Origin of the sequence: Limibacillus sp. MBR-115, assembly GCF_040549425.1 — a bacterium.
Classification (GTDB): Bacteria; Pseudomonadota; Alphaproteobacteria; order Kiloniellales; family CECT-8803; genus Limibacillus; species Limibacillus halophilus.
The window spans coordinates 1-57,671 of sequence record NZ_JBEPTJ010000010.1 but is presented as its reverse complement, the minus strand read 5'-3'; the positions used below and the strand labels follow the sequence as shown (position 1 = coordinate 57,671).

Here is a 57,671-nt window from a genome sequence, read left to right as displayed (position 1 = left end):
CTTTCCCCATGTGCGTGAAGGAGCAATCCAAGCCAAATACCGAAAGGTGTCCAGTCGATCGGCTTTTTCAAAGTTACCGTGAACGACGCCAGTGGGAGTCCATCTGTATCACCATCTGGCCCCTTCGGATGTTGGTGTGTCTGAGGCCCTCCCACAGCATTCCCTTCTGATGATGGGGCGATCCAGCCAGGCACCCGTCGGGGTCCATTGGCGTGCTCATATGAATCGGTCAGCAGCGCATCTATTCTATCGCTGTCCAAACGCGCCGTATCAAACACCTCAGCATCAGGATTTATCGTCCCAACCATGCGGCGGGCCACTTGAATACTCTCCTCTGGCGCTAGATCCGTTTTGGTAAGAACAACGCGGTCGGCTACGGTAATCTGCTTTCCCCATTCTCTATAGCGAGAATGAATATCCTTACTCTGCAAAACATCGACGGTGGTGATTGTATTAGATAGGCGGAATCGGTGGCGTAGGCTGGGTTCTGAAACGAGTGTGTGTATTACGGGAACCGGATCAGCAAGTCCGGTGCTTTCAATTGCAATCCGGTCAAAGTTCGGTATTTCCTGGCGGTGCCTTTGCAGGAGCAGTTTACGGAAGACCTGAACTAAATCATCACGAATGGAACAACAGACACAGCCATTCTCCAACACAACGGTTTCACCATCAATGCGCCGTAAAAGTCTATGGTCCAGGCCGACCTCACCAAACTCGTTGACGAGAACGGCGGCATTTCGCATCACCGGCCTGTCGAGAATTCGGCGCAGCAGAGTTGTCTTCCCGCTACCCAGGAATCCGGTGATCAGGGTGACGGGGATCATACGCCTGTGGTCGGCCAAGTTTCCACCTGTTGTGCGCAACCAGCTTTGCTCAGAGCTGAAAGTAGTTCCGGTGAGAAGGGATCAATTTTCTTTTTGGCTAGCCGATCTGCGGCTGTCCAAATCATAGCGATATGATCAACAACTTCTGCGGCACCGGTGGGGCTATAAAGTATATAGGACGCCCCGTTGAAGTCCTCCAACCTCAGCCGGTAAAAATGCAGTATCAGGTTGATCTGGCGAACCCGTTCGAGACGCTCGCGCATACGTGCACCGGGCGTTAACGCTTGATCAAATGAATCTGCGGCACCGGTTGTTTCACTCCAATGACCTGGTTGTCCCGCAAGAAGGCCGCAGAATCCACACATTGGTCAATTACCTGTCACAACTGAGCCGATCACGCTGGTGGTGGGTTACGACGAATAAAATCGTCTGCAATTTCATGCATCTTACAAAACCGCACCCCCGGATGGCTGGTCATATGCGCGTGCAACCGCTCAAGCATCAGTAGCACCTGCGGTCGCCCAGCAACGTCAGGATGGATAGTAATCGGGAATACGGCCTGGTCGTACTCGCGATACACCCAGTCGAACTGATCACGCCATAATTGTTCAATATCTCTAGGGTTGACGAAACCGTGGCTATTCGGGAACTTCTTGATGAACATCATCGGCGGCAAATCGTCCAAATACCAACTGGCGGGAATCTCGACTAGGTTAATCTTCTTTCCGCGAATTAACGGCTTCATCCATGTTTCTGCTGGCTGCGAATAGTCAATTGCTGTCCAGGTGTCTCCAACCGTTAGATAGTAGCATTCGTGATCTTTATGCATGACGCTAGAATCATAGAGGATGCCCTTGCGAAGTAGAATCTCCGGCGTCTCGCCGCTCAATTCCCACCAAGGCGCTGAATATCCAACGGGAGTCTTGCCGGAAAGTTTCTCGATCAATCCGATGCACTTATCAATGACGGCCTCTTCTTGTTCGGGAGTCATGGCGAGCGGGTTCTCATGAGAATAGCCATGCAGTGCAATCTCATGCCCTGCGTCGGCCACCATTTGCATTTCTCTTGGGAACGTTTCAATCGAATGCCCTGTGATAAACCATGATGTCTGAATACCCAGACGCTCAAAAAGGTTCAGAAGTCTTGGAGTCCCGATCTCACCAGCAAACACACCTCTCGAGATATCACACGGCGAATCCTCACCGCCAAATGAACCAAGCATCGCCGCCACAGAATCGACATGGGTTACAAACGAGCAAAGTATTTCTTTCTGAGCCAATTCACCGGTCCTTTACATTTTTACCTTCTGTTCGACTTAATCTGGAACCTACTAACGAGCGCCTTCAAAATTCGAACGTCATCTTGATTTTACCACCCGATTGCGCGTGGAAGCCAAGTTGCAATTCCTGGGAACAAGAAAAGCATCGCCAGCACCGCTATTTGCATTCCGATAAAGGGGATCACACCCAAGTAGATATCTGAGGTGGATATCTGGGGCGGGCTGACCCCCTTGAGAAAAAACAGTGCCCAGCCAAACGGAGGCGTCAGATAGGAGGTCTGCAGATTCAAACACACCAATGTCGCCAACCATACGAGATCAACACCTGCGGCGTGGAAAACAGGCAAAAATAACGGTAAAGCGACATAAGAAATCTCGATCCATTCCAGGAAGAAACCTAGCAAGAACAGAACCAGAAGCAACAATAACACCTGAGCATCAATTGAGGCTGGCACTATATCAAATGTCTTCTGGACCAATTCATCACCACCAAGACCACGGAAGGAAAGAGAGAACACCTGCGCAGCTACGAGAATGAACATCACCATCGCAGAAATTTTCGTCGTCGTCTGAACAGTGTCTGTCAATACGGAACGTGTGAGCCGTCCTGACATTGCCACAACTAAAATGCTTCCTAAGGCTCCAACTGATGCGGCCTCCGTGGGAGCCGCAATCCCGCCGATTATGGAACCCAATACGGCAGTTATGAGAGCAAGCGGCGGCAAAAGTACTTTGACGACTTTGAGTGCTAGTTCACGGTTGGAGACTGCGTTCCGCTCCGCTAGTGGTATCGGCGGAGCAGAATCGGGAAACACCATCCCTATAATCAGCATGTAGGCGCCATATGTCGCCGTCAGGAGTAGGCCAGGGAATAATGCTGCTGCAAACAACGTGCCAACCGGCACCCCCATAATGTCCCCTAGGACTATAAGAATAAGACTGGGCGGAATGATCTGCCCAAGCGTCCCTGATGCACAAATTGCGCCACAAGCGAGTCGCTTGTTGTAGCCACGGCGTAACAGTGTCGGCAGTGCAAGAAGACCAAGTGTGACGACGGTCGCCCCAACGATCCCTGTGGCAGCCCCCATCAGCATACCAATTAAGATCACCGCAAGTCCCATACCACCGCGCAAACTGGTGAAGAGATGGCCCACGACATCCAGCAGATCTTCGGCCACCCGAGACTTCTGAAGCATCACGCCCATGAACACAAACAGAGGTATTGCGAGCAGCGTGTAGTTGGTCACCACACCGAAGATACGGCCTGGTATGAAATTAAAAAGATCCGCACCAAATCCGATGTATCCAAAGACAAAACCGATGATGGCCAGGGAAAACCCCACGGGAATACCGGCGAGCAGAATCAAAAAAAGTGCTACAAGACTGCTTAGGGCAATGATTTGGTTCGGATCCATCAGGGCGCCTTATTGATCAGAGAAACCATACTGAGAATGATCGAGGCGGAGGCCTGGATAGTCATGAGAGCAAAGCCAATGGGTATGAATGCTTTCAAGACAAAAAGATACGGCAGTCCACCCGCTTCATAAGAACCTTCGAAGGAGGAAAAGGATTGCCACCACCAAGGCAGAGTAAAGTGTATGATTCCCACTGAAATGATCACCGCAATTAGCCCCGAAAAAACATTCACGACTTGACGGGTTGTTGGAGAATACCGCGCATAGAAAATATCGACCCTAACGTGTTCATCATGCCGAAGTGCGTAGGACATCCCGATCAACACCAGGGGGGGCATCAAGTGCCATTCCAACTGATGCAACGCTACCCAACCCATGCTGAATAAATAACGCAGTGCTACATTTCCGAAGACAAGCAGCACCATTAGCAGAATAACCCAAGCGTTAATCCGCCCAACCAGATCAATGCAATTCTGCATGGCATGAGCAAAACGACTCATGCCATGCAGTTGTTCTTTTTCCAACGAAATCACCTTTACAATTTAGCGGATCTGGTTGTGGTAAACCTTGTCGGTAATATCCGCCCATTTGCTCCATTTTTCTTTAAATGCGAAGTAATGGTCGTGAACCTTCTTGGCAACCGGGTCCCCCTCTACCTTGGCCGCCAGAACCTCTCTAGAGGTCGATTTCAACAGTTCGACCACGCTATCGGGAAGCGGACTGGCGATAACACCGTGGTTCCTCACCATGTCGTCCAATGCCTCGCTGTTCACGGCTTGGTACCACATGTAGTTTCTCAAATTACAGGCATCAGCGGCGTTGCGGACCACTGCCTTCAGGTCGTCGGGAAGTGATTCCCACGCCTGCTTGTTGATCATGATCTCGGAAGTTGTGCTGGGTTCATGCCAGCCTGTGCTGTGGTAGTACTTCGCCACCTTGTGGAAGCCCATCCGGGCATCCTGATAAGGACCCACCCATTCGGCAGCATCAATCACGCCGCGCTCAAGAGATGGAAAGATTTCGCCAGCGGGCATAGTTTGCTGGGTTACGCCAACTTCCTTGTAGACCGAACCGGCAAGTCCAGAGACCCGCATTTTGAGGCCTTTCAGATCCTCGATGGTTTCTATGGGCTTCCGAAACCAACCGGTCATCTGCACGCCCGTGTTACCACAGGGAAAAGCCACTAAATTGAAATCCCCGTAGACTTCATCCCACAATTCCTGACCACCACCTTCATAGATCCAAGCATTATGTCCCTCAAAGTTGAGGCCGAAGGGGACCGCACAAAAGAATGCAGCGGCCACGGTCTTACCCATCCAGTAGTACGACGTTGAATGCCCCATCTGTGCGGTGCCTGCAGAACATGCATCAAATACCTCGTTCCAGGGAGCCAATGTGCCCGCTGGATGAACCTTAATGTTCAAGCGCCCCCCGGACATGGCTTTCACGCGGACCGCAAAATCTTCCGCACTGCCAGGCCCTGACTGGAAACCTGGAAACTCCGGAGGCCAAGAGGTGATCAGGTGCCAGTTAAAGGTTTCTTGCGCACGCGCAACTGCCGGGGCAGCGATTGCGCCGCCTGTGGTTGCAAGCATTGTTTTAACGAATGTTCTACGCTCCATTGTTCCTCTCCTTTACATTGTTCCAAATAATCTTTTCGTTTCATCATGGTGTGTTCAAACCGCACAATGTCAGGCGCCAAGTCTGATCAACTTGTTACATCTCACACGAAAGCCGCCCTCAACATTTCTGGTTCACCCAAGCGATCTCTCCCGTTGCCAATTGCGAGTTCTAAACCCCGCGCCATAAGAATAAGCGACTCTTCCATCATTCGCCGACCAATCACCTGCATTCCAACCGGCATTCCAGCGCCATCGAGTCCTACGGGCAAAGTCATCGCACAGAGATTCAGCAAGCTGACAATAGAGGTGTTGCGGAGCATCAGCATGTTTTGCTGGTTGTAAACCTCGGTGACGGAAACCTCCTCAACCGTAGGGGGTGTGATTGCTACTGTCGGGGTTACAATCACATCACAAGAATCAAAAACTCGAACTGCGGTCGCCGCCAGTTGGCGTAATCTACGGTCGCGCACGACAAATTCCGCTGCAGAGAGTTCTCCTGCGCCAGCGGTGCGTGCAGCAACGTTGGGATCCAGAGTCTCTATCCAACTCGGCAGTTCCGTTCTCAAGAAGGCGAGGAGCTCCACTGCCGCAAGGCCACCGGCGCGAAATATGCTATAGGTTTCATCCAGTTCCGGGATGTCGATGTTTTGTATGCGGGCGCCTTTCCGCTCCGCTTCTTTGAGAGCCTTTTCCACTGCTTCCGCGACCCCCGGGGAGCAGTCGTCCCAGAAAAGCCTGCCACAAACCCCAATACGCAATCCGGCCAAATCCGGCCGAACATTTGCCAAGCGACTTGACAGTTCAGATCGGTTGCAAACAGGGTCGATTGCGGCAAATGCATAGGCGATATCTTCAATCGAACGCGCCAGTACACCTGGGCTATCAAAAGTTTCACTGAGCGGGACCAAACCATCCAGGCTCCAACGGCCGGCGCTTGTCTTCAGACCCGCATTCCCAGTGACGCTCGCCGGAATCCGGACAGAACCTGCCGTATCTGTTCCAAGAGCGACCGCTGCTGAACCTTCACAAAGAGAAACTCCTGCGCCGGCACTTGATCCTCCCGGCACACGATGAACCTGAGGAGACCAGGGGTTGCGAGGTGTGGGCCAATTCCCATTCACTCCGACACCGCCGAAGGCGAACTCAACCGTATGCGTCTTACCAGTGATAGGCGCAATCTGCCGACGTAAACTGGAAATTACCGGCCCTTCTGTTTGCCACTTCTCGGGAAGCGGTTTGGACGAGCCCGCATAAACGGGCAGGCCTCTCACGCCATAGAGATCCTTGACCGAGATTGGAAACCCCTGTAGCGGCCCAAAGTCATAACCTCTTTGGAATGCCTGATCCGCGAGACCAGCACTCAACAGAGCACCATCGCCGTCCCAGGTCTTGTAGGCACCTAGCAGTTGTCCAAACCGCTCATGATTGGCAATTGCCTCATCACAAAGGGATTCGGCAGAAACTTCACCCGCTCGAAGAGCTTTTGCTGTTTGATGCAAGGGACGGTCAATCCAGGTTTTGATCTTCATATCAGTTCCTTAACCGACCTCAATTTTTAATCGCTTTCAAAGCGAAGGACGCGCTTACCTACACTTCTCGCCAGAATTGCCAATAATACACCTCGTTCTCGCTGCATGGCGTTATCGCCTTGGCCGATGGTTATAGCTTTCTGAAATTCCAATAATCGAATTCCAATGTGCACCAAGGCCACCAACTCTGACGACAAACTCAGCTCGTCTAGCGTCCAACTCATACCCAGAGCTACGATAGTCAAGTGATAGTGTTTCATTTAATTGGACTTTAGGAAAGCGCCAGTTGTTATCTTTTATATGGTGCCAGATGCCAGTTCTTACTCAAATTTTTATAAGAACTGGTTCTATGAAAACTTTTAAAACTTTGCGAATGTTAAACCATAGAAAACTTCACTGACCGCTGAGTGTTGGTAATGAACCTGTTTATCGAGATCGATCGCGCCTCAAAAACTAGCATGCAGAACCAGATTTATTGGCAGATCCGTAAGTTGATTTTGGGCGGATATCTGCGTCCCGGGCAATCTGTGCCGGCGACGCGGTTGCTTTCAGAACAACTCGGCGTATCACGAAATACTGTGTCCATTGCCTATGAGCGGTTAATTCATGAGGGCTATCTTCAGACCCGCAAAGCATCACGAACCTTCGTCAGCTCCTCACTTCCAGAAAGGTTGTTGCTCCTTGAAACGACAGCACCAGCCGCACAGAGAATAGAGAAACTGCGCCCGGTAACCCCAGTGGTAGTCTTTCGAGGTCGGGCACAAACGGTTGTGAACAGAAGCCGGCGCAAAGTACCTATTGATTTCTGGGTCGGTCGCCCGAACGCCGCAACTTTTCCCTCGAAAACTTGGCGGCGCCTGATTCTAAAGAATCTCTCTAACAGGGAAGGTAATCTTACCGAGTATGGAGAACCTGCTGGCTTGCCTGCGCTATGCACAGCAATCGCCAATCACTTGGCATCTGCCCGCGGTATCAAGGCAAAGCCCGAGCAGATCATCATTGTCTCGGGCATCCAGGAAGCCTTAAACATCGTTGCCCGACTGTTCATCGAGAAGGGCACGCAAGTAGCGATGGAAAACCCATGCTACCAAGGTGCCGCTTTCGCTTTTGAAAGCTATGGCGCAGATCTTCTGCCGGTCCAGGTAGACGAGAATGGAATAAGGATTCGAGACCTCATCAACCACAGAGCCAGCCTGCTCTACGTGACGCCGTCACACCAGTATCCGACGGGCTGCACACTGTCGTTAGATCGGAGGATCAGATTGCTGGAATGGGCCTGGAACAACGGCAGCTATATCATCGAAGACGATTACGACAGCGACTTCCGCTATGATGGACCGCCCTTAACCGCCTTGGCTGGCCTCGATCAGCGAGGCTGTGTGATTTATATGGGCACTTTCTCAAAATCGATCGGCGCCGGATTGCGCGTGGGGTACGTGGTTTTGCCGCCAGAGCTGTATGAACCCGCGATTGCAGTTAAAACTCTGCTGAACAATGGACACGCTTGGCTCGACCAGGCTGTGTTGGCTGACTTTATCGCCTCCGAAAGCTACATACGGCATTTGCGCCAGATACGTCGAATCTACATGGGTGCCCGTAACTGCCTAGTTGATGCTCTAACGGGCGCTTTTGGCAGGGTCAACCTTTCTGGGCTTGATGGCGGCATGCATGTTATGTGGCATCTTCCTGACCATTTTCCTCCGGCCATGAATCTGAAAGAGATCGCCCAGGACAAAGGGGTGGGCATTTATACGCTCGCCGGCGGGGGGGCTGGCTATGACTTCGGCGGCGGCCCCTACACGAATCGTTGCGTAATGCTTGGATACTCGTCACTCAGAGAGGATGAAATTAAAGAAGGCATTAATCGGATTGCTGAAGCAGTCGGGAAAGTGTCGGATAGCCGGCAAAGAGGAAGAAAGTGAAACTCCCTGTCTTCAGGAAGGTTCGCAAATTAGCTTTACATGCTGATGTTGCCTTTTGAGGCGGCGCACAAGTTGGGATTGAACAAATCCGATGAACTTCAAAATACGTTCCGTGATGGTTGGCAAAATTAGCCCGTTGGGCAGAAACAGAGTGGCTAGCGGTATCTTCAAACGCCAAGTCGGGCAGCCGGTGAGGGTTACTTTCTCTGGTCTGGTAGGCGATCACCAAGGTGATACGAAACATCATGGAGGTCCGGAGAAGGCCGTCCACCACTATGCCTTTGAGCACTACGCCTTGTGGCGTACCGAGAATCCGATGCTGGCCCCACACCTAACGAATGCAGGTGCCTTTGGCGAAAATATTTCAACAGAGGGCCTAACCGAAGCCGATGTTTGCATTGGGGACATTTTTCGGCTCGGCACTGCTCGTGTGCAAGTTTCGCAAGGAAGGCAGCCGTGCTGGCGACTCAATGAGCGGTTCCAGGACTCTTCCATGGCGCGTCTGGTTCAGGCCAGCGGCCGGACAGGATGGTACTACCGCGTTCTTGAAGAAGGCCAAGTTATGGTTGGCGATTCCATTGCTCTTATAGATCGCCAAGCCAAGAACTGGCCGCTTATACGGATATTGCGGGTCCTCTATCGTAACACTTTGAACAAAGAATATCTTTCTGAGCTTGCAGAATTGGACTGCCTTGCCGACTCTTGGCGCAAACTTGCTCGACGTCGTATTGAAACCTGCGTTGTCGAAGACTGGTCACAGCGCCTGAATACACCTTCAGAACATTGAAGGGGGACTGTCAGAGGCACTGACACGTTAACTCGTCTGTCACGTCTGGGCTCCAGCGTCTAAACTCCCGAGATGAAACCACTCTCCTTCAAGCGCCATCGATTTCCCGCCGATGTGATTCGCCACGCTGTCTGGCTCTATGCTAGGTTCACGCTGTCTTTTCGGGATGTCGAAGAATTGCTGGCGGAGCGTGGGCTGGAGGTCTCGAACGAGACGGTCCGGCGCTGGTTCTTGAAGTTCGGAAACGGTATTGCCGCAAACCTGCGTCGATCGCGACCCCGCGCCTATGACCGCTGGCACCTGGACGAAATGGTAATTGTTGTGCGCGGTGAACGCACCTGGCTGTGGCGTGCTGTCGATGATGAGGGGGAGGTCTTAGATTTCCTGATTCAGAAGAGACGCAATGCCCGCGTCGCCAGGAAACTGATGAAGAAGCTGCTCAAGAAGCAAGGTTTCGCGCCGCGCAGTATCGTGACGGATAAGCCGCGCTCCTATCAACGAGCCTTCGTCGATCTTGGCCTATCCGCACGGCATGACAGAGGACTTCGAGCCAACAATCGAGCCGAGAACTCTCATCAGCCCGTTCGACGACGAGAGCGAAAGCAACAAGGCTTCAAGTCACCAGGCTCCGCTCAACGCTTCCTATCCGTTCACGCCGCCACCTACAACACCTTCAACTGCCAGCGTCATCTCCTCAGTCGACCAGGCTACAAGGTCCTTCGATCCAACGCATTCGAGGTGTGGGCTGGCGCCTGCAAAGCTGCATAGGATCCAACGGCGATAAGCGATTGCCGCCGTGTCTCGGAGTTAACGTGTCAATGCCGTTTCAACGCATAGCCAGTCTCATTTAGATCCCAACAATCGTTCTTCGATCGTGAGAGTTCTGCCTTCCGTATGCGCTGGCTTGGTGTCTTAGGGAATTCTGGTGAGAAAGCAATATAGCGGGGAATCTGAAAGTACGGCATCTTGTCCTCGCACCACTTTATTAGCTCCAGAGGCTCAAGCAATTCCTGTGGTTTTAGCTTCACGAAGAGCTTTAGATCATCGTCGCCAGCGCCCAGACCGCTATCTACACCAACAAGAGCGCATTCCTCGATCGCCGGATGTCTTGCAACAATGCGCTCTACTTCCCACGCCGAGACATTTTCACCCCTACGGCGGAGGCTATCGCTCTTACGACCGGTGAAGAACAAGTATTCGTTCTTATCAAAACTACCAAGATCGCCTGTCTTTATCCATCCATCCTGTGTCATGGTTCGAACCGTGTTGAGGGAGATCGATGTATTCCCGGGCTCTTTGCCCTTCACTACGATTTCTCCGACTTCCCCAAGCGGAACGATCTTCTCATCATCATCGACGACCTTCACTGAGAACCATGGAAGAGGTTTTCCGATGGAACCTCGTGGCCCATCTACGTTGATCGCAACGTAATTCGCAACTTCGCTAAGGCCGTAGCCTTCATGAATCTCCACTCCGAACCGGCGTTCGAACTCCTCCCAAATATCCGCAGGACAACCCGCGCCCCAAGCGATCTTCACCGGATGCTCGCGATCGCTGTCGAGAGGAGGCTGTTTCAGAAGAATTGGCAAGATGCCACCAATATAGTGGATCTTGGTGGCATTGAAGCAGCGTGCCTGATCCCAGAATCTCGATGCACTGAATCTTGGGACCAGAGCAAGAGTGATTTTCTCCATTATGGCGGCAAAAACTGTTTGATGCCCGGCGCCGTGATAAAGCGGCTCCCAAAACAGCAGAATATCGCCAGGTTCCATGTTTCCAATCAGAAGGCAGCCGATAGAGCCGATTTGAACCACACGGTCCGAGCGCGCGAACTTCTTAGGCGAACCCGTCGTTCCCGAAGTGTAATTGATGACGAGAACATCGTCGGGAGCGGCGGCAATCGCCGGCGGGGTTGAGGCCCCCGCCTCGATGAGTCTGTCGAACTCGCTCCTTCCGCTTTGGTCGTGCCAGACAATGTGAGCAATAGAAGTCGCCTTGAGGGCAGGCTCGAGCAGCGTATGGTACGCTTTCTCCGCTATGATGGTTGTCGGCTTGGCGTCAGCCAACAGCAGCGAGAGATAGTCGCCCTTGGCGTTCACATTGATTGAGGTTCTCGCGACTCCAATCTGGGCGCAGGCATAAAGCGCAATCATATGCTCAGCGTGTTGATCGAGCATGAGAGCGACGACGTCTCCTTTATCAAGCCCCATGTTTAACAGCGAGTTGGCAAGTTGCGTCGAGCGCTTGTACAAATCCCCAACGGTTAAGTTACCACCCTCCCAGATACAGAATTGGTGATCAGGATCAGTTTGCGCGCGCATTTCGAGGATCGAACGAAACGTTCCTTCGCCCGGCACGGGCCAATTTGCGCGCACACTTAAGCCAGCCGTGTCCTCACAGATCATCGTCATTCTCCAGATTTTTATTTAGTCGACTAAGCGTTCTTGTTTCTCTCACCTGCGAAGAAACCCGTAATGCCAGCCTTGACTGAACGGGCGACATTCTCCTTCGCTCTCACTTCGGACGCCCGTGCGAAGGCGGCATCGAGAGCAGGCAGGGTCAGATCGCGAAACCATAGCTTCGTTTCGGCGAATGCTTCTGGTGATTTCGCGGCCAGTTCCTGTGCTACCTGCAAGGACCGCTCCACGACATTCTCTGGGGCAACGATCTCCTCCAGCACCCCGAGACGCAGGGCCTCTTCTGCTCCGACGAACCGTCCACTAATCGCAATGGAACGGGCAAGCATGGGACCGACACACCAAGAAAGGATCGCCGAGCCGGTTATGCACGGCATGCCGGAGTTGATCTCGGGCAACCCCAAACGAACGGCCGGATGCGCCACACGGTAATCCATAAGAAGGACAGCCTGGAAGGCCGAGCCCAAAGTAAGACCGTTCAGTGCCGCAACCAGAGGCTTACGAAAGGACTGGATTCCGAAATAGAACTCCCGAAAAGCCGCCATCCGCCCTTCGGCTGCCGATGGTATACTCATACTTGGATCAGTGAGGTCTGCGCCGGCGCAGAATGAGCGTTCGCCCGTTCCCGTGATGACAGCGGCCACGATTGCTGTGTCCTTGTCCGCCGATGCAAGTGCCTTTTGGACGTCCTCGCGCATCGCGCCGCTCCATGCATTAAGCTTGGCCGGATTGTTGAGGCGCAGCACGAGAATTCCATCGACTTTTTCAAGTTCTAGCATTCTATGCACCCATCAATAGGTTAGGCAGCAACAGGGAAAACTCTGGTATTAACGTTGTGAGCAATAGCGAGACTATGAGTGCCAGGAAGAAGGGGATTGCAGCGATCACCGCACGCTTCATCGGCACCTCCGCGATCTGAGCCGAAATGAACAGAGAAAGCGCAACCGGCGGCGTCATGGACCCCATTGTCAGATTGACCGCAGCGATGATGCCGAGTTGCACAGGGTCGATCCCATAGAGGTTGCCGAGATAGATCAGCACCGGGGCGACGATAATCAGCGCAGCCGATCCAGCTTCCAAAGCCCCGAGCATTAGCAACCCTAAATTTATTAGGATAAGAGCTACCCATTTGCTTTCGGTGACGCTCTGGATTGCAGTGCCCACCGATTCCGGAACCTCCATGATATTGACGGCCCACCCGAATGCACCGGATGCGGCAATGACAAACATGATCGCACCCGTGAAAAACGCTGCTTCCCGCAGAGAACGGACAACAACTTCCAGGGAAAGACTTCCATAGATCAGGCCAAGCAACATGGAATAGAAAACCGCCATGACGCCTGCCTCTGAAGGGGTGACGATACCCAGGGTCATGCCCCCGACGATGATGGCGGGTGAAAGAAGTGCAAAAAGCCCATCACGCGCACTGATCATAAGTTCACGCAAGGTAGCGCGTCGCAGGGGGCGTCCAGCCAGCTCCGGCTTGGCGCGCACTGCGGCAAAAACGATGATTGACAAGCAAAGCGCCATCAAACAGCCCGGCAGAATGCCCGCCAAGAATAATTTTCCGGTCGAGACATTCGCCAACTGGGCATAGACCACCAAAATAATACTAGGTGGAATGATGGGCCCGATGATCGAAGATGCCGCAGTAACCGCCGCACTGTAGGCGCGGTCATAACCTGCATCTATCATGGCCCGGATCTCAATGCGTCCAAGCCCCGCAACGTCCGCAGTGTTGGAACCTGACATCCCGGAGAATATGACGCTTGCAAGTACGTTTACATAATAGAGCCCTCCTCGCAGGTGACCCACCAATGCGCAGGCAAAACGGAAGATGCGCTCTGTGACACCCATATTGTTCATTAGAATGGCTGCGAGGATGTACATCGGAATGGCCGACAGAACTACCGACTGCACGCCGCCCCACATGCGCTGGGCCACGATTTCGAGCGGAAAATCACTACCGACTAGGATGTAGCCCACCGTAGCCGCCAACAGTGTCATTGCGACCGGCATGTTTGCAACAAAGAGAACTACCAAGGTCACGCCGAAAACTATGCCTTCCATGGCCTATGCCTCCCGCTCCAAGCTTTGGACGATTCGCACGACAATGTGCAGGGCCATGGAGAGAAAGCAGTACCCCATCAAATAGGCCTTCACTTCCTCTGGTATCTTCAGGATGAGCGAGTGTGTCCCGGCGTAAAGCACGCCAATCCGGAACGAATAGAACGCGAGAGCGACTAGCAGAACCAGCGCCACCACCAATGAGCCAACCTCGACAATCCGGCGTAAACTGCTCGGCAACATGTTGACGAACGTGTCGATAGAATAATGCTCGCCGCGCTTCAGGACGGCCGTTGCCGCCACAAAACTAAGGCAGATCAGCATGAACTGTGAGAATTCCTCACTCCAACTGAGCGGGGAATTCAGAAAATAGCGGAAGAATATCTGCGCACCGATCGTCAACATAAGAACGGCGATCAGGGTCGTCGCCACCCCTTCTTCCAGACGCTGCAGGCATTTGTTGATGAGGTTCATTTTCGGAATTCTCCGTTTCCGAACTTCAAAGCAGCGAAACGATGTCGGAACTTCCCAACGTTTCAAGCGTGCTCAGGCCTTTCCAAGCGCGGTTTGCTTCGGCAGTTCCAATCACCGGCGCGGCACAATCTTTGAATTTCGCTTCCAGTTCCGCCCATGAAAGGGGATTAGTCGGGTGGCCTTTCGGTTTGTAAAGCCTCTTGTTGTAGACTACTCCGTCCTCGTGAATGATCTCGATGTCGGCAAAGTCGTTGAAAACAGAATCGCTTTCCCTGAGCTCCGGGTGGATATAGACGTTGAGTTTCGGATACAGGGCTTGGATTTCTGGTGCGTTCACGGCTTCATCCGTAAACTCCGAGAAAGTGACCTTGCCGTAGCAAAGCGCGGCGGCGATGCAGTATTCCATGCTGAATTTCCCTTCCAGGCCTGTCGTTGGACGATGGTAAGGAAGCGTATTCTCGCACCGATATCCGATGCCGCAATTCATTTGCCTGATTTTGCCAGGGCGTATTGAACGGTTTGCAAGCCCTTCCAGCAATATATCGAGGACGTGATGCGTTAGTGAGCAGGTCGGATATATCTTGAAAAGGATGCCTGGCTTGACGACGTCGAATGGCGCACCAAGGTCGGTTACCGCCAGTCCGGCGGCCACATGTTCGAAGCCACAGAAAAGATCCACAAAGCCTTCCTTTGCCTCAAGCGCGGTCGGATTCGCGCTGAGCCCCCCGGCAGCAAGCCGCGCTGCAGTAACGCCATGCTCAGAAGCCAAGCCTGCATGCAGTGGTTTCGTCATCGTGCCAAAATTGGCGCGGACACCACAAGCCATTGAGCCCGCAATGGCTAAGGCCCGGGCACAGGTTTCGCTGTTGAGCTGCAATAGGTTGGCCGCCGCAGCGGCCGCTCCAAGCGTGCCAAGCGTTGAAGTAGTGTGCCAGCCACGCTCATAGTGTTCCATGTTCATCGCCCGACCTAGCTTGGCTTCGACTTCGACTCCAACCGCATAGGCCGCAATCATAGCCTTGCCATCAACCTTTGTTGCCGGAACCATAGAAAAGATAGCGGGGACCACTGGCGCGGAAGGATGCCCGCGCATTGATTCGTTCGTATCATCGATGTCATGCGCATGCGCCAGTATTCCATTTGTCAACGCAGCCATTCGTTCAGTCGTTGCAAAAGCAGCGCCCCATATCGGGACATTGCCGAGTTCAGTACGAGCGAGGTCGATTACCACTTTGCTGGGCGGTTCCTTGACACCGGCAATTGCGCCTCCGATACAGTCAGCAATGGCCCGCTTGGAACACTCGCGCACTTCATCCGAGAGTGTGTCCCAGGATTGAGATGCCACGAATTCAGCCAGAATTTTGGTAATTGGGGGAAATGACGTTTCGAGCATGTGGAAGTTCCCTGCGATAGGCATGACTGCCCGACCCGTATTCATCATTCGGGGGTCGGCAGTCATGGGCTAAGAAAGAGAGACGGCGCCAAGAACCAGAAATCCTCGGCGCCGCGCTATATCAGTTGATGCCTTGAAACGCTTTAAACAGTCCGGGCGTAGACCAGACATTGAGGGCTTCCATTTCAGCAATCGCTGGGCCCATCTTGTCGATGAACGGTTTCGGGCTCATGCGAATGACGACAGCCCCTTCAGCTATCATTTTCTCGATGATTTCTTTCTGATCTGCCGCAGCGAGTTTTGTATAATACTTACCAGCCTCGTCCCCCGCATCCAAAAGGGCTTGTTGATGTTCGGCCGAAAGCGTTTGGAACTTCTTGTCACCGATAACGATGGTGAAACTATCGCTGAAAAAGTCGACTAACGTCAGATAAGGCGCAACTTCGTGAAGAGATTGTCCATAGAAGCCCGAAATGGTTGCGCAGGCCACCTCGGCAATGCCCTGCTTCAACGCCAGATAAGTCTCGCCCCAAGGCAAGCTAACAGTCTTCGCACCCATCGCTTCAAAGGTTTTGACGTATCCTTGCCATGGCGGGACACGTACTTTCAGCCCTTTGAAGTCATCAGGACTCAGAATGGGCTTGGAGGAAATGATCGGCTTACCAGGACGGGCGCCGTTGCGCAGCACCATACGGAATCCGGCTTTGTCGAGCAGCTCCTGCTCCATCTTTTTATATGGCCCGCTGTCGAGTACCTTCATGAAGTGATCAGTATCCCGAAACACAAAGCCGACGGTAGTAATGTTCCAGTCGCCGACGTACTTGCCGAAATTGCCCGTACCACCAGCATACATATCTTGCGCACCCAGACGGATAGCTTCCAACTGACTGGAAGCATCACCTAACTGTCCACCAGAGAAAATCCGAACATCGACCTCGCCGTTGGTCTTCTCTTTCACCAATCTGGCGAAATACTCTTGGGCCTTCGTCTCGGAATGTTGTGGGTCCGTGATGTTGCCCAAACGCAACGTAACAGTTTCTGCGCTGGCAATCCCACTTGCAGCCAACAAGACTACACCCGCTAGAATGAGTTTATTGAGAGAGATGCGTGCCATTAGGCCCTCCTTACTCCTCTGGGTAAGATACTCATGCGATTCTAGTATTAGTATTACTGATATTGAGAATAAGTATTAAACTTGCTACGGTCAATCAGAATCTTTCTCGGAGATGGCACCGCTTATGAAGAATTGGATGAACCTGAGAACACTGGAAATCTTCGTCACCTCGGTGGAAGAGGAAAACATGTCCCGAGCCGCGGAGCGTCTTGGGCTGACGCAATCAGCCGTATCACAAGCTATTGCCAGTCTGGAGAAGTCCACTGGTGCCCAGTTGGTCGACCGAAATGTGAGGCCGGCACGCCTCACGCTTCTGGGTACCACCTTTTATAAAGGCGCGGTGGCGCTCCTAGGTCACGCAAGGGTCCTGGAACAAAGCGTCGATTTAGACATGAACAAGCTGCTTCCACTCTTGAGGATCGGCATGGTGGATTCTTTCGCAGCGACAGTCGGCCCGCATCTGGTAAAAGCGCTAGATACAATAGCAGCTCAGTGGTCGGTGCTTTCTGGTGTCAATGAAACCGGCATTCGTGCCTTGCTGGAACGGCGAGTGGATTTCGTGATCACTTCTGATAGCTCGCATAATTTCTTCGATCTGACCGTGTTGCCCGTTCTCGAGGAGCCATTTTTCATTGTTGCCCCTCCGTCGAACAGTAAGGAGCAAAAAACAGCTGAACAGTTGTGCGAAGAGATGCCCCTCATCCGCTACTCGCGCTCATCATTCTTTGGCAGGCAGGTAGACGACTATCTGCGTAGTAATACGCTCAACCCCCAGCATCGTTATGAGCTTGATACGTCGGATGCTGTGCTTGGTATGGTAAGTGCTGGAATTGGCTGGACGATTGCCACCCCACTCGTCGTATTGAAGAGTGTTCGGTCGGATACAAATCTTCGCATCTATCCCCTTAGCAAGCCACCTATGGCGCGAACGATACGACTGATTGCACAACGCACTGAGAGCATGGAGTTAAGTCAACGCATCGCAAAAGCTGCCCAAGATGCTATTTACAGAAGTTTCTTGACGAGGATCACTCATCTCAGCCCGTGGACAACTGATGCCCTTCGTATTGGAGGCTTGAGTTTATCCGAATTTGAATCACACCTCACAAGCAATCCTTGAGCCTTTGAAGGGCATTGACACATTAACTCACCTTTTGAGGTGAGACGGCAGTTGCGAGGCTTGGGTGATGCAACCATTGTCATTTAAGCGCCACCGATTTCCCGCCGAGGTGATCCGCCACGCCGTCTGGCTCTATGCCAGGGGCACTGACACGTTAAGACGATAGCCGGCGCGGGGAGGGACCGGTACGGTCTCGGTATGACCCTGATATCTTTCAAACGACATCGTTTTTCGCCCGAGATCATCCAACATGCGGTATGGCTCTACGCCCGATTCACGCTTTCGTTTCGTGATGTCGAGGATCTTCTGGCCGAGCGTGGCATCAATGTTTCGAACGAAACGGTTCGACGCTGGTTTCTGAAGTTCGGCCTGCTGATCGCGAGCAATCTTCGACGCAGCCGTCCGCGCGCCAGTGCCCGCTGGCACCTCGACGAAATGGTCATCAGGATCCGCGGCCGAAGACATTGGCTGTGGCGAGCGGTTGATGACGAAGGTGAAGTCTTGGACTTTCTGGTCCAGCCACGACGCTGCGCCAAATCGGCGAGGAGATTGCTGCGAAAGCTGCTGAAGAAGCAGGGCTTTGCGCCGAAGCGCATCACCACTGACAAGCTCAAATCCTACGCCGCCGCCATCCGCAAAGAGCAACTTGCCGCTGTTCACAATCAGGGGCTCCGGGCGAACAATCGGGCGGAGAATTCTCATCTGCCGGTTCGGCGGCGAGGGCGAAAACAACAGCGATTCAAGTCACCGGGATCCGCCCAACGGTTCCTGTCAATCCACGCCGCCGTCTACAACGCCCTCTACGTCCAACGCCATCTTCTGTCCCGACGTGCTTTCAAGGTGTCTCGAACTGAGACGTTCTCTGTCTGGCGGCAGAGTTGGCTTGCGGTTTGATCTGAACCACGATCAAATTCTGGCGAACACGGCAGTTAACGTGTCAATGCCATCTAGCTCATGAGCATCCAGAGACATGAAGAATTCAGAAGACGTCATTAGCGCAATAGTGGACTGCCATCTTCATATAATTGAACCTGAAAACTACCCAATTAGTAAGGAAGCTGGGTACACACCAAGTCCCCACGAAACTGGGAATAGGGAGAATATACTGGGCATTTTTTCAAACTGTAACGTATCCAGCGCTCTCCTCGTACAGCCCAGTTGCTACGGCTATCACAATGATCTTTTGGTAGAAATTATGCAGGAGTATCCGGGAAAATTTAAGGGCATTTCTGTCATAGATCATGCAGCCTCCGACCATTGCTTGGGTCGTCTTGTCGACGCTGGAGTAATTGGAGCGAGGTTCAATCTTGTTAGCTCCAATGGACGTGACAGAGACCTAGAGGCCATAAAAAATGGCCGTATCTTGGATCGCCTCAAAGAGTTGGGTTGGTGGGTTCAAGTTTTCGGAAGTGATGAGCAGTGGAGCCTTATAACTCCACATTTAATGCGAAAGCAGATTCCAACGATAGTGGATCACTTTGGTATTCAGCGAGTTGCCCCTGGAACTGCTCAGCCTGGTTTTCAATCTATTTTAATGATGGGGCGAGAAGGCCTCAGCGTTGTCAAACTATCAGCCGCATTTCGGCTGCTGCCAGCAGCGCATATGGATAGCGAATTGGAGCCATTCATAGAACAACTGGTCTCCTCTTTCGGCCTGTCCCATTGTGTTTGGGGCTCAGATTGGCCATTTCTAGGGGTTGATGAGCGCCCTGCCTACACTGACGCACTTAATAGAATGAACTCTTGGTTTAGCATTGATGACCAGGAATTTATTTTCTCTAGGAACCCAAGAAAGATCTTCGGATTCTCTGGGTAACTGTCAGTAGGGTTAAATAATCCGTTTCTGAACCGATATATCTCAAAAAAATACTAGATGCTTTCACCGTGGCTTTCGTCCCATTGATTCTGAACGGCTTGAATAAATTGGAACGCGGGGATCACATCAAATCCTGTAATCTCTGGTCTGGTCCCCTCTTGAACAGATTGTAAAAAATTCCGCAATACATCTGCGCAATCCTCGCTCTCATGACGTAGCGTTTCGATCTGGTCGCCTATTTTTAGCGTACAATCCACTGCGTTGAGGCGATAGCAGGCCTTATCGGTTACCACCAACTCTTCAAAAACCTGCTCGTGACCAGCATAAGACCCGATGATACTCAGGGTTTGCCCATCGAGCATCTCCGCGCAAATTACCGCGTTCATGGGTATACCGGTACGTGGATCCTTCGGCGACATAAAGCCACGAACATCAGCAACGGACGAGTTTGCTAGCCACAAGCAAAAATCAACAAAGTGGGCTAAGTGATGCCATAGAATATTATCTGTCCAACTACGCCTGTATCCAGTCGCACCGATATTCTCCCATCGCTTTATGATAAAGGCCGTGCTGACCAACCGCACGACCTCCTCACCGTTGTTGATACGCGTTCTAAGGTCGCGCATCCGCGGAATCATCCTCATCGGATGCACCGTTCCAAGTATCAATTTCTTTGATTGAGCAATCTCGCAAATCTCTTTTACCTCAGCCAAAGACATAGCCAATGGTATTTCCACGAGGAGATGTTTGTCGTGTTCGAGGACTTTTTTTGCCATCCAAGCGTGCGATGCACTTGGGCTCGCGATGACCACAACATCTATTTCCGAGTTTGCAATTGCCGTTTCGAAGTCTGTTGTTGCATAAAGATACTCATGCCGCTTAGCGAATTCTTCTGTAGGTTCCCTTCGCCGCCCCACGATCGTGTGTTTCTTACAGAATGGTATTGTTGCCAAAGTTTCCGAGTGCCATTGCCCCATCATACCATGGCCGATCATGCATACATTCATCCAGCACCTATCGCGCCCAAGTTATAGACTGCCTCAAGAATTTACATAGTGAGCACCTTACGAGGCTTATGTGCCTCATGTCGGGCCGAGCGTTCGCTGTGGATCCTTAAGGCGCCACTATGATTTCACGGCAACATCGTTGCGGGCGAGTATTCTACGCAGCACGAACGCCCACTTCTGTCGGTTGAAACTCTTCAACCGCCTTTTTAGCATTCTCGGCTTCCTGCTCCCAAAGCGACGTGTATGGCGGGCGGACATAGGTTTGATGGGGTTCCAACAAACCCATGTGGACCAGCGCGACCTTGCACCTGGCCCGATAATCGCCGATCGGGTGACCGTAGATGTAGTCGCAAAATCCTTGGACACGCGCCCTCATATCCAGAGCACGATCAAACTGCTTCCTCTTTACTGCATTGAGTTGTTCGATCAGCAGGCCAACGCCGACGGCCGCATAGCCCAACAAGCCTCCTTCAGCACCAAGAAGGAACGATTCCAGCATAAAGTTGTCATTCCCGCTAAGCAGGGTGACCTTGCGGTCTGCAGCGCTAACAATATTCTTCGTCAAGGAAAAATGAGCCGAGTCAAACGAAGCATCCTTCAAGGCAATGACCTCAGGAATTGTCAGAACCTTGCGAAGAGCATCCGGGGTATAGTTCACACCGCCAAAAAGCGGCGCCAACTGGAATACAACCAGTGGCAAACCAGAAGCATCGGCAATCGCTTTGTGATAATCATATGGAATTGCCGGATCAAGGGGGTCATTCAAGAACGCGGGGGTTGGAAAGACCAACAATGCATCCGCGCCCGAATCTCGAGCAACCTTTGCATTCTCAATCGCCGTATGGGTAGCCGGGCCACCACATCCCGCCACAACCCTGCAGGCCGGATCGGCCATTTCCCTCGTCACACGGATGACTTCGGCTCTCTCGTCCGAACTCAGATAGGGCCCCTCACCTGTGTCGACATTAACGGCAATGCCAACGGGCTTCAAACTCAAGACCCATGAAAGGTAGCGGCGATAAGCTTGAAAATCGATTTTGTAATCCTTGTCCATCGGGACAATTACTGCCGGAATAATTCCAGCAAGATCTTCCGCAGTGGTAGACATGTTTACCTCCTTTTGAATCTTTAGTTTGTCGCTATCAGCCGCAACTAAACAATCGCGTCTAGTAACTGGATTTTTCCCCGGCCTCTGCGCTCTCAATCATTATTTTTAAACGGGCCAACGACCTGCGAACCGCTGGAACTCGTGGTTCCAGGTGCGGCTCCACGGTGATAGCGCCCTTGTACCCATCGCGTACGAGCGCTTGAATTTGGCCATCCCAGTCAATCTCTCCATTCTCAACAAATTCGGTGCTCCCGTTGCTTAGGCGGCGCGCATCTTTGAAATGGACGTTGCGAACATACTGATGAAGATGGCTATACCCTTCGGGATAGGGGACATCGCCTTCGCAAAAAGAGTTGGCTGGGTCCCAATTAATGCCCAGCGCAGGCGATCGAACTGCTGAAATAAGTGCTCCCGAACGCTGGCCAGTATCCGCCCAAAAGCCCTCTTCGGTCTCAATCAGCAACTCCAAGCCCGCCGCTTCTACTTTTTCCGCAGCTTGCTGCAAAGTTTCAATGACGCCCTCAGGGGGTACCCCACCATCATGACCGGCACGGTGGAAGCTGAAAGAGATCAGATACTTTGCTCCATATTCCAGGGCAAAATCGATACTGGCAGGCAACAGATCCGTGACGTGCCTTTCCAATTCTGCTTGCAGGCTGCTCCAACGTTCGAAGAAACCGCTATCCATCCAGGTCAAATTGCTGGTCGGGTAGGTTTTCTCAGAAAAAGGCATTTTGAACAAACCGGGCGATACGGCAGTGATCTCAACTCCATGGTCACGGACCAATCGCTTCAACCGCTGGTGTTGATAACCAGAGAGAAACGGAACCCGATCTGCAAAATACCCACGCAGCTCGAAATGCCGCACTCCCCATTCAAGACCTAGCTCAATAGCCGTCTGCGGATCGGCGCTCAATTCATCGGTCACCAAGGCAATGTCCATTTCGGCAACCCCACTTAATCTTGGTTAAAGCGAGGTGCGCGCTTTTCCAGGAACGCTTTTTGCCCCTCGGCAGCGCCCTCACTTAACCCCAAAGAAACCGCATACTTAGTTTCCAGTTCGATGCCTTGCGCCCAGCCGTAGCGAAGCCCCTCATTTACGCACCGTTTAGAGGCTTCAATGGCTTCTGTGGGTAGGGAGGCGATCTGCTTTGCTAATTCTGTAGCCGCATCAATCAATTCACCTTCCGGCGCAATTCGGTCGATCAGCCCAATCTCCAGCGCCTCACTTCCACTCAAAGCACGACCAGTCAGAAGCATATCCATGGCACGCCCTTTTCCCAAGAACTGGCAAACGCGTTGAGTTCCTCCTGCCGAGGCAAACGCACCAACCTTGATTTCCGGAAGACTGAAGACGGCAGAATCTGCAGCGATGCGCAGATCGCATGCCATCGCGAGCACCAATCCACCACCGTGGCAGTGACCGTTGCAGGCGGCAATCACCGCCAAGCGCGACATTTCGATCTGCTCATTTAGCTTCTTTTCTTCATCCTCCGCCGCCAAAAGCCAGCCTTCGTCAGCCTCAAAATCTCGAATGTCCGAGCCGACAGAGAACGCATTCCCATTGCCAGTCAATATAACAACCCTGATAGCTGGGTCGGTCTCAAGCGCCGCGAGTCGCTCTCGCAGCGCTTTCTTAACCGAAATCCTCAATACCCCTAATGGCTTTGACGCAATGCGTAATATAGCGACCCCGGCAACCGATCTTTCCTGAAGGATCGCATCCCGTTCAATCTTCCGCCCCTGATTCTCAGTCATTTATCTGCCTCTTGATCCGACACCTTGAAACCAACCTAACTCGGTCAATCTCGCAGCACGTTTGCGTTTTGGTTTTGATTTCAATTCGTCTGCCATCCCAATCGGATCTTGCATGAATATCCGATGGTCCATTTCTTTTAGATCAGGTGAAATGGCCGGCCGGAATCCCATTTGTTTGAGAACATCCTTCTCAAGATCGATTCCAGGGGCTATCTCAGTTAATTCCAACCCTCCCTTCAGCAATCGGAATACCGCGCGCTCTGTGACATACAAAACCGTCTGTCCGCGTTCAAAGCCGTATGAAGCGCTGTAGCTTATCTGTTGCACCTTGCTGACAAACTTGCGCGAACGGCCTTCTTCAATGACCTTTGCGCGACCGCCCGACCAGTCTAGCTTTGCGCCCCCCGCAGTAAATGTTCCACCGAAAATCACGGTCTTCGCATTCTGGCTAATGTTGATAAATCCGCCGAAACCAATAATGCGATCACCAAAGCGGCTAACATTTACGTTGCCGCCTTCGTCAACCTCTGCAAACGACAGAAAGGCAAGGTCAAGGCCACCACCATCGTAAAAATCAAATTGATAGGGTTGATCTACCATGGCTACGTAGTTTGTTGCCGCGCCGGCCTCTACTCCGCTTGCCGGCGCGCCGCCAATCAACCCTTGTTCATTGGTGAGTGTGATGTCGTGGAGGATCCCCTCCTCCGCAGCCACATTCGCAATTCCAGTTGAGACACCTGATCCCAGGTTGCAAACCGCTTCGGGAAAAAGCTCAAAAGCGGCGCGCCTGGCGACAACCTTTCTGGCGCCAAGTGGCAGTTTCTCAATATCGGAGAGAGGAACGCGAAGCTCACCAGCAAAGGCTGGGCTATAGTTGGTCAGATAGGACTGTCGCTGATCCGGGTCCACCACAACCGCATCCACTAAGATCCCCGGAATTTTCACCTGTTTTGGCGGTAAGGTTTGACGCTGGGCCAACCGCTTTACTTGGACAATCACTATGCCACCGGCTCGCCGCGTAGCTTGCGCCATCGAGAGCATTTCACCGAATATGGCTTCTTCTTCCATAGTGATATTGCCATCTTCGTCGGCAGTGGTGCCTCTCAGAAATGCAACATCGACAGGCATAGTTTTATAGAACAGCCATTCTTCGCCATTCAAAGTCAGCAGTTCTACAAGATCTTCTTTGGCTGACGGAGACTGTTTTCCTCCACCGATGCGTGGATCCACGAACGTGTGTAAACCAGTTTTGGTTATCACACCCGGCCGACCTGCCGCCATTTCCCGCATCAAAATAGACAATGCGCCCTGAGGCAGCGTGTAAGCCTCGATCAAGTCCTCGCTCGCCAGTCCTTCAATCGGCGGTGAGTCAACGAACACGCCGGTGACTATCCGTTTTAGGAGCCCCTTATGGGCAAGGTGTGCGACTCCTTGGGTGTCTTCGTCACCAAGTCCGACGGGATGTAAGAGACTTATACTGTTTGGCTCTCCATCGGCTAAGTACCGTCTCCCAAGAGCCACAATCAGAGCCTCCGGGACGGCATGCCCTCCACCTGATCCGCCTATCAGAACAGTGTCACCTGAACGTACGAGGCTCGCTGCCTCTGCCGCATCTATGATCCTCATCTTGCTGTTCCCTAGAAAAGGCTTTGTCCGCCGTCAATACAAATCGCCTGGCCCGTAATATGACGCCCCCCGTCGCTTGCAAGGAACACGCATAGCGCAGCTTGATCCTCTGGTTCCGCCAAGCGGCCTAGAGGGATGCCTGTACGCCATTGCTCTAGGCTTCCGTGGATGATTCCCTGCAGCCGATCCGCGTTGCCACCAGCTTGATTGTCGAGCAGCATGGTGGTGGCGGTCGACCCTGGGCATAGTGCGTTGGTGGTAATCTGATGCTTGGAGATCTCAAGCGCCATCGAACGGGCGAGGTGAATAACCGCCGCTTTGGATGCAGCGTAGCTTGCATTGTTGATTCGCGGAGTTCGCCCAACATTCGAGGCGACGAGAATAATGCGTCCGCCAGCACCCTGGGCCACCATGAGCTTAGCTACTTCTTGTGCTACCAGAAACTGCCCGCGCAAATTGACTGCCATGGTCTGGTCCCAAGAGACTGGATCAATCTCCAAGAATGGCTCGACAATCAGAATGGCAGCGGCATTTACCAAAATGTCGATGCTTCCATGCGTCGCCGCAACCTCGTTGACCAGGCCCTTAACGGATTCAGCCACGGTTACATCCACGCCATGGGCTGAATGAGCAGAGCCTTGCGCTTGCGGCAAGGCTTTGAGGCTTTCACGCGCCTCCTGTTCGCTGATGTCGGCTATTGCAACGGTCGCGCCCGTAGCAGCCATTGCATTTGCGATAGCAAAACCAATGCCACCAAGAGAAGCAGCGCCAACTATTAATGCCGTCTTATTTATTAAGTTATTGTTTTCTAATATTTTACTCATTTGTTCCTCCGGCTATGGCGACAAAACGTGAGCGCCAGTTATCAGTCCTCACCCTTAAGTAAACGTCGTGTCGCCAGAAAGTTGATCGGCAAAATGACAGGCTACTGCGTGCCTCGAGCTATGTTCTGCTAGTGGCGGAGTTGCCTCTGCACACAAGGCCTGTACGTGTGGGCAACGTGTGCGGAAACGGCAGCCGCTAGGTGGGTTTATGACGCTTGGAATTTCACCAAAAGGAGCTTTGCGGGTTCGTGCCCGTTCGACCTCGACGTCTGGAATAGGCACCGCGGCCATTAGCATTCGGGTATATGGATGAAGGGGATTTGTAAAAAGCTCAGCGCTATCGGCAATCTCTATAATGCGCCCCAGATACATCACTGCTATGCGATCAGCGATATGTCGTACAACCGCTAAATCATGGGCGATAAAGATATAGGTGAGCCCCAATTCTTCCTGTAAGTCGACCAACAAGTTTATAATTTGCGCCTGAATGTTGACATCCAATGCGGAGATTGGCTCGTCTGCCACGACAAGCTCTGGTTCCAAGATTAAGCTTCGCGCAATTCCGATACGCTGGCGTTGGCCGCCCGAGAACTCGTGAGGGTAACGATCAAGCATCCCTTCGGCATCTAACCCGACCCTGCGCAACATACTTATCACACGTTCATCAACTTCCTTCGCCGACGCACCTCTGTGGTGGAATCGATATGGTTCCGACACAGTCTGGCGAACGTTCATTCGCGGATTGAGAGAAGCGTAGGGGTCTTGAAAAATCATTTGCATGTGACGGCGCAAAGGCCGCATTGCCGCCTCGTCTAGCGCCGCAAGATCGAAGCCTCTAAAGTTGATCGTGCCGGCCGTTGTTGTATGGAGGCGCATAATCAGGCGCGCTAAAGTGGACTTGCCGCTTCCAGATTCTCCAACCAACCCGATTGTCTCACCACGTCTGACGGTGAGGTTCACATCGTCGACGGCATGAACGATGGCCTTGCTACCAAACAGATGATTGCCACCCACAGCAAAATGCTTCGTCAAACCTTCAATCTGCAAAATCGGTTCGTCGCAGATTTGACGCCTGCGCACTGCAACCTCTGGCGAAGATTCAACCTTACTTTCTCTTTGCCAAGGCGGCGTTTTCTCACTGGCAGACACCCAACAAGCAGCTCTGTGACCAGGGCGTGATTCAATCAGCGTCGGATGCGTCAAACACTTCTCCACCCGGTAGGGGCAACGCGGCTCAAAACGGCAGCCTTTTGCGTGATTCTTCGGATCAGGCGGCTGCCCCTCGATGACGCTTAGGCGCCGGCCGTTTTGCGTAGGCTTATCAAGCCGAGGGACAGCATTCAGCAAGGATTGTGTATAGGGATGCAATGGATGCGACAGGACATCGATGGCAGGACCGGATTCAACCACTTCGCCAGCGTACATCACCACCACTCGATGGCACAAAGCGGCAACGACACCCAGATCGTGGGTTATCAGTAATATTGAAGTGCCCAGATCTGTGTTGAGTTCTCGCAGAAGGTCTAAAATTCCTCGCTGAATCGTAACGTCCAGCGCCGTTGTGGGTTCATCGGCCACGATAAGTGGCGGCTGGTTTCCGAACCCGATGGCAAGCATCACTCTCTGACGCATTCCACCAGAAAATTGATGCGGATAATTCGTTAGAGCCCGCTCAGGCTCTGGAATGCCCATGCGGTGTAGCAATTCGACAGATCGACTTACCGCCTGCTTACGGCTAACGGTCCCGCGTTTGTGCGCTAATATACCCTCGACGATCTGCCGGACGATCCGAACAACCGGATTCAGGGAGGTCATCGGATCCTGAAAGACCATTCCAATCGATTGACCTCGAAGGCTCCGAATCTCGTGCCTATCCAGCTTGATAATATCTTTACCCCGAAATTTGATCTCACCTTCTACAATTCGTCCCGGTTCATCGATTAGTCGCATAATCGAAAGCCCAGTTATGCTTTTCCCAGAGCCCGATTCCCCAACAATTCCAACTGTTTCTCCTGGAAGAACATCAAACTCAACGCCATCGACCGCACGAACTATGCCGCTATCGGAAAAAAACCAAGTACGCAGACCAGACACCTTTAAAATCGGTGTATCGGTTTGCTGTACGGCAGCGTCTTTTTCTCGGGTCGGATTCTCGTGCATAATCGCGGCCGACTCTAAATTATTTTCTGAATATGATTCGCGACTAGAACAGTATTACCTCTTTGATTAGTCACAGTTATATTCGCTATCGTCCTACTCTTATCAATATCTTTATCTATTACTTTATATTTTATTGTAATTATATCATCGATAAAAACAGGCTCTATCAGCCGAATTCTATCATAACCAAGAGACACCAGAGGCCTGCCAAAACCTTCGTGGATCAAAGTAGAGGCTTTGGACATATAACCAATAATCAATGCCCCGTGAGCTATTCTTTCACCGTAAAGAGTACTTTTTGCATACTCCTGATCCAAATGAATCGGATCCTTATCTCCTGTAATATCAGCAAAATTAATTACATCTGACTCAGATACTTTTTGGGTAAGAGTAATTTCTTTTCCAATCGGAAAGGTCAAGATCGAGTCATTGTCTGACATGCTTCTCACCATTCAAATAATTGCCAGAAAATACTGACGTCACCACCAATTGCTACCAGCCGATAAACCTCCGTCGACATACAGCGTTTGACCGGTGATAAATCGCGCGGCATGCGAAGCTAAAAATGTGACTGCGTCCGCAACTTCCTCGGGAGTTCCAATCCGCCCTAACGCTGTATGATTGACGCCAGCCTCAGCACATTCAGGATTGCTTGCCATGTAAGCATCCGTGAGCGCAGTCTTGATGATTCCCGGCCCAACTGCATTCACGTTCACAGCTTGCGGACCCCACTCCATCGCAAGACTGCGTGTTAAGCCGCTCAAACCGGCTTTTGTCGCTGCGTAGGTCGCTCGTAGGACCATGCCGTGCGTTGAAATAACCGACCCCGTGATAACCACGCGCGCGCCAGGGCGCCCGATCATCAACGGACCAAATTCCTGCAAGGTAGCGATTACACCCGTTAAGTTGGTGGCTACGATGTCCTCAACGTCTGCCGGCGCCAATTCCAGCAAAGGAACCCGAACGTTTATCCCCGCATTAGGAACTAGAATATCTAGGCCTTGCTCTTCGTTTTCGAGTGTATCTCTGACGCCCCGCAACGATGATCGGTCCCGAACGTCCACTGCAAAGCTACGAACCTTGACGCCGTATTGTGACGAAAGGTCTTGTGCTACTTTAGCGGTTGCAGGAGCTCGATCGAGAATGATTACATGTGAGCCCAACGAGATGAACGCCTGAGCGATTGCTAAGCCAATCCCACTACTTCCACCGGTGATAAGCGCTGTCTTCCCCTCAAGACGAAACCAGCTATCTTTGTCCACTCAACAATACTCCATTTCAGGTGCCCAAAATTAGCCAGCACGGCTCGTGCCGCCGGATGGGACGACGTTTGCAGCCCAGGTCGTCGATCCACGCCGGACTATACGATGGGTTAAAATCGTTCTATCGCTGAAAGCTTCGGCGGGCCCCAGAATCAAACGCGTGGCGAGCGCTCCAAGTTCGTAGGTTGGTAGCTTGACTGTGGTGAGATTCATCAACTGCGCGTATTTTGAATCATCCACACCGGCCACAGATATTTGGCGGGGAACATCTATTCCTGCTTGCCGGAACGTAACTACCGCCCCGATAGCAGTATCATCCGTTGCTGCAACCACCGCATCTGGAAGGCTCTGTGCCAACATCGTTGCTGCCGCCAGACGACCCGATTCAATTCCAAACCCACCCGGAAAAACTAGGTTTGTATTGAGATCGGCCTCTTGCATCGCTTGTTCATATCCGCGCCGCCGCTGAATGCTTGTGCTGAGGCCTTCCGGGCCATCGATATATGCAATACGACGGTGCCCGAGCTTAATAAGGTGCCTGGTAAGGTCGCGAAGAACCGCAACGTTATCCACTGACACGACTTTTATCCCGTCATAACCACGATCGGCGAGGCTCAAGACTTTGGTGTTCGAGCCCTTGACTTTCTTCAAGGCTTGATACAATCGGTCAGTGTCCGGCACATCCGGATAAAATCCGCCCGCAAACAATATACCGGCAGCTTGGTGCTCAAGTAGCATTTGGAAGTATGCCAGTTCGGCTGATGGGTTACGGTCGGCATTACAAACGATCGTCAAATACCCGTCCGCACTCCCGGCGTCTTCGACCCCCCGGGCAATCTCGGCGAAGTAAGAATCCGTGATGTCGCCGACAATCACCCCAAGAGTGTTTGTCATACGTCGAGCGAGAGCCCGCGCAATCTCATTCGGTCGGTATCCCAGTTCCTGGGAAGCCTTAAGAACACGCTCTCTTGTAGCATTTGAAACTTTGTAATCAGATCCGCTTAGCACGCGGGAAACCGTCGCCAGCGACAAGTTTGCTCGTTTAGCAACATCGCTCAAAGACACGGCCATCCTTACCTCTCGATACAGTTTTATTTTCACAAAACCCAGCGCGGTGGGCCCATTCATCTCAAGTTCAGTTTGGCACATTAACATTGAAAATAGCGATTAAGAAAGCGCTTTCTTTTCAAAATAAGCTCTGTTACCGTCTTTAATACGGAGCGTGCCTAAGTGACATTTGTTCGGTCCGTTAAGGCACAAGAATTCCGATAATTGGGGAAAAACGGAGACTCAGGCCATGATGAAAGTATCAAGACGCACAGGATTAAAACTAGCGGCTTCTGCATTGGGAGCGGCAATGGTTAACGCTAGTGGAATACGTTTTGCTTACGCAGAATCGAAAGATGTTCTAGTCATAGGGCTAGATATGAGCGATATGAACTCCTTCGATCCGGGGCATCAGTTTGCCTACTCTTCTCCAATTGTAATGATGGGCGCTTATGAACCTTTGGTTACGATGGAGCCGGGAGATTATGAAACTGTTCGTCCCTCGCTCGCAAAATCCTGGGAGCGTGTTGATGATGGACAAGCTTGGCAGTTCAATCTTCGGGAAGGCATCCAGTTTCACACGGGAAACTCTCTAAGCGCTGAAGACGTTAAGTTCACGTTTGACCGCCTCATCAACCTCAAAGATAATCCTGCCGAGCTGGCAGGGAATATTGATCGCGTTGATGTTATTGACCCGCTCACGGTTAAGATTGTGATGAAGGACAAGGACCAGCCGCTGCTCAATCTCCTGGTCGGACCTACGTTTGTAATCGCGGACTCAAAAGCCATCAAAGAACAAGGTGGCACAAGCACTGCTGATGCCGACACGACGGACCAAGCAACCTCGTGGCTTGATTCACATTCTGCAGGGACTGGCCCATACATCATTCGCCAGTGGGAACGAAACTCACAAGTCGTTCTTGATCGCAACGACAACTACTGGCGCGCACCTGCCTCTTTCAAGCGCGTTGTTCTCAAACACATTCCAGAAAGTGCCACACAGCTTTTAACTCTCGAGAATACTGATATTGATGCGGCACTAAACTTGACGCCACCGCAGCTCAATGACCTAGAAGGTAACGAAAATTATAACCTCATTAAGGGCACTAGCCTCGATTACGTTTACATGACCCTGACGTCCAGTTCCGAGTTGAACAAGGCGCTGGCAAATAAGAAAGCGCGTCAGGCGATTGCCGCCGCTATCAATTATGACGCGATGATAGATGGCCTTATGGCCGGCTATGCAACGCGCCCACCAAGTTTTATTCCCAACGGAGTTGGTGGGGCCACATCAGAGCTCACTAACGAAATCGGTTATCAGTACGACCCAGATAAAGCCAAAAAGTTGTTGGCAGAAGCCGGAATGCCGGACGGCTTCAGCTTTGATCTCTACTATGGTGATGCCTCGGTTGCGGGGACGACCTATTCGCTGATCGCACAAACTGTAAAATCTGACCTTAGCAAGGTTGGAATTACAGCGAACCTCAGGCCCGTCGACCAATCCACTGCTAGAGATAAGTATCGCGCAGGAGAACTGCCATCCGTGTTGACTTTCTGGAACCCAGATGGCCCAGAGCCATGGACCTGGGCTTCCGCCTCTGTACAACGTGTGTCAAAGCGTGTGAGGTGGGATTGCCCCCCCGAAGTTACGGAACTTGTGACTAAAGCTGGAAGCGCGAAAACCACTGAGGAAGCAAATAAGTGGTACCGCAAATACATGGAAGCTTTGGTCGACAACGCAAACTACCTGATTCTGTTCCAGCCAATTTATCGCGTCGCTACCCGGACAAACATCAAGGGATGGCGCCTTACCGCTGCAGGTTGGCAGGTAAATCTGTATGACATTCAACCGTCGTCATAGAAAATAGGGTGGTTGGACGTTGGTCCGGTACCATGCCAGCGTCCAACCATCATTTTTTGCCACTATCCGGCCACACCGATTTTCTCGAATAACCAGTTGAGGATAGTTGCTTAGATGCTGCTCAGTTACTTTCTTAACAGGTTGATTGTCGCGGCATTGATGGCCTTAGCGGCAACAGTTGTAATTTTCCTTATTACACATATGGTTCCGACGGACCCCATTCGTGCGATGCTAGGAGACTTAGCGGCGTCGAACCCCACTACCGTCGCTCGTTTTCGGACACAATGGGGTCTCGATCTACCGCTTCATGAACAGTATTTCCTCTTTCTAAAAGGGCTCTTTCAAGGTGACCTTGGCATCTCTATCAAGACGCGACGTGGAGTTGTCGACGATATTTTACAGTACGCACCAGCCTCTATTGAACTCGCTACCGCTGCCGCCTTGATCACTATTATCATTGGAGTTCCATTCGGGATCATAGCATCGGTGTTCCGAGATCGGTTCGTGGACCATTTTGCGCGCATCATCTCTCTAATTGGGGTCGCGGCACCCACATTCTGGCTCGCATTTTTAGCACTGGCTTTATTCTACGGAGGACTAAAGATTGCTCCGTCTCCCGGACGCCTAGGCATCACCGATATTGCGCCTCCAACCGTAACTGGAATGTTCACGATTGACAGCATCATCGCCGGTGATTGGGACACTTTTCGAGCGGCTCTGGCACATTTGATTATGCCTGCAACCGTGTTAGCAGCATCAACTCTTGGACTGATTACCCGTACAATGCGATCAAGCATGTTGGAAACCCTAGGGCAAGACTACGTGCGTGTCGCCCGCGCAAAGGGGCTGACTGAACCGCAGGTTGTCGTCACCCATGCCGTTCCAAATGCATTGATACCTGTTGTCACGCTTGGGGGCCTCGCTTATGCCGAACTGCTCGCGGGCACAGTTATGACAGAAACGATTTTCGCTTGGCCTGGTCTAGGCCGCTACACCTATCAGAGCGCAACATCTCTGGACTTCCCGGCGATCATGGGAATCACCCTAGTTGTCGCGATCGTCTATCTCATAATGAACATAATCGTGGATATGAGCTACGCATTGCTTGACCCCCGGGTGGGGCGCAGATGAGCGCCGTTGAGGACACCGCACTGGCCGCCGCGCATGGCGTGGAGAGCCGTAGCAAGAAGCTGCTGAGACGCTATCTATTGGCATTCATCGGCGCTGCAATAGTAGCTTTCTGGGCGCTGATCATCTTGCTGGGTCCGGCCATAGCGCCCTATGATTACGATGCGGTAGAGTTAACCCAACGTCTTTTGCCTCCATCCTCGGCTCATCTGCTTGGCACGGACGAATTGGGACGCGATGTACTGTCTCGAGTTATTTATGGCACCAGAGTTTCACTCCCGACAGGCATTCTGGTTGTTTTGATCGGTGGGACCATGGGCACAGTCCTGGGCGGCATCGCGGGACACATTGGCGGCCGGCTTGAAGAGCTAATGATGCGGGTTACCGATTTGTTTCTATGTTTCCCACCCTTGATCCTTGCCATGGCTATTGCTGCGGCTTTGGGGGTTGGGTGGACCAATACAATTATCGCAATGGTCGTTGTTTGGTGGCCAAAATATGCACGAATCAGCAGAAGTCTTGTCATAGTTCAGCGATCATTGGAATATGTAGATGCCGCGCGCATGATGGGGTTTGGTTCTAGCCGAATCTTCCTTCGGCATATTCTTCCAAACACTATCGGACCACTGATTACGCTCTTCACACTTGATATTGGTACTGCAGTTATCACGTTTGCAGGCCTCAGTTTCTTGGGCCTTGGTGTGGTGCCTCCCATCCCGGAATGGGGCGCCATGGTTTCTGAAGGGCGTACTCTGATATCGCAATGGTGGGTATCGGCGTTCCCGGGTTTTGCGATCTTCACGGTCGTCATGGGGTTCAACTTTCTCGGCGACGGCTTGCGGGATTGGTTGGATCCGCGCGCCAAGCAGCGATGAATAGCTCGTGTACCGGCACGACCCCCTCAAAGAGGCCCAATAAACTATGCTGATCCGTCTATAGAAATGATTGCATTGTCGCCAAGCGATGCTCAAAGGGTTTTCTCAAGCAGGTAACTGTGCAAGAGCTTCAACCTCTATCTTCAGTTCTGGTAGGATTAATCCAGCAATAATTAGTGTGGAAGCTGGCAACGGCGCGGGGAAAAATTGAGCTCTAATTTTCCTCAATTCAGGCAAGTACTGCCGATCACTTAGTATGATGCCTAAGCGAACAACATCACTTGGCTTAGCCCCTCCAGACTTCAAAACCATTACTAGGTTCTCAAAGGCCTGGGCGCATTGAAGGGAAAAATCGTTTTCCCCAACTATCTTACGATCCTTGTCAAACCCGATCTGCCCGGAAACTACGAGGAGACGGCCTGAACAGGTTACGGCATGACTATAGCCGCCCGGCGCATGCAGATCTTCTGGATTCAGGAATGTTGGTGTAGTCATTTTTCGAATCTCCTCGCTTTTGCTAGTGCTCTCAGTCAGCAATCAATTGGCGGGCGATGATCATCCGCTGAATTTGATTTGTTCCCTCATAGATCTGAGTGATCTTGGCATCCCGGTAAAGGCGCTCAACTTCAAACCCCCGGATGTAACCGCTACCGCCAAAGATTTGAATGGCGTCTGAGCTACGGGCGACCGCGGCATCCGAGGCAAAACATTTTGCGATCGAAACTTCGAGCCCTGCCCGGCCTTCCTTTTCCAATTTCTCTGCAGCGGCATAGGTTAGGAGGCGGGCGGCATGTAAATCCTTCGCCATATCCGCCAGGAGAATTTGGATCGCCTGGAAATTTGCAATTGGCTCGCTAAATTGATGCCGCATCTTTGCTTGTTCGATCGAAGCATCAAGTGCCGCGCGAATAATCCCAACAGCCATCCCTGCGATTCCGATTCTACCCTTCTCCAGGACGCTCATCATTTGATGAAACCCCCTGTTCTCAGGGCCGAGCAATGCATCGTCAGGCAAATGGACGTTGTCGAAGCTGATTGGGCCTACTTGTGAAGCACGCTGCCCCATCTTTCGTTCCTTTCGACCGCTACTTACGCCGGGCAAATTACGGTCTACAAGGAACGTGCTCATCCCCCTATGCCCTTTATCTTTATCGGTGCGCGCAAGAACCACTGCAAAATCGAAATTAGGCGCATTATGAATCCAGATTTTCTCGCCGTTCAGCTCCCAACCATTTGCAGCCCTAGTAGCCATCGTGCGGATACCCGCAACATCAGAACCAGCATTTGCTTCGGTAATTGCAAATGCAGAAACATAAGTACCTTTGAGAAGAGGATCTAGATATCGGCTTTTCTGCTCAGGCGTGCCATACCGAGACAGTAACGTGCCCACCATTTCTACGTTGCCCAGCTCATCTGCCAGGGATGCGTAGCCACGCCCAATTTCTTCCATCACGATCGCATATGCGAGCATGTCTGCTCCGACACCACCATCGCTATCGGGTAGACTGACGCCAAACAAACCAATTTCCGCCATCCGAGAATAGAGTTTCTCTGGGAAAACTTCAGCTTCGTCTAGCGCGTCGGCAACGGGGCGAATCTCCCGCTCACAGAACGAATGTGCCGTATCCCGAATCATGGAATGCCGTTCGGAAATATTGATCAAATCACCCTCCGTGAAACTCAGAGCCTCCCGCTCAATCAACCGAGCAGAGGCGCCGAATTATCCAAGAACAATCGTTTATCCATAACAGTGAGCGGTTCACGCACGTACACAGGCACATCACAAAGATCGATCACCTGCGATTTTGGATCGATCCCTGGAACGATTTCTATGAGATGAAGCCCGTCAGCTTCCAATGAGAACGTGCAACGCTCCGTCACTATCTTGACGTCGCGACCGCCCCGGCAAAGCGCATCAGCGGTTACAGTAACTTGATCAACCTCTTTGACAAACTTCGCATGACTTCCCTCGGTTTCGATTGCCAATGCGTTTGGCTCCACTGAAATCTTGCTGGCACCGCCACGTAGGCGACCCGCGAACACCAACCGCGGGGCGTTATGGACAATATCCATGAATCCGCCGATCCCGGCGGTTATATGCGGCTTCGAAGGCAGGTGGCTAACGTTGAGATTCCCCGCTGCATCGATCTGCAAGAATGAGAGCAAGGCAACGTCAAACCCACCTCCCCTCAGATAATCGAACGCAAGACTGGTGTCTAAATAAGCTTGTGCGTTGTAAGAGCAACCGAACTGAAATCCTGTTAGCGGTATTCCTCCGACTGAGCCCTGCTCAATTACAAAAGAAACAAGATCGATTTCACCACTTCTCGCCAACAATGCCGGTAGATTTGCACATACCCCATAACCAAGAACGGCGACTTCCCCTGCATGTACCTGACCGCCAATACGCCGGGTGATGAGGCTTTCCACAGGGTCCTCAATACATGGAAGCCGGCTAACTGGAGCCCAATCCTGACCTGATATTGCTGGGTCATAGCGCGTATGAGTCGCCTGCATTTGATCTGGCGCAACAACTACGGCATCAACCATGTAACCCGGTACCTTAACAGCCTTCGGGTCAACAACCCGCGCATCCCGGCAGCGCTCGACTTGGGCGATCACGATACCTCTATTTGCTTTCGCTGCGGCGGCTAGTGTGTATGGCGCGATCAATGCGCCCTCATTCTCAAAGGTCAGGTTACCGTGCTGGTCTGCCGTAGTGGCACGGATAATCGCCACGTTTATCGGCTGAGATGGAAAGAACAAGTAAGTTTTTCCCAACAGTTCGACCCGCTTGGCAAACGGTTCGGATTTGGACCGCTGGTTCATCCCACCGCCGCCGAACTCCTCGTCGATGAATGTACCAAGCCCCAAGTCCGTTAAAACACCAGGCCCCTTTGCTGCGGTTTCACCTACTAGAGCCGTGATAACGCCAACCGGAAGGTTATATGCCAGCACTTTTTGGTCTTCGATCAGCCGTCGAATGGCCGGGGGCTCGGCGCCACTTGGACCCGAAGGATATGACCCGCCAATCAGACGTTGCACCTGCCCTTCGCTTGCAAGGTGATCTAAACCCTTTTGGCCGAACATATCGCCGACATTGATCGGAAATATAACCGTCAAGTTGCCGGGGGCGCCGGAGGTCTCAAATTTTTTGCCTAGAGCTCCAAGGACAGCATCCGGAACAGAGACACCAGACGACGCGCCAACGACGAGAGTATCTCCCGACCGAACTAAATTCGCCGCCGCCTCTAAGATTTTGATCTTCGAACCCACGGACAACTCTCCTATACCGCTATAATTGACTATCGCGCCATCAGTGAACGGCTTGCCTGGAGATTCCCGGGCGAGGCTGTGCTTTCGCGGGGAACCAGCTGGTGTGGCAACACGAGTTCATCACGTTGATTGCCGCCGCCGGCAACGCGGACAATTTCTGCAATGGCTTGCGCACCGATAGATTTGATCGGTAACGCGACCGTCGAAAGCGCTGGTTCAAATAGCTGCGTGGCAAGCTGCGTTCCGTCCATGCCCATCACGCTCAAATCACGCGGCACCTTGATCTTCAGATTCTGCAGCGAGAACATGATCGACAGTGCTGTCGAATCATCAGCTCCAAGCACTGCAGTGACGCCGCTTTCAAGCAGTTCTCTCAGCAATTCCGTATGCTGCAATTTATTCCATTCGAGCATTAATGAGGGATCGAACGCGACACCGACTTCACCCATTGCTCTGGCCATCCCGATGTTATGAAGTTCGCGAATCTCCATTGGAATGGCATCACTGATGTAGCTGATCCGGCGATGCCCCAAAGCGAGCAAATGCCTTGTTGCATCGGCGGCTATGCTCGCAAAATCAACTCTGAACAAAGGAATGGGGAACCGGCGCAATCCAAGTTGAATGATATGGATACTTTCTGCATTAAGTGCGCTCAGTGTTTGCGCAAGGGAGAGCTCAGCATCCAAATCTCGATGCGGCGTGCCTGCGAGTAAAATACCATCGACGCAATACCCGTGAAAATCCTCGATTATCGCTTTCTCCACGCGAGGGTCGCGGCGAGAACTCGCTACTAAAAGATGATACCCGTGCTTGCTCGCTTGTTCGTATGCCCCATCGAGAACCTCGACGAAAAAGGGATCTTCCAAATCCGCCACAACAATTCCAATGAGCTTGGACCGGCGCGTCGACATGGCGCGCGCGATCACATTGGGCGCATAGCCGAGCCTATCGGCCGTTTCCAATACAGACTTTCGCGTGGTCTCACTCGGGCCAGATTGACCGCCCAATACTCTCGATACCGTCGCCGTCGACACTCCTGCAAGCTGCGCAATGTCAGAAAGAGAGACCCTCTTTGATTTTTTTGCAAACGGTTGCATTCTGATTTATTCCGTACTTTCAGATGCTTCTTGCTTTTCTCGAAAACACTATAATTCTTTTTCTTGTTATACAAAAGAACAAACAGCTTTTGAAAATTCTTAGCTCCCTAGAAGGCAGTGTCAGAGCAAATCGCCTTGAGCAAGGTCGGGCGATTTCGTAGCGTCCGGCCATGTCCAAACGCAGCCCATTCCGCGGCATTGTCAGAGCAAATCGCCTTGAGCAAGGTCTAGCGATCTCGTAGCGTCCGGCCATGAGCAAACGCAGCCCATTCCGATACTTCAAGACATCGCCCGAGATCATCCGCCTTGCGGTCATGATGTACATTCGCTTCCCACTCTCACTACGGAACGTGGAGGATCTTCTTCACGAGCGCGGGATCGATATCAGCCACGAAACGGTGCGCTTTTGGTCGCAGCGGTTCGGCCCAGTGTTCGCCTCTGAGATCCGCAAGCGACGGATCCAGAGCATGCGATCAAGCCTCTGGCGATGGCACCTGGACGAGGTGTTCGTGAAGATCAACGGCGAGATATATTACCTATGGCGCGCCGTGGATCACGAGGGCGAGGTCCTGAAATCCTTCGTGACGAAAAAACGAGATAAGAAAGCTGCGTTGAAATTCCTAAGGAAAGCAATGCGCAAACACGGACGACCCGAGGCTATCGTAACCGATCGGCTTCGGTCCTATGGGGCCGCGATGAAAGAGATCGGCAACATCGATCGTCAGCATACTGGCCGTTGGATGAACAATCGTGCTGAGAATTCACATCTGCCCTTCCGACGAAGGGAGCGAGCAATGCTGAGGTTCCGCCGAACGCGAAGTTTGCAGCAATTCGCCGCCGTCCATGCCGCCGTCTATAATCTCTTCAACTCAGAACGCAGCCTTTCCTCTCGAACTATATTCAAGCTGAACCGCGCCGCCGCTCTCTCCGAATGGCGCGGCCTTCTCGCGTTCTAACGCTCGCCATTGCTGAGGCATGCTGAGACAAGTTCGAATTGCTCTGACAACTCCCCTGGTCCGGCTTTAGCCGGACGCACCATGAATGACGAACGCCAATTAATTCGAAAAGACCAGGAGTCTGGCTGGCTATAGGCCCGCCAATAGATGGCGTACCAGTGGGCGAGCCTCCATAGGCTGCGCCGTGATCGCTTGACCCTTCTGGCGAAATATTCCGATTAGTAATGACGCGGCAAAAACCCAGAAATGGTCGTCGTCCGGCAGATATGTGTTGTCGAGGATTGTCTGCAGGCGGGTGGCAACTGAAAAATAGGCCGCGTTGCCGCCATGATCCCAGACCGGGGTAATCTCATGGAGTATCAGTGCAGCAAGAGCGAAACCCATAGAACGCTTGCGCAACACCTCGTGATAGTGATGACCATGATCTTGCGCATAGGCCGCGAGTTTGACGGTCATGAACTCCCGCGCCCAGATATCGCAGGCTAGCTCCTCTTCTCTCAAATCTTCAGGTCGCTGCTTATCCCGATCGAGCATAACGTGGCGAAATTCATGAAACAGTGCGAACGCAACGGCGAAACACGTGAGATCGAAGGCGGCCTTGTACTGGGGATCGTCAAAAGCGTCGCGGCTGGCATTCGGGCGCGGCAGGTCGGACGGCCATGGCGCGGTTGCCGGGTCCGCCGCATCGATGAGCGTTTGCGCGGCGGCGCGTCGCTCACGGTAGGCGCGTTCCACTTCCGGGAGTTCCGCGTCGTCCAGAATGATCGCTTCTATCGTTTGGCCTGAGGCCGCTGATACGATGACATTGGGCGAGTAGCACTCGATCGCGCGCCAGCCGCTGAATCCGATCAACCAGAACACCTCCATCGTCTTGGCATCAAATTTGATCCGGTCTTTGGTGGCATTCAGCGTGATGTGCTTTGCGTCCTGAACGACGATGACTTCCGGGTTGTAGCGGTCCCACATCGCCATGATCTCATTACGGCGTTCCGGAGCTGTCCCGGTCATGTGAGAAATTACGACCTCTTTTGGAGACGGTGAGTTTCCCATGGTCACATTGCTCCTGACGGCTGATTCCCGCTGCTCTCCGCTGCGCCGACGCACTCAGCCTGAAGCATAAGGATGCGTGCGATGGCAAATTCAGCCGTCTGGTCATTTGTCTGTCCAGCAAGTGCGAGATGGGCATTCATGCACAGCGGCTGAGCAGCGGGCTTCCCGGCCTTCGCAGACTCAAACTCGCGAACAACCTGATCCCAGGTTTCGTTTAGGTAGTTGTATGCCCAAGCCAGATGCTCGGAGCCGGCGCTTTCAGCCGCTTCAGCGACAAAATCACGATTGCGCTCGAAGGACTCAACAGCCTGTGAAAATACTTTAATTTCTTCCGGGTGCAGATTCTCGGGATCGCGGCAAGCCAATATCCCTGATAGCTGATTGCAGGCCGCCAGCGCCTCGTCAAATCTGTCCACGATTCGCGGTAACAAAAACGGCCGGTTGATGTGTTCCTGCCAGTCCTTCGTGAATTCCTGATCGGGCAAGGGAACATGTGATGACGGAAGCAGGGCCAAAGCCGGCAGGACATAGCCATTGATGACCGGTACGACTCTAAAGCGCCAGTCGCTTCCAAGATGCTGCTGCCCCACCGTGAGCGAGTCTTCGATGTATCCTGCGTCCGTCACGAAATCCATTATTTCAACAAGAACCGCGACCTCCCGAGCGGGCCAGTACACGCTGTCCGCCTCGTCAATCGGCCGGGACCAGCACCGGGCATTCCAGCCGTTGTCCCAGAGCGCCGTTTCCAGAGCCTTCAGCCTTTGGCGAAACCGCTGATCGGCAAGAGATTGACAACGCCGTGCGGCAGCACGGGTTGCCTTGCCGAAGCTGCCTTTCCTCGCAGACTGAACGACTCCCTGAATTGACGGCTGGGCATCGTCATGTGCCATTTCGTGAAGGATGCACGCAACATCGCCGAGACGCTCACTCAAAGCGCCGAGTTCACGAAGGGGCGGCTCTGGATTTGTCCGCCATATGGCTGACTGCCCGTGGTCGCGCGCCTGCGCGGCCAAGCTCCCCGCGAAGGTGGCCAGACCCTTTGCACGCTCGTTACTGGGGACGTTGCTCATTCTTCTCATGAGATTGCCGAGTACGCCGGTAAGCAGCGCGCCAAGTGTATCGTCTTCCCCGGCACCAGCCGCAGGAGTCGTCATTTCAGATGTTGGATTTTCGGGCGTGGCGTAAGCGAGCGCATTGATGGCCTGGATGATCTCATTGACTTCCTCGGCCAGCGCGTCCGCATTCCCAATGCTTTTGCCTTTGATCCATTTTTCGGTGAAAGACCGAAAGACCTTCTCGGTACGCTTTACCAATTCAGTCATCTGCCGGGTATATTCAGTGAGACTGTCGGAAGCGAATCGGGCAAGCATGATCTGCCGGAAGGCCACGTTCCACGCAACGCGGGTTTTGGGGGGGATGTTTTTCCTCGGCATATTCTTTGACCAGGGCGTGAAGCCCCCGATTGCAATAGGCTGGCCCTGCGGATTTACCGCATCCGATGCTGCGGCATCCGAGTCCGGTGACATTGCGATCAAGGTCTCGCAAATGCTGCAGACCGACTCATGGGGATCGGGCTGTTCCTGTTCAGCCACGTAGTACCAATCGGAACGGACAGTACGTCCATGTGTCCCGTTGGGGTCAACAACGGGCGTAGATGCCCACGGCGTTTGAGACCTGAACAACTCAAACAAGACCTGTTCGCCGCCGAACGCCTGCACGAGATTTCGGGCCACGTCCGGACCGATCAAGTAAGCCGTGGACAGCAAGGCCGCGACTTGATGCATATTCTGCTGTCCATCGCCAGCAAAGGCGGCCGAGATTGTGAGAGGCACGGGTTCACCCCCGCATATCGGTGCTAGGCAGGAGAGAAATTTGTTGGCCTGCTGCACATCCTGGCAGGACGGGACGACGCTTCGCTCGGGAAGGTACTCCAGACAGGCGGGCCGAAGGTCATCCTTCGGCAGGGCGCGGAAAGCAAGCACGGCGTCACGAAGATTTTGCCACTGCTCAAACTCTGACAACTCGGGGATGTCGATGCCCGGATCGCTGAACATGGATGCCAGCAACCACTGGGCACGCTGCACCCCATGTTGTTGAAGCACCTCCATAAACGAGGCAACCCGGCGTTCCAGCGTTGCAAGTCCGAGTCCGGTCAGGATGGCTACCCATGTATCAATGTCGGAGCTGGCGCCGAGCATTTCCGCCAGCTTGTGTAAGGCTGCGGCCTCGCCTTCGTCCCGCACGTCAGTGAGGATCGACTGAACCGTCCTTGGCAGGGTCTCGCTGGTTACGGCCGGAATGGCCCGCCACAACGAGTCCGCACTTAAGAAGGTAGCCTCATCGTGTGATGCCTTGCTCAGAGCCTGCGAGCGCAGGATATGAAGCCCGCCCAGCACGCCGGGACGGCTTTCTCTCACCAGATGCTCGTCAAGGAGCCGGGACAACGCGCGGCTGGCGTCCTCGGGCTTAATGCCGAGCAGAGAAAACAGCTTGCGTGCCTGGATCTCTGCACCACGGGCACAGAGGACGGCTGTACTTCTTATGATTGCCAGTTCGTCATGTCGCTCATCTTGTTGCCTTTGCCGAACCTGTTCGTCAATCACGGCGGCAAGCCGCCTGCCCTGGGTCAGCACATGCACATATTCGAGCATGAGTCCTTCGGACTGTTCAAAGGGTTCACGCCAGTGTTCCCAGTTTGTCTGCTTCTCGGCATGGAGCTTCTGCCATACAGACTCGGCCAGCTTTGCATCAAGCGCTACGGCAACAAACTCGGTATCCGACTGGTTGGCGATGAGAGCGACATCTTCCTGGCGCACGGAACCAAGAAAATAAACGGAAGGTATCCCCCTCAGTTCGCCGACGAGCACATCCCAGAGGTCAGTGTTTGCAGAGCCAACATCATCGAGCGCCAAACCGATCGGAGAATCTTCCGTCGGGCGGCGGGCGCGTACAAAGCGAATGATGGCGTCGGCATCAGCAACCGCGGCCCGCGCCGTGATCTGGTACCACCTGAGTTCGCCAGCAAGCACATGGGTAGCCAGCCACATGAGTGCGGATTTTCCGGCACCTGACGGACCCGATATAAGTACATGCCGTCGCCGCCTGAGCGCGTGGACAACCGTATTCGTATCGTCTGGACGGTCCAGTACAAGCCCGGAAGCGACGTGTCCCGGCCGGACCTTTACACCCTGATAGAACGCTGGTTCCCTAACAGGCTTGCTAAAATCGACCGGTTCCAGAGCGCCGGACCCCATAGCGCGGTCTATCGCGGAAGGGTCTTCCGCCTCCAAACGTTCAAAGATGCGACGTTCCACCTCGGTGGTGGATATCCGCCACCTTTGTTCAAAGGGCAAGGATGCGTTCGCCTGCGACGCATCGGCGACCAGTCTGTAAAGATCGCTGACAATGCCGTCAGCAATGACTTCCGCCGTGTCGAGCTGCGCCGAAAGCAGCCCGATGCCGTCTTCGCCCGGCTCTGCACAGGTGAATACGGTTGGCGTCTCATCATCAAAAAGCCGGTCGACGCCAGCCTCATTCAGACCGGTTCGCGGATGCTCAAGAACAACGACAGCGTGGTTTTCTTTCGCACCTTTAGCTGCTGCGACCTTGGCACGGGTGGCGGTCAGGAACGCCTGCACTTCGGTATTGCTGAATGTGCCTTCGTTGCGCGATTTGATCTGAAGCCAGATGTCGCGGTCTGCAAGCTCGACAACGCAGTCGTCCAATCCCTCCGGCACGAGAAACCCGGACGGCGCAAGGCCGGCCCACTGCCGTATAAGAATAAGGGTTGAAATCAGGTGCTGGTAGTGGAAGCCGCGCCCGGCCCATGCACCGGCGCGCGATTTTTTCCAGGCTTCAATTGCACTATGTTCGGGCTCGTCTTCTCCGCTCATTCGCTTGTCTACTACGTTAAATCTCTATCTGTGCTGAATTTCATCAAAGTACGACACCCCTATTCGCTCAGATTCTCTTTAGCCCACAGCAGGGCGTCGAGAGCCGCACGCTTGGCGGCGTCTTCCGTGGAATAACGCCGGCGTCCGGCCTGCGAGTGGCCGGATTCCCTGTGCGTTACCCGCAAACCCCAATAGCGTCCTTTGTGATCGGAGACCGGAAACACCGTGAGATTGAATCCTTCGGCGTTTAGATAGGGATTGCCTTTGTATGACACTTTCCATTGGCGCTTTGGCCAGGTCCTGCGTCTTTGCGCTTTCGAACGGAGCTTCTTCTCACGCAGGCGCGGACTGACGTAGTCCTCTTCCATGTGCTCGGCGCAAATGCAGCCGACACCGAGGCTGTCGGGATAGTCCGGATGCTCCATGAAATAAACGTAGCGGATATCGGCGCTTTCGCACATTTCACAGAGCTGCAACGGCTCTTCCAGGCCCTCGATACCGACACATGTCCAGCCGCGGTGCGGCACGCCCGCCTGAGACCACTTTCCGCGATCAGTATGGCGGGCTTCGCTCATGTTAGTAGCCCCCGACGATAGCAAGGGTACGCTGAACATACCCCTGTAACTCGCCGTCGTTTATCGGTTCGTTGTCGGCTTTTCCGGGATTCGTGTCGTGGTGATACTTCTTCGAGAAGTCGTTGATGCTTTCGAGTTCTTCAAGCGCGGGATGCATAGGATGCACACCCGCGGAGTCCCTGATCCTCCTGATCATGTCGCCAAGCCATTCATTGTCCGGAAACTGGTGCGGAAAGCGATAGCGGTGATAGCCTTCCAGCACCGGGCGTATCTTGCGGGCAATATCGATTAGGTCCTTGGCACCGTTGAGCCGGTACGATGACAGGGCTGCGTGATCCTTGAAGTAGCCGTCCTGCGTCTCCTTTTCGACGTCCCATTCCTCGATTGTCGTCGCGTTGTCAGGAGCGCGGGAAAGCTGCAGGGCATGCCGCTCGGCCTTGGGAAGTTTCGTGTGCACGAGATTCAGGAAATGCGGATCGTGCGAAAGCAGCAGTAGCTGCGCACACTCCCTCCCGTACTTCTTCAAAAGCTCGGCAGTCCTCTCGCGGCGCGAGCGATCCTGGCTGTTGAACGGATCGTCGAAGACCACGATACGATCCGCCTTTCTCGGATCGTGATCGAGCTGGGCAAGAAAGAAGGCAAGCGCGAGCGTGCTTTTGTCCCCGGCGCTGAGGGTTGTGCGAAAGCAGGGCTGGCCCGAAGGCGTCGTGCCGTCGCCAAGATCGACGGCATGCTTGTTGATCAGAATCTGATAAACGGATGATGGCGTTCCGCCGACATAGGTCTTCTTGCTGTTCGTGATCGAAAAACCCGCGCCAAAACCGTCTAGAAGTTTGTTGATGGTCTTCTCGTAGGCGCTGATCGTCCTGTCGGCATGATTATCCAGCTTGTCCTTCGCGGCCGCTTTGTCGTCGTCCAGCTTTTTCTTATCCGCATTTAGCGTCTGATATTCGGTGCAAAGCGGCTTCACCTTGGGATCGTGACGGAGCTTGATCAGCCCAAGGCCCGCAATCTCTTTCTCGATCGCTGCGGGGTCGGCCGTTTTCGCCCTTTCCTTCTGCTCGGAAACCGCCGTATTCGCGGCCGCGATCTCCTTGTTGTAGCCTTGCAGGAGCGCTGCGGCCTTGTCGTATTTGGCCTTCGCTGTCTTGAATTCTTCGTCGGCCGAAATGGGCGTCAGGGGGCTCTTGCGCTTGCTTTCAACGAGAGCCAGCGCCGCCTTGCGCAGCGCCCTCGCCGGCGCTGCCACCGCGCCTTCGTGATCAACTTCATTGACGTCAATCGCCGCGAACTGCTTCCAGAACTGAGCGCCAGCCTCGTTATTGGCGAATGTCGTGCCGAGCGTCGCCAGAGCCGTATCGCCAAACGCGGAATCGATGGCCGTAGCCAGCGCATCTATTTCGTCGATCAGTGCAGCATAGGATTCGGAAAAGAACTGCTTGTAGGCATCGACAAGGGCGAGCCCTTTGGTTGACTGTCCACAAAACGGACAGCTTTCATTGCGGATATAACCAAGCCCTTCGGATATCCATGCCTGACCGCGCTCATGCATCTCGTGGCGGTCAATCTGTTCCCTAAGCCGGGTTTCCGCGTCTGCAGAAACATCAGCCAGCGTTTTAGACAACACACTATCAAAATCGTCAGGAAGGACGGGTACGGATGCTTGCGAAAGAGCCGAGCGGGTCCTGATTTGCTCTGCCTGTTTGGTGGCGCCAAGCCCCTTCGTCTTCGCAGCAATCTTGTTATCGATATCGGGATCTTCGGCGAGATCAAGGAACTGTTCCAGCTTCGCGCCATTCGGCAAATGCGGCTGGATCGCCTTCTTGGCGCGGCCGATCTCTGAATTCTTCTCGCGAATGGACTCGTCGAGCTTATTGACGGCCTCGGCCAGCTTCACGCCGGTCTCGCCGATGATAACCTGCAGCAGGTTGGTGCGGTGATCGCGGCTCACATACTCCCCGGCATGGACATTGCGCGCCACGAAGGTCGCATCGAATATCGCGATCTCAGGAGCGGTGCCGGACCAAGCCTGCGTCTTGTATGTCGCGGTGCCGGCATCAAGGCGGATCGCGGCTTCCGGGTCGCTGGCAACCGGGGCGATCGTCGTCCGCTCCGTGATATGCTCGTGCTCGCCCGTCTGCAGAGAGCGCAGGACGGCGCAAAGCGTTGTCTTACCGCGTCCGTTCTCCGCAAAGAACAGATTGTACCTGTTCAGTTCCGGCCCCTTCTGCGCGCAGTTCACGAGGCGGCCGACATTCTTGACGCTGAGAAACTTCTTGATCGGCATGCGTCACTCCCCCATCCCCGTATTGACGCCGAGTATGGTGCCGCAAAGCCTGTCGAGCTCCTGAAAGCTCTCGTTGCCGGCAAGACGCTCGCGCATTTTTTGGCGCCGTACCGGCAGCGAACGGTTGGGGTCGCCAATGTAGGCGTCGCCCGCTGCGATGGCTGCGGCGTCCGCCGCTACCACTCGCGTAGCGGCCGCAACGGCGCGGTGCTCGTCGTTCGAAGCATCATAAGGCGGCATCAGACGGTAAGGCAGCGTATGGATATGGCGCGGCCCGAAATCGCCTTCGGGGTTGAACGGCAGGATGGCTTCTGTGAGCGCCGCACTGTTGAGGATACCCGTCCTGAACCAGGCAACGTCCTCGCCGGCCACAACCTGCCAGTAGAGCGTTTGATCTATAACCAACTCGGTCGCTTCATCGATGGGAATACACGCGGCGCAGATATGCTTGCCGCCGGCACCTGAGAGAACGAGGAACCCCTCATCGCCGAATTCCTGGATCGAGAGCTTGCGCCGGAAATCGATCCGGTACGCAAGCGTGCTGTCGCCGATTGTCGCGAGCTTGTTGTCGATCTGCGTGAATCGGCGCGCCGTCTGCGTGAAACCCATGCGGCGAATATCGGCGGGTTCGTAAATCTGCCATGCGCCATGATCGTCCCGGCAGGCCGGGATCGCGACCGGGGCACGGTGCGGCCCCAGCATGAACGGAAGCAAGTTTTCCGACTGCGCCATGCGATGAATGAACTGCCGAGCGACATGGCCCGGAAAACGCTCTCCTTTCAGCTCTTTCGCCTGCTTGACGGTAAAACCCCACTCCGAACCGGTTTGCGGTGTATTGACACGATACTCCTGGCCGGTTTCGTTCAGGATTTCGATGCAAACGACGCTCCGGGGCATAATGTCAGCGCCCTGCCGCGAGACTTCATCACCGCCGGCGGCTGCGGCCGGCATGCCGCCGCTTTCAAGAACCCAAGCCGTCCGCGACTCGCCGATCCGGCGGATGGCAAAATCAACGGCTTCAAGGCGGTCGGGATATGCGACAGACCCGGCTGCAGCCGGGTTGTCTGCAGCGGCGACATTCGCCTCTTTTTTCCCGATCAGCGCCGCACCCGGATATTTGAAGGTACCGGGCGCGACCTGCCAGACTTCGGTCAAGGAAAAGGCAACAGGGCGGTCGCTGCCGATGTAGCCGCGCTGGCGGAAGCGTTCATGGTGATTACCGTTCAGGATCGTGCCGGGAACGAGGCATGCCACAGCAGCGCCCGGCTTAAGATACCGGTCGACAGCGTGCAGCAGATGTGTCGTCCCCAGTTCAAGATGGAGAAAGGACTGACCGGCCGGTCTCACGCCGTATAGAGCCGCACGGCGCGATAGCATGTCGCGGTAAGGATTGTCGGCAAGCGCACTCATGGCGAGCCAGGGCGGATTTGAAACCAAGCCGTTAAACTGTCCGGCGAGCAGGCCGGGCCTGTATGTATTGCGGAGAATAAACGCCCATATGCCGTTGCGTCCGGCATCGGCGAGTTCTTTCATCCTGCCTGCGAGCGCCAGTACCGCACCCGCGGACGCCACCCTTAGTTCATCGGACAGCGTGACATGGGACGCGGCAGCGGCCGTATCGAGCGTGGTCCGCGCATCCTCCGCCGTCGGCGGCGCGCCGCCCTGCTGCCCCTCATCGTAGGCCCAGTCGATCAGGGCATCGAACAGTTCGCGGTGGTCCGGCTGCAGCAGCCCGGCAGGCAACTGCACGGTTTCGCCGTCGAGTGTGATGTCAATGGCCTCGCTCTCGCCGAGCATAGGGAGCGAGGCCGAAACCGGCGTGACGGCGAACAGGGAATCCGCGTGGTAGACCGGAATTGTCACCGGTGCAGCTGCTGCGTTGATCTCATCGGCTAGCGTGATCACCCACGTCGTTTTGGCGAACGCCACCGCGAGCGGATCGATGTCGAAACCTGTTGCAACGGTCCCGAGGCGGGCAATGTCATCGTAGCCGTAACGAACCTTCGCGGCTTTGATCACCTCGGCGATTATCGCCCCGGAACCGCAGCACATATCGACGATCTCCGGCGCTTCCCCGTCCGGCAGATCGTCCAGACAGCGCTCGGCAAGATGACGGGCCAGCCAAGAAGGCGTCCATTCCTGCCCGAGAAGCTTGCGCTGGCTGCGGCGCGCAAGCTGCGCCATGAGGCGTCCGAACAGGTCTTCTTCCGCCCGCCAGCCAAAATCATAGGCATACAGGTCGCGCTGGATTTCACGGGCAACCGGTAGGAACCCGCCAACATGCGCGGGTTCGGCAATCCAGCCGAAATAATCTTTTTCGACGAGGTTATCGAGTTGGTACGTGTTCCGAAAAAACGCGCCGTTCAGCATTGCCGAGAGTTCAGCATCATCGCTGACAATCGCGGAGCCTGCGAGGGCGTTGGCGCTCAATAGGCGCGCCAGTATGTTGAGGTAGACTTCATCGACATACGGGCCGATGCGAAAGGCTCCCCCTTCGCCTTCGAGATGGTCGACAAAATGCGACCATAGATCGGTCGCAAGCGCGATAGACGGATCGGCCTCTCGGCCCGCGCGGATTAGTTCGGTAAGCGCCTCGACATTGCGCCTGAAAGCGGGACTGTCGAGCCCGAGATCAAAGGCGAGATTGTCGGCAATCAAGGGACGGGACTGCTCGCGCGCGAGATGCCGGCGCAGGAAGAGCGTGAGTCTTTCAGCAGTCGGCTCATCATCCGCCGCCGGCTCAAAGCTCTCAACCTCGACAAGCTGTATGTCATCGACCGTGCAGGCGTCGGGCGCGACGCCCGGATCGAGGACGACATCGTAGGCATACCAGTCGACGGTATCCGAGAGGATGCCGCGCACCTGTGATACGAGAGCCCCGCGGCGGATGAGGCCGGCCACATGTTCTTTGACCTGCCCGTAGCCTTCTTCGCGCTTTGCTGCGATCCGCAGGTCCGCCTCGTACTCGATCGTGGTCGAGCCAATCAAATTATCGATGAACCGGTCAGCGGCCCTGCCTCCCGCAACGCCGACTTTGGTGTGCGCTTCGGCGCCTTCTCCGTAGTGATTGATCCAGCCCTCATCGTCCGCACCCGGAAAGATGCGGCGCAGCCGGGACTGGAATTCGCCGCGCAATACGGCTTCGACAACCCCGTTCTGCCGCAGGCCGCGGCAGCGCACGATTGCTTCACGGGCCTGATCAAGGTCGGCGCTCATGCAGCACCTCGCTGGCGTCCTGCGCCCAGTGCAGAACGGCGTTCGTTCAGGCGTTCTGCGAAGGCGTCAATATCGGCATTGGAAGCCCTGTCCCCCAATACCGCATGCAGAACGATCCGGTCGCACTGCTGCGGGTTCTGACGGCCGTTTCCGGCGTCATTCAGCCTGGCGATTGCGTCCAGCTCAAGATGCGGCACCGGCATCGTGCGGAGGTGGACAGCTTCAAGTTTGAGCGCGCCACCGCCAAGCGGCGTTCCGGCCGCCTCCATTACGGCGCGGCACCACGTGCTGTTCAGCAGTGCGGTCAGGCCGGCAGCCGTCCAGCCGTCATGCTCGGTCCAGAAGGTCGAAAAGTTGGCGTCAATGAGTATCGCGGGACTCGCATTGGCGTAAACCTGAGGCGCGCCATGAATGATCCGCGGCACGAATGCCTGCGGCAGATGGCGCGGCATAAAGTCGGGGAGCATGTACCAGAAGCGCGGCAATGCGCTTCCGCGGCCGCTCCGTACATTCGTCCGAACGGCAGAGAGTTCCGGGACCGGTTTCGCCTGCGTCCCGCTTCCGACCGGCGTCTTGCCCGCCGCGCGGACATGGGCGGCCAGCTCGTCAGGCATAACCGACGGCAGTTCTTCGATGCGCAGGAGTTGAAGCCCGGGGGATTCGCGCACCTTGTCCATGTTTTCCGGAAGGACAGCGCGGCGAAGATCGAGAACGCGTGTGGCGGGAAGCATGCCGTTTTGCCATGCTTCAAGATCGGCCTGACGATGCAACACCGGAATGAGCGCGCTTGCCGGTACCGGCACGACACGCCCCCCGCCAAATACCGGGTCGGTCTCGACGCGCACCATGGCGTCATTCTCGTCGCCGACCAGTTTGACATAGAAGAACCGGTTGCAGCCTGTTCGCAGCCCCTGACCGGCGTGAATGCCGGCTGCATCGAGCGGGCGCAGTGCGTGCCCGTCAAAGGATGGTGGCAAAAGGTCGCGCAGCGCTTCGGGCACGGACGCCACGCTTGAATCGGATTGCACGACGGCGGGACTTTCAGCACCGGCCGGCTCCAATGATTTCATCCAGGGACGCACGCCGGCCTGGGCCCGCAGTGCCGCCCATTCCTCTTCAAGCGAGAACGCGCGGCCATGAATTCCGCGAACCTCCGGCCGTGCGGCGGTGCGGCACCAGGCTGCGAAAGCGTCTTCCGGCTGCCCGCCGGGAAACGCGCCGCCCAGAAGAGATTCCGTGCAGGCAGCCTCGGGGGCAACCTGTACCCAGAGGGCTTCGGGCCAGTTCCGGCGTGCATTCAGCGGTTCGGCCATTTGGTCGTCCGGCAAGCGCCGCGCCACAATAAGATGCGTGCGGACGAGCGCATCGGAAAACCAGCCCGGCTGCGTATCCTCAACGACCAGTTCCAGCCGATAGCAGCGCAGCAGCAGGTAACGGATCACATCGGCATAGGCGCGGGAGCGCCATGTCGCAGGCACAACGAGCGCGAGACGGCCTCCGGGCCTTACGAGCAGCGCGCTAAGCAGCCAGGCCGGCACCGACAGATCGGCAAGTCCCGAATAACCGTCTGTCAGCGTCTTCCAAATCTCCTTTGCGGTGCCGGACAGGCGCTGCGCTACAATGCCGGACAAGCCGGACCGGACCTTCGCCCCTCGGCCGTTGAGGGACTGATAGCGCACATAGGGCGGATTGGTGATTACCAGATCGTAGCCGGAGTCCGGCAAAGTCCCGTGCGTGGCCGGGAGGAATGCATCGCCGCAAACGACGCAGGGTGCAAGGTCGTCCCCCATGGCCACACGCCGCAGTCTCGTCTCGCACATTGCCGACGTGCCATCATCTATCTCAATCGCATCTAGACGCAGCAGCCGTGTTCCGCGTGCGGCAGCCGTTTCACGTGAGGCATCGAGAAGGTCGCCGCTTCCGGCCATCGGATCGAGAACGCATTGCGTTTCGGCTTCAACCCCGAGCGCTGCAAGAACACGTCCCAGCGGCATGCCGGTAAAAAACTGGCCAAGCTCCTTTCGTTGCGAGGCCGGTAGCGCCGCTTCAAAGGCGCGTGCTTCGCTCCTGATGGCTATATTTGCTTCATATCCCCGCAAAGTCGGCTGCCTTTGCCGTATGGTGCGCATCGTGCCACCGATAGAAATCGTCGGCATCAAGCGGCACCTGCTGGTGTTTCATCAGGAAGTGACTGACGAGTCGCGAATAAAGCCGCTGCGGAGTCTGCTCTGACAGATCGAGCGTTAGAGCGGCATCGCTGAGCTGCGCGGCAATAGTCCAGACGCATTCCGCCGCCGCCTTTTCGGCCGCAGGGTTTTTCCCGAGGAGGAGCACTGGATCGCCGCGAACGGCGCCCGATGTCGTGACCTGCTTGAAGCTTCCCTGCGTCTTGTCGAGAACGCCGGCGCATTCCACGTTCAACCCCGCGTCGGTATAGGCGGATTGCAGGGCATTCCAGACCTCTGCCGATGTGGAGTGGAACACGAGTGTCGCCTGCCCGTGTGGCTTTAGAATACGCCGCACTTCGGAAAGGGCGGTGGTCAGAAGATCTCGGTATTCCGTCAGGGTTTTCTGCTGGCTGTTGCTTACAATGATCTCGTCCGCACGGTCGGTGTAATCGCCCAGCCACGCTTCATTGATGAAACTGATTTCTGCATAGGGAATGTTGCCGCCGAACGGGGGATCGGTGAAAACATAGTCGATGCTGCCGTCGGGGAGGTCTACGGCACAGCTCGAAGCCTGATGAACCTCGACCTTGCCGGCGCGCCCCTGAATAACAGAAAACGCTTCCGCAATGGTCTTGAGCTTGCGCTGCAAGCCGGCGAACAGGTTCTTCTCGACCGGCAGCCCGCTGATATAAAGAACGCCCGGCTGAGCGCTCGTGACGACAAGGTCTTTCTGCCCCGATTTTGCGACAACACGTGTCATGACAGTCGCATGCGCAGCATTGTAGCTGAGAAGCCAGAACCGGAGAGCGTCGCGCAAGCCGTGTTCATAGCCTCCGGCCAGTTCCCAGAGCCGGGCGAACACGATCAAATTCCGGCGGGTATAGAAGTGATGCAGGCGGGTAATACCCTGATGATAGCCGCGCCTGTAAAGATCGCCCCAGGGGATCAGTACGTTCGGCACGGATTCCGGAATGGGTTCATCGGCGATGCGGTCAAGCAAGGCCATATCGGCTTTGGTGGGCGAACGCGACCACCGCGTCTTGCCTGTAACGCCGTAAATGCGCGCGATCTTCCGCGCCCGGCGCTCGGTCTTATCGCCGGTCACATCGTCCGCCACGGCTTCGGTAAGACGCTCAACCTCGTCGAAGCCGGTTTCGTGACTGCAGCGCGGGCAATGAAACGCCGAGTCGATACTGGCCGGGTCGAGCGAAACGCAGGCATCCCACAAGGTCATTTTCCGCCGGCAGGCCGGACACCGCAGCAGGTCGCTCCAGACCGCATGACGGATCGCGCCCTTGTTGCCGTCCGGGTCCGTGGCTTCATACATCCAGCCGGTGTCCCGTTCGGCCCGGCTCAAAATCTTGTTTGCGGCCTTTCGGAACGATTTGGGGTCAGGCGGGTTGGTCAGCGTCTTGCCGACAAAAGAGCCGAGCGCCCCAAGTTCGTAGAGCACCGCGTTCCGTGCACCCCACTCAACCTGCAACCCGAGCCTGTCCGCCTCGGCACGCAGATCATCAGAGGGATTCTCGCATAGCAGCGCGGCGAGGCCGGTCGTGCCGCTGCCCGCAAATCCGTCGAATACGGTGTCGCCCGGCTTCGTATGAGAAGCGATATATAGAGCGATGGCTTCCGGGGAGATTTTGGTCGGATAGGGAAACGCGCCATAGAGCGGACCGGTGCGTTTGGCCGGGAGAGCACGCTCATAGAGCGCGTTGAGGGCCGACCTGTTTGTCGCCTTGTCTTGTTTCGATCCATTGACGCGCTTCACTGGTTCCCCCCGTAGATCATTGTTTGCTGCCTGCTCTGTGAGCCGACTTTTCAGCCTTCTGCGGTACACGCAGCGGCAGGACAGGTTCGGCCTCATGGCGGTGGTTGTCGAGATATTCGTCGATGGCGCGGCGCACTACCCAAGACACGGATACGTCGTCCTTCTCGGCGAGCGCCGACAGGGCGTCGTAGTCACTGCCGGTGAGACTGACTGTTAGACGCGGACCGAATTTTCTAAGCTTTCCAGACATGGCGATTGCCGTTATGTTCCCGTTCTGTTCACTATATCCGATTCACTCTATCAATACAACAAAGTGATGCAATGTGACTCTGCGTGCAACACTTTTACGCAGCGCTGCCAATTTAAGTCGACCGTCAAGAAAGGATAATTTGACCGCGCGTGGTCGATCCGACCGGCGGCTTACATCCCCCTGTCGAAATCACGGTCCTTGCGCTTCCGGCGCGGACGGCGATTCGGACGATCTGGGCCGTCCTGCCCTTTCGGCCCTTTGGGCTTGTCGGGGCCGCGCGGTTTTGTTGGCGGCTTCGGGCCGCCAGTGTCTCCGCCGCCACCGCCGCCGCCGTCATCGTCATCGCCGGCGGCGCGTGCGAACTCTTCCATCAGGTTGACCGGGCGCGTCTTCACCGTGCGCTTGTTCTCTTCCTCTTCGAGCGCGCGTTTCGTCTCGGAGATATGACGGTTGGCCGCCTTGTGAGGCGCCGCCGGACGGCCCGGCGGTCCAAGTGTCAGCGTAAAGGCCGGCGAATGAACATGATGCTTCTGAAACTCTTGCCGAGGCAGTATCAGAGCAAATCGCCTTGAGCAAGGTTGGACAATCTCATAGCGTCCGGCCATGACTAAATGCAGTCCCTTTCGCTATTTCAAGACGAGCCCAGAGATCATTCGCCTGGCGGTCATGATGTACATTCGGTTCCCACTCTCGCTTCGGAACGTAGAGGATCTCCTTCACGAACGCGGCATCGATATCAGCCACGAAACGGTCCGCTTTTGGTGGCAGCGGTTCGGCCCAATGTTCGCCTCTGAGATCCGCAAACGGCGGACCCAGAGCATGCAATCAAGCCGCTGGCGATGGCATCTGGACGAGGTGTTCGTGAAGATCAATGGTGAACAGCTCTATTTGTGGCGAGCCGTCGACCATGAGGGTGAGGTTCTCGAAAGCTTCGTGACAAAGAGGCGGGATAAAAAGGCTGCGTTGAAATTCCTAAGGAAAGCACTGCGCAAACACGGTCGGCCCGAGGTTATCGTGACCGATCGGCTGCGTTGATATGGTGCCGCACTCAGGGAAATCGGGGCGGGTGATCGCCAGGAATGTGGCCGCTTGATGAACAACCGAGCAGAGAACTCACACCTGCCATTCCGACGACGGGAGCGGGCAATGGCCCAGTTTAGACGAATACGAAGTTTGCAGAAATTTGCCGCCGTCCATGCCTCCGTCTACAATCTCTTCAACTCCGAACGTAGCCTCTCAAGTCGAAAAATCTTCAAGTTGAACCGTGACGCTGCCCTCAACGAGTGGCGTGGTCTTTTCGCTGCCTGACGCTCGACTCGGCTGGAGTATACTGAACCGAGTTCGAATTCGTCTGATGGTGTGGACGGCTCCACCCGAACGGCATCGCACTGTGCCATGCTGGTGCTGTTTGGAACCAACAGAGGGAAGGAGCCATCCACATGAAGATTACAACACTGGGGATCGATCTCGCCAAGTCCGTCTTTCAGCTTCACGGGGTGGATGCCGATGGTGCTGTTGTTCTGCAGAAGAAGCTGCGGCGCGGTGCCGTGCTCGCCTTTCTCGGCAAGCTTGAACCTTGCCTGATCGGACTGGAAGCCTGCGCGACATCCCATCACTGGGCGCGTGAGATTGCTGCCCTTGGTCATGACGTACGGCTGATCGCGCCGGCTTACGTGAAGCCTTATGTGAAACGGCAGAAGAACGACGCGGCCGACGCCGAGGCGATCTGCGAGGCAGTGACACGGCCGAACATGCGCTTTGTCCCAATAAAGACCGAAGAGCAGCAGGGTGTTCTCGTACTGCATCGATCCCGCGACTTGCTGATGCGCCAGCGCACGATGATCCTGAATGCCATCCGGGCCCACTTCGCCGAGTTTGGGGTCGTTGCCGCGCAGGGGCCCCGTAAAGTTGCTGAACTTGTCCTTCGCCTTCGTGATGATGACACCCCCGGACTGCCCGAGACCGCCCGGTCCGCCCTCCTGGCCCTGGGCGATCAGCTTGACAGCCTGCAACAGGAGATCCAAGGGATTGAACGACAGCTGTTGATCTGGCACCGGCAAAGTCAGGCAAGCCAGCGGCTCGAGACGATCCCGGGTGTCGGGGTAATCACGGCCACGGCGCTTGCCGCCAACGTGCCTGACCCAACCGTCTTCAAATCCGGCCGTCAGTTCGCAGCCTACCTTGGCCTCGTGCCCAGGCAAAACTCATCGGGAGGCAAGGACCGTCTCGGGCACATATCGAAGATGGGCAACGGCTACCTGCGCCGGCTGCTGGTCGTCGGCGCCACCTCCGTCACACGACGGGCGCCAACCATCGACAGCCAAACTGGCGCCTGGGTCAGATCGCTTCTGGAGCGCAAACCCACTCGGGTTGTCACCGTCGCTATCGCCAACAAGACGGCCCGCACCGCCTGGGCGCTGCTCGCCAAGGGAGAAAGCTACAGGGCGGCACCGGCTATCTGATCAAAGAAACAACCTATCGCGGCAAAAGCTGCGATGAAGAGATGCAAGGGCAAAAGTGAGTGATGATGATTAAACGGGACCGCTGCCAGGACACCCCGAGGTGCTGTCAGGGCTTCAAAGCTCGGTGGTCTGATTGGGACCCTGCAAGCGGACTTCATCAGGGCCAGCGGTCACATGCACCGCGCCAAAAGGCCGGACACATGACCGCACCCCGCAACGATCGTCAGAAGCTCAAATC

Annotated in this window: 46 protein-coding genes and 1 pseudogene (1 of these 47 running past the window's edge); 12 read left to right on the top strand and 35 right to left on the bottom strand. The window is 54.5% G+C overall.

The window, feature by feature from the left end; genetic code table 11:
- The 6 genes from ABIE63_RS16560 to ABIE63_RS16535 form a co-directional block, all read right to left on the bottom strand.
- On the bottom strand, positions 1 to 842 hold the 5' portion of the coding sequence (locus ABIE63_RS16560) for a GTP-binding protein (protein ID WP_354506228.1). Its footprint begins 214 nt before the window's first position; the window shows 842 of its 1,056 coding nt (coding positions 1–842); it begins with the start codon at positions 840 to 842; its stop codon lies off the left edge, out of view.
- A 376-nt stretch (positions 843 to 1,218) separates the two neighbouring features.
- Positions 1,219 to 2,103 carry a polysaccharide deacetylase gene (locus ABIE63_RS16555; RefSeq protein WP_354506225.1) on the bottom strand — a complete coding sequence of 295 codons (885 nt, stop codon included), beginning with the start codon at positions 2,101 to 2,103 and terminating at the stop codon, positions 1,219 to 1,221.
- Between the two features lie 89 nt (positions 2,104 to 2,192).
- Complete coding sequence (locus ABIE63_RS16550; RefSeq protein ID WP_354506222.1) at positions 2,193 to 3,518, bottom strand: TRAP transporter large permease subunit; 1,326 nt, start codon at positions 3,516 to 3,518, stop codon at positions 2,193 to 2,195.
- Positions 3,518 to 4,042: a TRAP transporter small permease subunit gene (locus tag ABIE63_RS16545; protein ID WP_354506219.1), complete on the bottom strand. Its 525-nt coding sequence runs from the start codon at positions 4,040 to 4,042 to the stop codon at positions 3,518 to 3,520. Before ABIE63_RS16545 ends, ABIE63_RS16550 begins: the two co-directional genes overlap by 1 nt.
- Positions 4,043 to 4,060: 18 nt before the next feature.
- On the bottom strand, positions 4,061 to 5,140 hold the full coding sequence (locus ABIE63_RS16540; protein WP_354506216.1) for a TRAP transporter substrate-binding protein: 1,080 nt from the start codon (positions 5,138 to 5,140) through the stop codon (positions 4,061 to 4,063).
- Positions 5,141 to 5,241: 101 nt separating this feature from the next.
- Entirely contained in the window at positions 5,242 to 6,669 is a 1,428-nt protein-coding gene (locus ABIE63_RS16535) for an amidase (RefSeq protein ID WP_354506213.1), read from the bottom strand.
- A gap of 416 nt (positions 6,670 to 7,085) precedes the next feature.
- On the opposite strand from ABIE63_RS16535, the gene ABIE63_RS16530 reads away from it, so the two are divergent.
- From ABIE63_RS16530 to ABIE63_RS16520, 3 genes are all read left to right on the top strand, one after another.
- Positions 7,086 to 8,591, top strand: a complete 1,506-nt coding sequence (locus ABIE63_RS16530; RefSeq protein WP_354506210.1) for a PLP-dependent aminotransferase family protein — start codon at positions 7,086 to 7,088, stop codon at positions 8,589 to 8,591.
- Between the two features lie 91 nt (positions 8,592 to 8,682).
- Positions 8,683 to 9,378, top strand: a complete 696-nt coding sequence (locus ABIE63_RS16525; protein WP_354506208.1) for an MOSC domain-containing protein — start codon at positions 8,683 to 8,685, stop codon at positions 9,376 to 9,378.
- A gap of 72 nt (positions 9,379 to 9,450) precedes the next feature.
- Positions 9,451 to 10,146, top strand: coding sequence for an IS6 family transposase (locus ABIE63_RS16520; RefSeq protein WP_354506205.1), 696 nt, complete (start codon positions 9,451 to 9,453; stop codon positions 10,144 to 10,146).
- Positions 10,147 to 10,193: 47 nt separating this feature from the next.
- On the opposite strand, the gene ABIE63_RS16515 is transcribed toward ABIE63_RS16520, so the two are convergent.
- From ABIE63_RS16515 to ABIE63_RS16490, 6 genes are all read right to left on the bottom strand, one after another.
- Entirely contained in the window at positions 10,194 to 11,783 is a 1,590-nt protein-coding gene (locus ABIE63_RS16515) for an AMP-binding protein (protein ID WP_354506202.1), read from the bottom strand.
- 29 nt (positions 11,784 to 11,812) lie between these two features.
- Positions 11,813 to 12,574, bottom strand: coding sequence for an enoyl-CoA hydratase/isomerase family protein (locus ABIE63_RS16510; protein WP_354506199.1), 762 nt, complete (start codon positions 12,572 to 12,574; stop codon positions 11,813 to 11,815).
- Position 12,575: 1 nt separating this feature from the next.
- Positions 12,576 to 13,865 (bottom strand): TRAP transporter large permease, encoded by a 1,290-nt coding sequence (locus ABIE63_RS16505; RefSeq protein ID WP_354506196.1) that lies wholly within the window; start codon positions 13,863 to 13,865, stop codon positions 12,576 to 12,578.
- Between the two features lie 3 nt (positions 13,866 to 13,868).
- Entirely contained in the window at positions 13,869 to 14,336 is a 468-nt protein-coding gene (locus ABIE63_RS16500; protein WP_354506193.1) for a TRAP transporter small permease, read from the bottom strand.
- A 25-nt stretch (positions 14,337 to 14,361) separates the two neighbouring features.
- Positions 14,362 to 15,729: an MmgE/PrpD family protein gene (locus ABIE63_RS16495; RefSeq protein WP_354506190.1), complete on the bottom strand. Its 1,368-nt coding sequence runs from the start codon at positions 15,727 to 15,729 to the stop codon at positions 14,362 to 14,364.
- 121 nt (positions 15,730 to 15,850) lie between these two features.
- Positions 15,851 to 16,843 carry a TRAP transporter substrate-binding protein gene (locus tag ABIE63_RS16490; RefSeq protein ID WP_354506187.1) on the bottom strand — a complete coding sequence of 331 codons (993 nt, stop codon included), beginning with the start codon at positions 16,841 to 16,843 and terminating at the stop codon, positions 15,851 to 15,853.
- Between the two features lie 124 nt (positions 16,844 to 16,967).
- On the opposite strand from ABIE63_RS16490, the gene ABIE63_RS16485 reads away from it, so the two are divergent.
- From ABIE63_RS16485 to ABIE63_RS16475, 3 genes are all read left to right on the top strand, one after another.
- Positions 16,968 to 17,963 carry a LysR family transcriptional regulator gene (locus ABIE63_RS16485; RefSeq protein ID WP_354506184.1) on the top strand — a complete coding sequence of 332 codons (996 nt, stop codon included), beginning with the start codon at positions 16,968 to 16,970 and terminating at the stop codon, positions 17,961 to 17,963.
- Between the two features lie 198 nt (positions 17,964 to 18,161).
- The gene (locus tag ABIE63_RS16480) at positions 18,162 to 18,857 is read left to right on the top strand and encodes an IS6 family transposase (protein WP_354506181.1); all 696 of its coding nucleotides are present in this window, start codon (positions 18,162 to 18,164) and stop codon (positions 18,855 to 18,857) included.
- 76 nt (positions 18,858 to 18,933) lie between these two features.
- The gene (locus ABIE63_RS16475) at positions 18,934 to 19,779 is read left to right on the top strand and encodes an amidohydrolase family protein (protein WP_354506178.1); all 846 of its coding nucleotides are present in this window, start codon (positions 18,934 to 18,936) and stop codon (positions 19,777 to 19,779) included.
- Positions 19,780 to 19,832: 53 nt separating this feature from the next.
- Here the strand turns inward: ABIE63_RS16475 and ABIE63_RS16470 are convergent, their stop codons facing one another.
- The 10 genes from ABIE63_RS16470 to ABIE63_RS16425 all read right to left on the bottom strand — a co-directional run bounded on the left by ABIE63_RS16470 (position 19,833) and on the right by ABIE63_RS16425 (position 30,595).
- Positions 19,833 to 20,774, bottom strand: coding sequence for a Gfo/Idh/MocA family oxidoreductase (locus ABIE63_RS16470; protein ID WP_354506175.1), 942 nt, complete (start codon positions 20,772 to 20,774; stop codon positions 19,833 to 19,835).
- Between the two features lie 166 nt (positions 20,775 to 20,940).
- A complete protein-coding gene (locus ABIE63_RS16465) occupies positions 20,941 to 21,894 on the bottom strand; it encodes a dihydrodipicolinate synthase family protein (RefSeq protein WP_354506173.1) in 954 nt (317 codons plus the stop codon).
- Positions 21,895 to 21,952: 58 nt separating this feature from the next.
- Entirely contained in the window at positions 21,953 to 22,837 is an 885-nt protein-coding gene (locus tag ABIE63_RS16460; protein WP_354506170.1) for a sugar phosphate isomerase/epimerase family protein, read from the bottom strand.
- A gap of 14 nt (positions 22,838 to 22,851) precedes the next feature.
- Positions 22,852 to 23,652, bottom strand: a complete 801-nt coding sequence (locus tag ABIE63_RS16455; RefSeq protein ID WP_354506168.1) for an enoyl-CoA hydratase/isomerase family protein — start codon at positions 23,650 to 23,652, stop codon at positions 22,852 to 22,854.
- Entirely contained in the window at positions 23,653 to 25,278 is a 1,626-nt protein-coding gene (locus ABIE63_RS16450; RefSeq protein WP_354506165.1) for a CoA-transferase, read from the bottom strand.
- A gap of 11 nt (positions 25,279 to 25,289) precedes the next feature.
- On the bottom strand, positions 25,290 to 26,102 hold the full coding sequence (locus ABIE63_RS16445) for an SDR family oxidoreductase (RefSeq protein ID WP_354506162.1): 813 nt from the start codon (positions 26,100 to 26,102) through the stop codon (positions 25,290 to 25,292).
- A 54-nt stretch (positions 26,103 to 26,156) separates the two neighbouring features.
- Positions 26,157 to 28,262: an ABC transporter ATP-binding protein gene (locus ABIE63_RS16440; RefSeq protein WP_354506159.1), complete on the bottom strand. Its 2,106-nt coding sequence runs from the start codon at positions 28,260 to 28,262 to the stop codon at positions 26,157 to 26,159.
- Between the two features lie 14 nt (positions 28,263 to 28,276).
- Positions 28,277 to 28,702 carry a MaoC/PaaZ C-terminal domain-containing protein gene (locus ABIE63_RS16435; RefSeq protein WP_354506156.1) on the bottom strand — a complete coding sequence of 142 codons (426 nt, stop codon included), beginning with the start codon at positions 28,700 to 28,702 and terminating at the stop codon, positions 28,277 to 28,279.
- A 39-nt stretch (positions 28,703 to 28,741) separates the two neighbouring features.
- Positions 28,742 to 29,524, bottom strand: a complete 783-nt coding sequence (locus ABIE63_RS16430; protein ID WP_354506153.1) for an SDR family NAD(P)-dependent oxidoreductase — start codon at positions 29,522 to 29,524, stop codon at positions 28,742 to 28,744.
- Positions 29,525 to 29,554: 30 nt separating this feature from the next.
- Positions 29,555 to 30,595, bottom strand: a complete 1,041-nt coding sequence (locus ABIE63_RS16425) for a LacI family DNA-binding transcriptional regulator (protein ID WP_354506150.1) — start codon at positions 30,593 to 30,595, stop codon at positions 29,555 to 29,557.
- Between the two features lie 226 nt (positions 30,596 to 30,821).
- On the opposite strand from ABIE63_RS16425, the gene ABIE63_RS16420 reads away from it, so the two are divergent.
- The 3 genes from ABIE63_RS16420 to ABIE63_RS16410 all read left to right on the top strand — a co-directional run bounded on the left by ABIE63_RS16420 (position 30,822) and on the right by ABIE63_RS16410 (position 34,435).
- A complete protein-coding gene (locus ABIE63_RS16420) occupies positions 30,822 to 32,432 on the top strand; it encodes an ABC transporter substrate-binding protein (protein ID WP_354506147.1) in 1,611 nt (536 codons plus the stop codon).
- 114 nt (positions 32,433 to 32,546) lie between these two features.
- Entirely contained in the window at positions 32,547 to 33,563 is a 1,017-nt protein-coding gene (locus ABIE63_RS16415) for an ABC transporter permease (RefSeq protein WP_354506145.1), read from the top strand.
- Positions 33,560 to 34,435 (top strand): ABC transporter permease, encoded by an 876-nt coding sequence (locus ABIE63_RS16410; protein WP_354506142.1) that lies wholly within the window; start codon positions 33,560 to 33,562, stop codon positions 34,433 to 34,435. The genes ABIE63_RS16415 and ABIE63_RS16410 overlap by 4 nt, the downstream gene beginning before the upstream one ends.
- A gap of 105 nt (positions 34,436 to 34,540) precedes the next feature.
- Here ABIE63_RS16410 and ABIE63_RS16405 read toward each other — a convergent pair whose 3' ends face one another.
- Genes ABIE63_RS16405 through ABIE63_RS16390 form a run of 4 tightly spaced genes read right to left on the bottom strand, consistent with a single transcriptional unit; the run spans position 34,541 to position 38,808 of the window.
- Positions 34,541 to 34,930, bottom strand: a complete 390-nt coding sequence (locus tag ABIE63_RS16405; RefSeq protein WP_354506139.1) for a RidA family protein — start codon at positions 34,928 to 34,930, stop codon at positions 34,541 to 34,543.
- 31 nt (positions 34,931 to 34,961) lie between these two features.
- On the bottom strand, positions 34,962 to 36,098 hold the full coding sequence (locus ABIE63_RS16400) for an acyl-CoA dehydrogenase family protein (RefSeq protein WP_354506136.1): 1,137 nt from the start codon (positions 36,096 to 36,098) through the stop codon (positions 34,962 to 34,964).
- Between the two features lie 35 nt (positions 36,099 to 36,133).
- Positions 36,134 to 37,711: a malonate decarboxylase subunit alpha gene (locus ABIE63_RS16395; protein WP_354506133.1), complete on the bottom strand. Its 1,578-nt coding sequence runs from the start codon at positions 37,709 to 37,711 to the stop codon at positions 36,134 to 36,136.
- Positions 37,712 to 37,740: 29 nt separating this feature from the next.
- The gene (locus tag ABIE63_RS16390) at positions 37,741 to 38,808 is read right to left on the bottom strand and encodes a LacI family DNA-binding transcriptional regulator (protein WP_354506130.1); all 1,068 of its coding nucleotides are present in this window, start codon (positions 38,806 to 38,808) and stop codon (positions 37,741 to 37,743) included.
- 251 nt (positions 38,809 to 39,059) lie between these two features.
- Between ABIE63_RS16390 and ABIE63_RS16385 the strand changes: the two genes are divergently transcribed.
- Positions 39,060 to 39,764: an IS6 family transposase gene (locus ABIE63_RS16385; protein ID WP_354506127.1), complete on the top strand. Its 705-nt coding sequence runs from the start codon at positions 39,060 to 39,062 to the stop codon at positions 39,762 to 39,764.
- A 129-nt stretch (positions 39,765 to 39,893) separates the two neighbouring features.
- On the opposite strand, the gene ABIE63_RS16380 is transcribed toward ABIE63_RS16385, so the two are convergent.
- The 9 genes from ABIE63_RS16380 to ABIE63_RS16340 form a co-directional block, all read right to left on the bottom strand.
- Positions 39,894 to 40,772, bottom strand: a complete 879-nt coding sequence (locus ABIE63_RS16380; RefSeq protein WP_354506124.1) for a hypothetical protein — start codon at positions 40,770 to 40,772, stop codon at positions 39,894 to 39,896.
- 44 nt (positions 40,773 to 40,816) lie between these two features.
- Positions 40,817 to 44,707 carry a hypothetical protein gene (locus tag ABIE63_RS16375; RefSeq protein WP_354506121.1) on the bottom strand — a complete coding sequence of 1,297 codons (3,891 nt, stop codon included), beginning with the start codon at positions 44,705 to 44,707 and terminating at the stop codon, positions 40,817 to 40,819.
- A gap of 59 nt (positions 44,708 to 44,766) precedes the next feature.
- Positions 44,767 to 45,282: a hypothetical protein gene (locus ABIE63_RS16370; protein ID WP_354506118.1), complete on the bottom strand. Its 516-nt coding sequence runs from the start codon at positions 45,280 to 45,282 to the stop codon at positions 44,767 to 44,769.
- 1 nt (position 45,283) lies between these two features.
- Positions 45,284 to 47,569: an AAA family ATPase gene (locus ABIE63_RS16365; protein ID WP_354506115.1), complete on the bottom strand. Its 2,286-nt coding sequence runs from the start codon at positions 47,567 to 47,569 to the stop codon at positions 45,284 to 45,286.
- A gap of 3 nt (positions 47,570 to 47,572) precedes the next feature.
- A complete protein-coding gene (locus tag ABIE63_RS16360) occupies positions 47,573 to 50,785 on the bottom strand; it encodes a hypothetical protein (protein WP_354506112.1) in 3,213 nt (1,070 codons plus the stop codon).
- Positions 50,782 to 52,941 carry an N-6 DNA methylase gene (locus tag ABIE63_RS16355; RefSeq protein WP_354506109.1) on the bottom strand — a complete coding sequence of 720 codons (2,160 nt, stop codon included), beginning with the start codon at positions 52,939 to 52,941 and terminating at the stop codon, positions 50,782 to 50,784. Before ABIE63_RS16355 ends, ABIE63_RS16360 begins: the two co-directional genes overlap by 4 nt.
- On the bottom strand, positions 52,871 to 54,721 hold the full coding sequence (locus ABIE63_RS16350; protein WP_354506106.1) for a DNA methyltransferase: 1,851 nt from the start codon (positions 54,719 to 54,721) through the stop codon (positions 52,871 to 52,873). The genes ABIE63_RS16355 and ABIE63_RS16350 overlap by 71 nt, the downstream gene beginning before the upstream one ends.
- Before the next feature lie 16 nt (positions 54,722 to 54,737).
- Positions 54,738 to 54,971 (bottom strand): ribbon-helix-helix domain-containing protein, encoded by a 234-nt coding sequence (locus ABIE63_RS16345; RefSeq protein ID WP_354506103.1) that lies wholly within the window; start codon positions 54,969 to 54,971, stop codon positions 54,738 to 54,740.
- A 170-nt stretch (positions 54,972 to 55,141) separates the two neighbouring features.
- Entirely contained in the window at positions 55,142 to 55,576 is a 435-nt protein-coding gene (locus ABIE63_RS16340; protein ID WP_354506100.1) for a hypothetical protein, read from the bottom strand.
- Here ABIE63_RS16340 and ABIE63_RS16335 point away from each other — a divergent pair.
- Both ABIE63_RS16335 and ABIE63_RS16330 read left to right on the top strand, forming a co-directional pair.
- Positions 55,575 to 56,216: pseudogene (locus tag ABIE63_RS16335) on the top strand (IS6 family transposase); the annotation flags it as partial. The gene ABIE63_RS16340 and the pseudogene ABIE63_RS16335 overlap by 2 nt on opposite strands.
- A gap of 194 nt (positions 56,217 to 56,410) precedes the next feature.
- A complete protein-coding gene (locus ABIE63_RS16330) occupies positions 56,411 to 57,433 on the top strand; it encodes an IS110 family transposase (protein WP_354506098.1) in 1,023 nt (340 codons plus the stop codon).
- Positions 57,434 to 57,671: the final 238 nt, after the last annotated feature.

Bases quoted from the DNA above. Each gene is read 5' to 3' on its own strand.
- ABIE63_RS16550 (WP_354506222.1), bottom strand. From the start codon at position 3,518: ATGGATCCGAACCAAATCATTGCCCTAAGCAGTCTTGTAGCACTTTTT.
- ABIE63_RS16540 (WP_354506216.1), bottom strand. From the start codon at position 5,140: ATGGAGCGTAGAACATTCGTTAAAACAATGCTTGCAACCACAGGCGGC.
- ABIE63_RS16535 (WP_354506213.1), bottom strand. From the start codon at position 6,669: ATGAAGATCAAAACCTGGATTGACCGTCCCTTGCATCAAACAGCAAAA.
- ABIE63_RS16530 (WP_354506210.1), top strand. From the start codon at position 7,086: ATGAACCTGTTTATCGAGATCGATCGCGCCTCAAAAACTAGCATGCAG.
- ABIE63_RS16525 (WP_354506208.1), top strand. From the start codon at position 8,683: ATGAACTTCAAAATACGTTCCGTGATGGTTGGCAAAATTAGCCCGTTG.
- ABIE63_RS16520 (WP_354506205.1), top strand. From the start codon at position 9,451: ATGAAACCACTCTCCTTCAAGCGCCATCGATTTCCCGCCGATGTGATT.
- ABIE63_RS16515 (WP_354506202.1), bottom strand. From the start codon at position 11,783: ATGATCTGTGAGGACACGGCTGGCTTAAGTGTGCGCGCAAATTGGCCC.
- ABIE63_RS16510 (WP_354506199.1), bottom strand. From the start codon at position 12,574: ATGCTAGAACTTGAAAAAGTCGATGGAATTCTCGTGCTGCGCCTCAAC.
- ABIE63_RS16505 (WP_354506196.1), bottom strand. From the start codon at position 13,865: ATGGAAGGCATAGTTTTCGGCGTGACCTTGGTAGTTCTCTTTGTTGCA.
- ABIE63_RS16500 (WP_354506193.1), bottom strand. From the start codon at position 14,336: ATGAACCTCATCAACAAATGCCTGCAGCGTCTGGAAGAAGGGGTGGCG.
- ABIE63_RS16495 (WP_354506190.1), bottom strand. From the start codon at position 15,729: ATGCTCGAAACGTCATTTCCCCCAATTACCAAAATTCTGGCTGAATTC.
- ABIE63_RS16490 (WP_354506187.1), bottom strand. From the start codon at position 16,843: ATGGCACGCATCTCTCTCAATAAACTCATTCTAGCGGGTGTAGTCTTG.
- ABIE63_RS16485 (WP_354506184.1), top strand. From the start codon at position 16,968: ATGAAGAATTGGATGAACCTGAGAACACTGGAAATCTTCGTCACCTCG.
- ABIE63_RS16480 (WP_354506181.1), top strand. From the start codon at position 18,162: ATGACCCTGATATCTTTCAAACGACATCGTTTTTCGCCCGAGATCATC.
- ABIE63_RS16475 (WP_354506178.1), top strand. From the start codon at position 18,934: ATGAAGAATTCAGAAGACGTCATTAGCGCAATAGTGGACTGCCATCTT.
- ABIE63_RS16470 (WP_354506175.1), bottom strand. From the start codon at position 20,774: ATGATCGGCCATGGTATGATGGGGCAATGGCACTCGGAAACTTTGGCA.
- ABIE63_RS16465 (WP_354506173.1), bottom strand. From the start codon at position 21,894: ATGTCTACCACTGCGGAAGATCTTGCTGGAATTATTCCGGCAGTAATT.
- ABIE63_RS16460 (WP_354506170.1), bottom strand. From the start codon at position 22,837: ATGGACATTGCCTTGGTGACCGATGAATTGAGCGCCGATCCGCAGACG.
- ABIE63_RS16455 (WP_354506168.1), bottom strand. From the start codon at position 23,652: ATGACTGAGAATCAGGGGCGGAAGATTGAACGGGATGCGATCCTTCAG.
- ABIE63_RS16450 (WP_354506165.1), bottom strand. From the start codon at position 25,278: ATGAGGATCATAGATGCGGCAGAGGCAGCGAGCCTCGTACGTTCAGGT.
- ABIE63_RS16445 (WP_354506162.1), bottom strand. From the start codon at position 26,102: ATGAGTAAAATATTAGAAAACAATAACTTAATAAATAAGACGGCATTA.
- ABIE63_RS16440 (WP_354506159.1), bottom strand. From the start codon at position 28,262: ATGCACGAGAATCCGACCCGAGAAAAAGACGCTGCCGTACAGCAAACC.
- ABIE63_RS16435 (WP_354506156.1), bottom strand. From the start codon at position 28,702: ATGTCAGACAATGACTCGATCTTGACCTTTCCGATTGGAAAAGAAATT.
- ABIE63_RS16425 (WP_354506150.1), bottom strand. From the start codon at position 30,595: ATGGCCGTGTCTTTGAGCGATGTTGCTAAACGAGCAAACTTGTCGCTG.
- ABIE63_RS16420 (WP_354506147.1), top strand. From the start codon at position 30,822: ATGATGAAAGTATCAAGACGCACAGGATTAAAACTAGCGGCTTCTGCA.
- ABIE63_RS16415 (WP_354506145.1), top strand. From the start codon at position 32,547: ATGCTGCTCAGTTACTTTCTTAACAGGTTGATTGTCGCGGCATTGATG.
- ABIE63_RS16410 (WP_354506142.1), top strand. From the start codon at position 33,560: ATGAGCGCCGTTGAGGACACCGCACTGGCCGCCGCGCATGGCGTGGAG.
- ABIE63_RS16405 (WP_354506139.1), bottom strand. From the start codon at position 34,930: ATGACTACACCAACATTCCTGAATCCAGAAGATCTGCATGCGCCGGGC.
- ABIE63_RS16390 (WP_354506130.1), bottom strand. From the start codon at position 38,808: ATGCAACCGTTTGCAAAAAAATCAAAGAGGGTCTCTCTTTCTGACATT.
- ABIE63_RS16385 (WP_354506127.1), top strand. From the start codon at position 39,060: ATGAGCAAACGCAGCCCATTCCGATACTTCAAGACATCGCCCGAGATC.
- ABIE63_RS16380 (WP_354506124.1), bottom strand. From the start codon at position 40,772: ATGACCGGGACAGCTCCGGAACGCCGTAATGAGATCATGGCGATGTGG.
- ABIE63_RS16375 (WP_354506121.1), bottom strand. From the start codon at position 44,707: ATGAGCGGAGAAGACGAGCCCGAACATAGTGCAATTGAAGCCTGGAAA.
- ABIE63_RS16370 (WP_354506118.1), bottom strand. From the start codon at position 45,282: ATGAGCGAAGCCCGCCATACTGATCGCGGAAAGTGGTCTCAGGCGGGC.
- ABIE63_RS16365 (WP_354506115.1), bottom strand. From the start codon at position 47,569: ATGCCGATCAAGAAGTTTCTCAGCGTCAAGAATGTCGGCCGCCTCGTG.
- ABIE63_RS16360 (WP_354506112.1), bottom strand. From the start codon at position 50,785: ATGAGCGCCGACCTTGATCAGGCCCGTGAAGCAATCGTGCGCTGCCGC.
- ABIE63_RS16355 (WP_354506109.1), bottom strand. From the start codon at position 52,941: ATGCCGACGATTTCTATCGGTGGCACGATGCGCACCATACGGCAAAGG.
- ABIE63_RS16345 (WP_354506103.1), bottom strand. From the start codon at position 54,971: ATGTCTGGAAAGCTTAGAAAATTCGGTCCGCGTCTAACAGTCAGTCTC.
- ABIE63_RS16340 (WP_354506100.1), bottom strand. From the start codon at position 55,576: ATGGCCGGACGCTATGAGATTGTCCAACCTTGCTCAAGGCGATTTGCT.
- ABIE63_RS16330 (WP_354506098.1), top strand. From the start codon at position 56,411: ATGAAGATTACAACACTGGGGATCGATCTCGCCAAGTCCGTCTTTCAG.